Here is a 43,524-nt window from a genome sequence, read left to right on the forward strand (position 1 = left end):
GCGGCTGCGAATCGACGACCAGCACCTTGAGCGTTTCCTTGCGCACCGCGAGATGAAAGGCCCGCGCGTTATTGCCCGGAAAAACTTCCTCCGCCTCGACCGGGACGCGCACGGTGAAGTCGCCCTCGCCTTCGCTCTGCGGCGTGAAGACGAGCATGTCCTGCACTTGTCCCATCGGCGGCAGGACGACGTTCTTCGTGCCGGTGGCGCCGCCGGGGCCCTCCACGGTGACGGTCGTCTTCACCTCGCGCGGCAGATGGTTCTGCACGGTGAACATCACGCTGATGCGCTCGTTGATCAGCCCGTAACTCGGCGCGAGCACCGACTGCAATTCGACATCCGGCAGGTACGTCTCGCTGCCCACGCCGACGGCGAAGACCGGCACCTCCCGCTGCGCCAGACCCGTCGCGGCGGTGATCGGGGATTTGCCGAGGTTCCAGTCGCCATCGCTGAGTAGCAACACCGCGCGGAGGTCGCCGTGCTGCTTGAGCACGCGCTCCAGCGGCGAATCGAGATCCGTGCCGATCTCCGTTTCCGTGTCGGCCTTCGCGTCCGCGGGCGGTTGGGCGAAAGGCTCGACGGTGACTTGGTACTGCTTTTCCAGCGGCGCCCAGAATTTGGACTCGACCTGCTGTTTCACCCACGAGGCGCGGGCCGCGGTTTGTTTTTCGCCGGTCAGCACGTCGCGCGTTTCCATGCTCCCCGAGCCGTCCCACAGCACGACCACGCGCGGCTGCTCGGTGTGCTTGTTGAGTTGCACGCGCTCCGGGCGGAGGAGTGTGAAGGCGATCGCCAGCGCGATGAGCAAGCGCAGCACGTGCAGGCAGGTCATCCAGCCGCCGCGCCCTTCGCGCCGCATGCTGCGGACGAAAAACCAAGCCGACGCCAGCACGAACATCGCCGCCACGCCCATCACCCACGGCGTCGTATTGAACTGCCAGCCTTCGTTCACGCCGGGACCTCCGCGGGTGCCGGTTTCGACGGAGGACGCGCTGCCACGGACTTCGTGCCCGGCTTGATGGGCAGCATCGCCTTGCTGGTGGCCAGCGCCATTTCCGCGCACATGAAGAGCATGGTGAGCACGATCATCACCGGCCAGATTTCGCTCTGCAGGCGGTCGGCCTTGAGTTCGAGCGCGCCGGCCATAATCGTCAGCTTCACGCCGTGGAATAATTCCGGCAGGCGCGCGCGCTCGACAATCTCCGGGGCGTCTTCGCTTTCCGGGCGATTGAGCGCGATCAGGTGCGCGCCGTTGCGATACACGCCCGCGTGCCAGCGCCAGTCGCGGCGGCGGTCGGTCTCCACTGCGGTCCACGTTTCCTGCGGATCGGAAGGCTGCCATTCGCCGGCGAGGGCCATGGTCGGCGGCGCGAGGTGTTTGCCCCCGAGGATGAGCAACCGCTGCATCATCGGTAGCAGCACGAAGCCATCGCCGAAATTACCCCAGTCGGCCTCCGGCATGGTCGCGCAGGCGAAGACCATTCCCGCGCCGACTTTGTGCGAAAGGAGAAACGGGCGGCCATCGGCAAAGGCGGCGGCTGTGTGATCGCCTTCGCTGCCGCCGGGGACCTGACGCCGCGCGATCTCGAGTTTGGCGAGGCCCAGCGGGGTGCCGTTGTCGGTGCGGGCGAGAGGACCATCGAGATCATCCCACGCGGTCACGCGGAAAGGCGCGGGCTTCGGCGCGGATTCCGCCGCCGTCCATGTGAACCCGAGCGGTCCGCTGGTCTCTTCGCCTCCGGGCGGCAGGCAGAGCAGCACGCCTCCGCCTTCGACCCAGCCTTGCAGCGATTTCGCGACCACCTCGCTGGGAGCCGGTGCGGCCCACACGATCAGCGCGGTATCTTTCCAGGAAATCGTCTCGGCGCGCGCCGCGGGAACGATATCGGCGGACCGGTCGGTGCGCGATTTGTCCGGCGCCGCCGCCAGCCGCAGACGCTGGGCCGAAGCGCCTTCCGCGACGATGACCGCGCGCAAGGGCACCGGTGGCGCGTAGGCAAAATACGCGGTGTTGTCGCCGGGATTTTCATCCGCGGGCAATTCGAGTTCACCCCAGCCGGGTTCGGTTTTTGGAAGATCGAATTTGAGATTCTGCCGTTGGGTCGCGGCCTTGAGCGGCACGTCGACCTGGCTCTTCGCGCCGTCGCGCGTGAAGAGCAGGGGCAGCGTGCCTTTGCCGGGCGCGTCGGTCTTCAGTTCCAGCGCGAGGCTGAGCTGCGCCTTGCCGGTCTTCTCGTCGCGCACGCGCATCTCGGCGCTCTTCAAGCTCAGCGAGACGTTGTCCCCCGGCGCGGACGACAGATCGAGGATGCGGACGCGCACGCCTTGCGTAAGGCCGTTGAAGCGCGCCGCGATGTCCTGCCACTCAGCGCTCTCGGGCCGCCAGTTGCTGGCCTGCAAATCACTTGCCACCCACACCTCCGCGCTGCCCGGTTTGTTCTTCGCGAGATAGTCGAGTGCCGCGCGGAACATTGCGGGAAGGTCCGCCCCCGTGTCCGTCGATTCGCACATCTGCATGGTCGTCAGCGTCGAGGCGTCGGCAATTTCCAATGGTTGCCGCAGGACGTTTTCGATGAGCACGAAATGACTGCCCGCGCTCTGCTTTGCCGCTTGCGAAAGCAGCGCCAGCGCATGTCCCCGCTTGCTCTCCTGCCCTTCACCCCCGCGCCCTTCCATGCTCGCCGAGCGATCGAGGAGCAGCACGATCGCCTCCGGCGCCCCTCCCGCCGCCGAGCCCAGCCAGCCGCCAATCAGCGGCCGCGCCATTGCCCAAATCAGGAACAGCAGGACGAGGCAGCGCAGGGCGAGCAGGATGTACTGGCGGATCTTGGCGCGCCGGGTCGCGGCGCGGTTCGCCTTGAGCAGGAAGATCATCGCCGCCCAATGGACCGTCTTGTAGCGCAACCGGTTGAGGAGATGGATGATGATCGGCAGCAAAACCGCCGGCAGCACCCACAACATCCATGGCTGCAAGTAGGCCATTAGGAAGAAAGGCGGAAGGATGAAGGATGAAGGATGAAGTCTTTCGCTTTCATCGCCGCCCTCCCTTCGTGCGCTTGATTCGTTGCAGGAGGAATTGCGTGAGCACCCCTTCGTAGCCCTGGTCGAGATAGGTGAGCCGGTAGTCCACGTCGAACTCCCGGCAGCCGTGCGCCATCGTGGAGAGATAGTCTTGCAGCGCCTCGTGATAGGCCTCGCGCACCACGGCGGGGTCGGTGATCAAGTCCGCGCCGCTTTCCATGTCCACGAAGCGCACGGGCCGCGTGAAATCGAAGTCGAATTCCTGCCGGTCGAGCAGGTGGAAGACGGCCACGTCGTGCTTGTAAAAGCGCAGGTGCTTGAAGCACTCGAGCAGTTCCGGCACCTCGGTGAACAGGTCGCTGATGATGATCACGAGGCTGCGCTGACGGATGCGCTCGGCGAAGTCATGCAGCGTGGTAACGAGGTTCGTTTCGCCCTGCGGCTTGGCGTCCGCGAGGGTGTCGAGCAACTGCCGCAAATGCGTGGGGGTGCGGCGTGGCGGCAGTTCGTGCAGCGTCTTGTCGGTAAAACACATGAGCCCCGTGGCATCGCCCTGGTGCACGAGCAAATGCGCGAGTGTGCCCGCGATGCGCCGGGCAAACTCGAAACGAGTGACCGCGCCGCTGGTAAACTTCATCGACGCGCTGGTATCGAGCACGACATAGCAGCGCAGGTTCGTATCCGCCTCGAATTCGCGGATGAAATACTTGTCCGTCCGCGCAAAGACCCGCCAGTCGAGGAACTTCAGGTCATCGCCCGGCGCATACTTGCGATACTCCGCAAATTCGACCGAAGAGCCGCGGGTGGCGCTGCGATGAATGCCGGTGACCGACCCGAGCATCGGGAGTCGCACCGAGACGGTGAGCCGCGACAGCCGCGCAATCACGGCCATGTCGAGGAAGTCCCAGTGGTGTTCGGTCCTGGCCATGGTAGCAGGGTAATCAGTAATCAGTGCTCAGTAGTAGGCGGCCGGTAGACGCGCACTGAATACTGACAACTGATCACTTGCCTCCTCATTCCGCCGTCTCCGCGATGATCCGCTTGATGATCTCGATGCTATTGATGCCCTCGCTTTCCGCGTGGAAATTCACGAGGATGCGGTGGGCCAGCACGGGCTCGGCCACCGCGTGCACATCTTCGAGGCGGGCGAGGTAGCTGCCGTTCAGGACGGCGCGTGCCTTGGCGCCGAGGACGAGGTACTGCACGGCGCGAGGACCAGGTCCCCACATGACCCATTTTTTGATCCATTCCGGAGCTTCTTCGCCCACCGGACGGCATTTGCGCACGAGCTTCACCACGTGCTCGTAAATGTGATCCGGCACCGGCACGCGACGGACAATATCCTGGAATTTCAGGATGTCTTCCGCGTGCAGGATCTTGTCCAGCACCGGCGCCGCGCCGCCGGTGGTGGTCTTCGCGATTTGCAATTCCTCCGCCGCGCTCGGATAGCCGACATTGATGAGAAACATGAAGCGGTCCAGTTGCGCCTCGGGCAGGGGATAGGTGCCCTCCTGCTCGATCGGGTTTTGCGTGGCGAGGACGAAGAACGGCGGGTCGAGCCGGAAGCTGTGTTTGCCCGCATTGATCTTCTGCTCCTGCATCGCCTGCAAGAGCGCGGCCTGCGTCTTGGGAGGCGTACGGTTGATCTCGTCGGCCAGCACGATGTTGGCGAAGAGCGGCCCTTTCACGAACTCGAAGGCGCGCCGGCCCGCCTTCTCCGTCTCCTGCAAGATTTCCGTGCCGGTGATGTCGCTCGGCATCAGGTCGGGCGTGAATTGGATGCGGCTGAAGGACATCGACATCAAATCCGCCAGCGAGTGCACGAGCAGCGTCTTGGCCAGGCCCGGCACGCCCATGAGCAGGGCATGCCCGCGGGCAAAGATGCAGGTGAGCAATTGCTCGATGACCTTGTCCTGGCCGATGATCACCTTCGCCAGCTCGGCGCGGATACGGCCGTTGAGTTCGCGAAGTTCGTCGATGGCCTGGACGTCGGCATCCTGGGAGACCGCACCGGGGGTTTCTTTTTGCATAAAGGAAGGGCCTGGTTCACCTCCGGCGTCCGCTCCACGCGTGTTCTGTGGCGGAGAGGGCGACGGATTGCGCCGTAAGAGAGCCGAACGCGGTGGAATGTTCGATAAAATTTCACAGCCGTCGCAAAGTGGATAGGGAAAAGAGCGGTGGTTAACTGGATTGACGGCGCGCCGAATGCCGAAGATTTTGCAGGTCTATGGAACTTGAATGGCTCAAATCCTACTCCGAGGAAGCGCTCGGCCCGATCCAGCGTGATGAGGCGATGCTGCTCTATGGGATCGTCCGGGCAGTCCGTCCGCAAGCGGTGCTCGAATTTGGGTCGTGCCTGGGATACAGCACGCGCGTCTGGCTCGAAGCAGGTGTCCCCAGGGTATTCGCGGTCGACGCCATGATCATGCCGCCGGTGGAAGACATGGAAAAGGAATTCGCGCCGCGCCTCAAATCCATCCAGATGGACATGCGGAAGTACGAGACGGAAATGACGGGCGCCGTGGATTTTGTATTTTTCGACGCGGGACATGACTGCGAGGTCAACAAGCTGGTCTTTGAAAAACTGATACCGCGGCCGGCCATGATTGCGGTGCATGATACCGGTACCTGGGCGAAGCCATTTGTGCGGTCGGTTCATCAGAAGTATGGCGGCGTCGAAACGCCCGAAGGCATCGTCCACCAACCGGGCGAGGTGCAATTCGCCGACTGGCTTGAAAAATCCCAAGGGCTGCGCCGTATGGATTTTCATTCCAAGCATACCTTGCGGCACGGCCTTTCGATCTTCCAATGATCGATCAGGGAGACCGCCATTTCACGGCGACGACCGTCCGGAGGGAGGAAAGATGAGAAGCAGCGAGATGTGGATCGTCGCCTGTCACAACAAGGAGGACCTCACTTGGCTCGCGCGGCAAACGGACTTCGACTACGTAGTGTATTCGAAGAAACCCCTCTCCCTGGCCGAATCGGCCCTGGATCAAAGCCGCATCCGAAGTGTGGAGAATCGCGGAAGAGAAGCGCTGGCGTATTTCCGGTTCATAATCGATTTCTACTCCGATCTGCCGGCCAGAGTCGCCTTCTGCCATGGCCATGAGACGGCCTGGCACCAGGACGTGAAAATCATGGAGGCAATTCAAAGGTATGATGGGAGTGAATACTTCAGTCTCAACAATCCTTACCTTCGACATTCCTTGTTCGAGGACTGTGCCCACGGGATGCCGGTGTGGCTCCAACTGAAGAAGTATTGTCCGATATTCGGGGTCAACCTGCCAGACAAGTTGGAGCACACGTGGTCTGCGCAATTCATCACCACCAGAGAGTGCATCCTCTCCCACGACGTGAAATTTTACCAGCGGTGCTACCAGTGGCTGGATGAGCAAAAAGACATGGCCGATTTTCGTGCAGCCATCCTTTTTGAGCAGCTCTGGTACTTTATTCTCACGGGGAAAATGGTTGAGCCCCGCCGATTGGCCAAGACCATCATGACCGAGAATGGCTATCAGGAGTGAGCCGGAATCGGAGGCCTCAGCACCGTCATTGTTGGGTCGGTTCGTAGCGTGTCACGCCACCCTGGTTGCTGCCCAAAGGCCGTTGCCTAATGATCGGCGCAAATTGGAGTAAAAAAGGCTTGTCTGCCAGGAGGGCTCGCCTCAGAAAAGAACCCTATCTGAAAGTTGGTAGGCGAGAAATCCGTATAAACCCGTATTTAACCACCGTGGTAAGACGGATTACTCGACGCCTTTAACCTAAAGTCGCTCCCCAATATGAGTTCACACGCAGGCTCCGACATTTTTCGCGGGATATTATTTGGTCTGCTGGGCGTGAGCGTCGCGGCCTACGGCGCGGATCCCGGCGCGGCGAAATCCAAGACCGCCCAAAAATCGAAAGGCAATCCGAGCGTTCTGGTCGCAGCAGCGACGGACGCCTCCGCAGCCGCCCCAGATCAGAAGCCCGCTACTCCGGTTCCCACCATACCGACGGCGACGCCCGCCACCGATCCGCTTAGTCCGCCCCTCATCACACCGGCCGATCCGGCGAACCCCACATTGCCGGACGGTACGACTGTGCCACCTTCGACCACCACGCCCTTGATCCCGCCGATCAATGGCAATGCGAGGACTGCGCCACCGAAGTTCAAGGACAAGACGTTACCGCCCGTGCCTTCGAAAGCGGATGCCTCCGAAAAAGCCTCCGAAGTGGAAGGAACGATCAGCACGCATCGCATCGGGCTGCTCGATGCGGTAAGAATCACGCTGCTAAAGAACCCCGCGATCAAGCTCACCGCGGAAGACGTGGCCCAGGCTAGGGCCAGCTTGCGCTCCGCGACGGGGCAATTCGATACCACCCTCACCGGGAATGTCCGCTGGGCGTATCAGCAAAACGAATTGCCGCCGGATCAGGCCAAGGCGCAGCAAGACGCCTTCCATCAGAATCAGGTCAAACGAGGTGTGTTGGAAAAGGGCATCGTTCAGTCGGAGGCCGAGATCGCGTCGCTGAAAGCCGGCATCAAGCCCTTGCCCGACACCTCGAGCATCACCGACCCGAAGGCGAAGGCGACCGCGGACCTGCAGAACCAGATTGACCAGCAGATTCAGGACTTGGCGGATCAAATCCTGGATGCGGTGGCCACGCCGGAGCAATTGGCGCAAATCCAAAAGATCAGGAAACAGAGCACCGACCTCGGGGCGCAGGTGCAATCGCAAATTCTTACCGGGTTGAAATCCCAGCTCAAGCAATTGAACAAACAGATCGAGCAGTTCCCGCCGATCACCGTCCGCAAGACGGAGACGACGAGCTACGAACTCGACCTGGTCAAGGAGTTCCGCAACGGCATCTCCTTCGGCCCGTTCGTCCAATATGCCCGCTCGAATGACAATTTCACCCGCCGGACGGGCATCGGCGACCTGAGTACGTCCGAGGTTGGCTTGCAGGTCATTGTGCCTCTCGGCAAGGGTTCGGGGGCTGCCGCCTCGGCCCAGGAACGTTCTGCGGCGGTGAATCTGGAAGCCAGCCGGCTCAACCTCCATCACACGATGTCGCAAGCCGTCCTGCAAACGATCCAGGCCTACTGGGGAGTCGTGGCGGCGCAGGAGCGTCTGCGGCTCTTGTTCCGGTCGGAATTGATCGCCGGTGCGTTGGTGGATCTGAGTCGCGAATTGATCAAAGCCGACGAACTGGCGCCGTCAGAGCTCTCGCAAATCCAGGCGCAATATGCGATCCGTACTTCGCAGCGCGTTTCCGCGGAACAGGATCTCGTGAGCGCCACGCAAAATCTCGCCGTCTTCATGGGGCTCGACTTGCGGGAGATGCTCACCGCGCCGCTGGCGGCCGAGTCCTTCCCGGAATCGTTGCCCGCATCCATGCTCAGGAATGCTCCGCGCCAGGCGCTGGCCTCCGTGGCCATGGAAAATCGCGCGGATCGGTTGGCGGCGATGAAGATGCAACTCTCGGGCAAAATTCTCGTCGACGCCGCGCGTATCAACCTGCGCCCGCAAATGGGCCTCCAGGTGCGCACGAGCTATGCAGGCGTGGGGCAGGATTCGCAGTATGAACAGTACTGGCGTGCTTTCGATCGCGAGGTCGGCCCGAGCGTCTCCGCGGCTTTGAGCTTTGCCTGGCCGCTGGAAAACAACTTCGCCCGCGGGCAGTACGAGCAATCCACCTCGTTCTACAACACGAGCCTCATCCAGACGGATCAATTGAGCCGGAGTATCATCGCCAGCGTCGTGGTGGACCTGAGCGCCGTCCAATTGGGACGCGACCAGATCGACAAGGCTTTGGAATCCTCCAATGACTTTGAAAAAGCGCTCGAGACCGAGCGCGAGAAACTGAAGCTGGGCAATTCGACGCTCATTAACACCATCGAAACCGAACAGAACCTCACCAACGCGCTCCTCCAGGTGATCTCCGCCCGCCAGCAGTACGCCACGGCCATCGCGCAGCTCCGTTTTGATACGGGCACGCTGGTGCCGCACACCGTCCAGAGCGTGTTCAGCCGGGAGGATTTTGTCACACTCCCACCCGTGAGAGCGTACGCGGTCTCCAGCGCGCAGTCGGCTCCCACCCTGGCGCCTGTGACGAAACCGGTCGGCAAACCGGCTAAGAAAAAATAACTCCTTCCCTCGCGGAAGTTCCCAATCATGGCTGATCCCAAGTCGCTTTTCACCAAAGCCGCCCTGGAGCGGTTGTCCTCGCCCGAGCAACTCGACATGCTCATGCGAGTCACGTCACCCATCGGCTGGTTGGCTCTCGATACCGTCGGCGTCTGCCTGTTCATTGGGCTGCTCTGGGGGATTTTCGGCACCATTCCCAACAAGGTCGATGGCAAGGGCATTCTCATTCGTGGCGGTTCGGTGCTGGAAGTGGAAGCCGGTGCGACCGGGCGGGTCACGAAGGTCTTTGTCGAGATCGGCGATGTCGTCACCCAGGGCCAGGCGGTGGCGTCCATCGGTCAATCCGGCCTTTCGATGAAAATCGACAACGCCAAGGCGCTTCTGAGTTCGCTCGTCGACCAGAACGAAAAGTCCACCAAGGCCGAACTCGAGAACAGCCGGTCCGCCCTCGACGCCCTCTCCAAGGAACGGGTCAGCACGGACCAGTCGATCAAGGACTACCAGTCCCAGCTCGCGCCCCTGCAGGAAAAGGTCAAAAATCAGGAGGAGCTCCAGGCCAAGGGACTTCTCACGCAGTCTGCCGTGATGGGGGCGCGCCAACAGCTCTTTGCCATGCAGGAGAAAATCTCCGGCAGCCGCGTCCGGCTCACGCAGATGACCACCGAGGAGGGAACGATTCGCAAGCAGCTCCAGGAGCAAAAGAGCATGAGGGAGACGCGCATCGATGAGGCCCGTCGGTCGATTAACGAATTGCAGGGCCAGATGGAAGGCACCTCCAAAGTGGTGAGCCCATACACCGGCCGCGTGGTCGAGGTCGGGGTGAGCCCCGGCAAGCTCGTGACCCCCGATGTCAAAATCCTGACCATGGAAACGCTCGACACGACACCGCTGGAAGGCGTGATCTATATCCCCGCCGGCGACGGCAAAAAGGTGCAGCCCGGCATGCAAGTGCGCGTCTCGCCATCCACCGTGCGCGCCGAGGAGTTCGGGTTCATGGTGGGCACCGTCAAATCCATTTCCGGATATCCCTCATCTCCGGAAAGCATGCTCGGCGTGCTGGGCAATGGCCGGCTGGTGCAGGATTTGTCCGGCAGTAGTTCGCCGCTGAAAGTCATTGCCACGCTCCAGCTCGACCCAGCAACCAAAAGTGGCTACAAGTGGTCGTCTCCGAACGGGCCGCCGGTCGGCGTGTTTGGTGGAACGCTGTGTTCGGCATCGATCGTCGTGAGCGAACGCAAACCCATCGGCTTCGTGATCCCCTTGGTCAGAGAAACTCTCGGTATTCACTGATTTCGCCCGGAACCCCGGACCCCGTCATCATTTCGCATGGCTGCAAAAGCAACGACTCCAGCGCCACCGGCTGCGACCGGTAAATTCATCGCCGATCGCGTCAAGACGCCCACCGTGTTGCAAATGGAGGCGGTGGAATGCGGTGCGGCCGCCCTCAGCATCATCCTCGGTTACTACCACAAATTCCTGCCGTTGGAGTCGCTGCGCGTGGACTGCGGCGTCTCGCGCGATGGCAGTAAGGCGAACAACGTGCTCAAGGCGGCACGCAAGCACGGGCTCGAGGCGAAAGGTTTCAAGCACGAGCTCGAGGCGCTGCGCACGATGAAGATGCCGGTGATCATTTTCTGGAACTTCAATCACTTCCTCGTGCTCGAAGGTTGGAAGGGCGGCAAAGTCTATCTCAACAATCCTGCGGGCGGTCCGCAGATCGTTACGGATGGAGATCTGGCCGCGGGCTACACCGGCGTGGTGCTGTGCTGCGAGCCGGGTCCGGACTTCAAGCCGAGCGGTGAGCCGCCGAGTCTCATCCCCGGCCTCATGCGGCGGCTGAAGGGATTCAAGTCGGCCCTGCTTTATATCGTCCTCTGCGGGTTGTTCCTCGTCATCCCCGGGCTCGTGATCCCGGCCTTCAGCCGCATTTTCGTCGACGAATATCTCGTGGCCGGAAAGGCCGATTGGGTGAAGCCGCTGCTCCTGGGCATGTCGATCACCGCCGTGATCTCGATGGTGGTGACCTTTTTGCAGAAATACTTTCTGCTCCGCTTTGAGACCAAGCTCGCGCTCACCACCTCCGCGAAGTTTTTCACCCACGTCTTGCGGCTGCCGAGTGAGTTTTTCTCCCAGCGCTTCGGCGGTGAAATCGGCTCCCGCGTGCTGATCAACGACAAGGTCGCACAGGTGCTCTCGGGGCAACTGACGACGACCGTGCTCGACATGACGATGCTCGGTTTCTTCGCGATCCTGATGATGCAGTACGATGTCGTGCTGACGCTGACGTGTATCTTCCTGGGAGCAGTGAATCTGCTGGTTAACAAGTGGGTCGCGCGTAAGCGCGTCGATGGCAGCCGGCGTCTTTTGCAGGAAAGCGGCAAGCTCATGGGCACCGCGATGGGCGGCTTGCAAATGATTGAGACACTCAAGGCCACCGGCGGAGAAGGGGACTTCTTTGCCCGTTGGGCCGGTTACCAGGCCAAGGCGCTCGCCGCGAAGCAGGAACTCGGCATCTACAGCCAGTGCATTGGTGCGCTGCCGCCGCTGCTCACTTCGATCACGACCACGGCGATTCTCGGCCTGGGCGGTCTGCGTGTGATGAACGGGCACCTCACCATGGGCATGCTCGTGGCCTTCCAGGGCCTGGTCGGCAACTTCATGAAGCCGATCACGACCTTCGTCACCTTCGGCAGCACCTTGCAGGAACTCGAGGGAGACATGAACCGGCTCGACGACGTGCTGCGTTATCCGCAGGACGACCAGTACACGCGCACCGTGCCGGCCGATTCGCCGCTGAACAAGCTCATCAAGCTGACCGGCCATGTGGAATTCCGCAACGTCACCTTCGGCTACAGCCCGTTGGAAAAACCGCTCATCGAGGATTTCAGCATCGTCATCAAGCCGGGCTCGCGCGTGGCGCTGGTCGGCGGCAGCGGCAGCGGCAAATCGACCTGTGCGAAGCTCGTCTCGGGCCTCTACAAGCCGTGGAGCGGACAGATCCTTTTCGATGGCGTGCCGCGCGATGAAATCCCGCACAACCTGCTTTGCAATTCTATCGGCATGGTCGACCAGGACATCTTCCTTTTCCAAGGCACGGTGCGCGACAACCTGGCGATGTGGGATACGACGATCCCAGAAATCAACATCACCCGCGCGGCCAAGGATGCGGCCATCGCGGAAGTGATCGCGGCCCGGCCCGGTGGTTTCGCCAGCGACGTGGAGGAAGCTGGCACCAATTTTAGCGGCGGTCAGCGCCAGCGTCTCGAAATAGCCCGCGCGCTGGTCGGTGACCCGACCTTCCTCATCCTCGATGAAGCCACCAGTGCGCTCGACCCGACGACCGAACGCGCGATTGACGACGCCATGCGCCGCCGCGGTTGCTCGTGCCTGATCGTGGCGCACCGCCTGAGCACCATTCGCGATGCCGATGAGATCATCGTTCTCGAGCGCGGCAAAGTCGTGCAACGCGGAACGCACGACGAGATGAAGGCCATTCCAGACGGCGCCTACGCGCATCTGATCAAGGAATAGACACCATGCCCGACGACGAATCTCCTGCCGCAGTTGCCACCCCGCCGAGCGAGACCGTGGTGGTCGAGTCGCCCGCGCTGGCCTTTTTCCAGTCCGAAGGGAAACTCGAAATCGCCGGTGGCAACCGTCCCTTCCTGCTCTATGGGGTGGAGAATGTGTGGTTCGTGGAGTCCGGCAATATCGAGGCGTTTACCGTGCAGGTGAAGGATGGCGAACCAATCGGAGCTCGTGCTCACTTCCTCACCGTCAAGACCGGCGAGGTGATGTTTGGCATGGACCTGGAGCGCTACGGGCAGGGCCACGGCTTTCTGGCCGTCGGGTTGACCGGCACGCGCCTGTGGCATTTGCCACGTTCCCGGTTTGAGCAAGTCGCGGCTGACCCCCAGTGGAGCGAATACCTCGCCCCGTTGCTCGATAGCTGGATATCGGCGCTCTCCGTGGGCGTGACCAAGGACATCACGCCGCGCCCCAAGGTCGATGTGCACCTTGCCGAGGAAGGTGAAAGCGCGATCAAAAAAGGCCAGAAGATTCACGCCAAGAAGGGGATCACCTGGATTGAATTGAGGGAGGCTGAGGGACTTTTCATCGGCATGCAGGAGCTCTTTTTTGAGACGGAGCCACCCTTGTTTCCCCTCACTACCGAAACGTGGTTTGAGCCCTACAACGACCACCGGGTGCAATGCATGACGACCCGTACGGCGCTGGGCAACCCGGCCATCTGGCGCGGCCTCGACTATTTCCACGAGACGCTTTGCCAGTGCGAATTCATCAACAAGCGCCTCGTGGCGGTGGACGAATTCAATCGTCTGCGCACCAAGGCCGATTACCGGCGCGTCGCCAAGGAAGCCGCGCTGACCGACATCGCGTCGGTGATGGATGAAACGGCTGGCACGCAAAAGACGGAAGCCGATGGCTCGGGCGATCCGCTGCTGACGGTTTGCCGTCTGGTCGGGGAGTCCTTGGGGATCACCATGCGCCCGCATCCGGAGGCGGGCAAGGAAGGGAAGAAGATGGACCCCCTCGGCGCCATTGTAAAAGCCTCGCGCATCCGCAGCCGTACGGTGGCCTTGCGCGGTGAATGGTGGAAGCATGATCACGGTGCTTTGCTCGCCTACATCGGGAGCACCAAACAGCCAGTGGCGATTCTGCCGACAGGTCCGGGCTCCTACGAATTTGCCAATCCGCAGGTCGGCTTGCGCAACAAACTCACGCCGGAAGTCGCGGCCACCTTCGATCCTTTTGCCTACAGCTTTTACCGGCCATTCCCGGACGGTCTTTTGAAGGGTGTGGACCTCGTTAAATTTGGGGCGCGCGGCCTGACTGGGGATTTCAAGATGATCGTCGTGATGGGCGTGGTCACCGGTGTGCTGGGGACTTTTACGCCGTGGTTTACGGGCCAGATTTTCGATCAAGTCATCCCCGGCGCCGAGCGCTCGCAGTTGTTTCAATTTACCATGGGCCTGATCTTCGCCGCGCTGGCCACGGCGACGTTTCAGATCACGCGCGCCATTGCCGTGCTGCGCGTCGAAGGAAAGATGGATTACTCCATCCAGGCGGCGCTTTGGGACCGGTTGTTGAATCTTCCTTCCACGTTCTTCCGTGATTATTCCGCGGGTGATCTCGCGGATCGGGCCGAGGGCATCGATTCCATTCGCGCCGCGATATCCGGGGTGGGGGTCAGCGCGGTGCTCGGCAGCATGACGTCGGTTTTCTACCTGATCATGCTCTTCAAGTACAACATGAAGCTGGCCTTCACCGCGTTTGGATTGGTCGTCGTCGCGGTCATCGTGACCTCGGCGGCGAATTTCGCCCAGGTGCGCCATCAGCGGAAGCAGTATGCCATCCGCGGCAAGATCAGCGGCCTTGTCCTGCAGCTCATTACCGGCGTCAACAAACTGCGCGTGGCCGGCGCGGAGGATCACGCCTTCAAAGTTTGGGCGAAGGGCTTTTCCGAGCAAAAACGGGTAGCCTTTCAAGTCGGGCGCATCGCGAATTTCCTCGCGGTGTTCAACACCGGCTATCCGGTGCTGACCTCGATCACGATCTTCTTCGTCATGTTTGCGTTGAAGGCGGTGAGCGATGCGAGCGGAGGCGATTTCAAGATGTCCACCGGCGACTTCCTCGCCTTCAACACCGCCTTTGGCGCGTTCCTCGCGGCCATGCTGGCCTTGAGCTCGGCGTCGTTGAGCATCCTCTCCATTGTGCCCATGTACGAGCGGCTCAAGCCGATCATCAACACTCCGCCGGAGATCGATGATGCCAAGTCGTATCCGGGTGAACTCATGGGTGAGATCGAGGTTTTCCACGTCAATTTCCGCTACAAACCCGATGGGCCTTTGATCCTGAAGAACGTCGAGTTGAAGATCAAAGCGGGCGAGTTTATCGCCTTTGTCGGCGGTTCTGGCTCCGGAAAATCGACTCTGCTCCGCCTGCTGCTTGGCTTTGAAAAGCCTGAGGCGGGTAACGTCTATTTCGACGGCCAGGATCTCGCCACGCTCGACCTGCGCGAGGTGCGGCAGCAAATGGGCGTGGTCTTGCAAACGAGCCGGCTCGTCCCGACAGAAATCTACCGCAACATCGTCGGCGCACTGCCGCTGACCATCGACGATGCCTGGGAGGCGGCGCGCATGGCCGGCCTCGAGGAAGACATCAAGAACATGCCCATGGGTATGCACACCGTCGTCAGCGAAGGTGGCGGCACTTTCTCCGGCGGGCAGCGCCAGCGCCTGATGATTGCCCGCGCCATCGTCAATCGCCCGCGCATTCTTTTCTTCGATGAAGCGACCAGTGCGCTCGACAATCGGACGCAGAAAATCGTGACCGACAGCCTTGACGCCATGCACGCCACGCGCATTGTTGTCGCGCATCGCCTGAGCACGATCATCAATGCCGACCGGATCATTGTCCTCGAACAGGGCAGGATCGTGGAGGAAGGATCCTACAAAGATTTACTTGAGCGCGGTGGACACTTTGCTGAATTGGCGAAACGTCAAATTGCCTGATATTCACATAACTGAAAAGGAGGTGCGTCTTGAAAACCGATACCATTGCTCCCATGCGCAGGGCATATCATCCCCCGGAAAACCGGCGACCGGCTCGCCGTCCCGCCGCCATGAATGACGAATTCCTGTGCGATAGCGCCACCCGCATCCGCCAGCTTTCCGCGGAAAAGTGGGGCGAAGAAAAAGCCGTCGAGCTCGTGGGCCGCAGTCCCGCCATGGTCGATTTGCTGGGGAAGGTGGAAAAATTTGCCCGCTTCAATGAACCGATTCTGATCGTGGGCGAGAGCGGTGTGGGCAAGGAACTCTTTGCCAAGGCCTGCTACATCCTTAGCCCCCGCAACGACAAGCCGTTCGTGTCTGTCAATTGCCCGCAGTACCAGGAAGGCAACCTCACGGTCAGCGAGTTGTTCGGACACAAGAAGGGCAGCTTCACCGGCGCGGTGTGCGATCGGCGCGGCCTGTTCGAGACGGCGGATCGTGGAGTCGTTTTCCTCGATGAAATCGCCGATCTCCACTTGAGCGCGCAGGTGATGCTGCTGCGCGCGCTGGCCGAAGGCGAATTTCGCGCCGTGGGTGGGACGGAGACGCAAACGGTCAATGTGCGCGTGATCGCTGCGACCAACCGGCTCTTACAGGAAATGATCGTAGCCAAGGAGTTCCGCAACGATCTCTATTTTCGCCTCTGTTACTTCCGGCTCGACGTGCCGCCATTGCGCGATCGCGGAGACGATTGGCGGCTGCTGCTGGAGCAGAATTTGCGGCGTCTCGCGGTCACCTATGGTGTGCGGAAGACATTTTCTGATCGCTCCCTCGAATTGCTCGCGAGCCACAAGTGGCCGGGCAACATTCGTGAGCTCAAGAGCATCGTCACGATTGGCTACTCGTTGAGCGATGGAGAGTTTATTGAGCCGTGCGATTTCGAGGCCCAGTTGGAGCGCAGCTGCGGTTCCGCGACGGTGGCTGCCACCTCGGCCGCCTCGCCTGGCGCCGAAGTGGATTCCTATGTGCGCATGGTCGATGGCAAGGAATGCTTTTGGGACGCCGTGTATGCGCCGTTCATGGAGCGCGATTTGAATCGGACGCAAGTGCGGCAGTTGCTGCAGCGCGGACTGACTGAGACCGCGGGCAACTACACCAGGCTGGCGAATCTCTTTAACGTGCCGACGGATCAGTATCACAAGTTCATGGACTTCCTGCGGCATCATGGCTTGAAGCCCGAGCGATGATGACCCCGGAACGCGAGGCTCGGATCGCAGCGTTCCTTGCTGAATTGGGTGCGGATGGGGCCGTTACCGAAGAACTGCTCCGCTACAACCAGAGCGAGTTCGTGCAAGACGAGCGCACTCACGCGCTGCGCTTTCCGCTTGCGGATGAGCCTTTCGTCGCGACCTGGGAGCGCTACATGGCCGAAGCGGCGCACGCCGGAGTTTTCCCGACGTTGCGGACGAAATTGGTGCAGCTCGCGTTTCCCATTTCGCAAGGGGTGAGCACTGCGGAGGCCTATGTCGCCGCGACTCGTCGTGGCATGTGGCCGGCGCTCGATCCTGATGCGGGATTGCAGTTGGTCGCCCCGGAAGCCCTGGAAATGCAAATCTATGCGACGCCGGCGGGCCGATTGCCAATCGTGGTGGCGCGTGAGCGCGCCGATTTCGAGACGCTGCTCTGCGCGCTGACCAAACGCAACGAGCCGGCTGCGGTTCCGCCTTCGCAAGGCGCATGCATGGTGGCGGGATACAACAATTGGGACCGCATCGCGGATTTGCGGAGGCAATGGGAGTCAGGCGCTTTGGCCGAGGGATCGAGCACTTGGGACGAATGCTTTGCGCGCTTGCAGCCGCGCAAGGAGCTCTATCAAGACCGTTTCATCCTGCTCAGCGATGGAGGCTACAGCGGTGTCACGGCCTCGAGCCTGGGCTTGGATGAAGCTGCGTGGCGCGGTATCTCACTCGCGATTCGACGCGAGCACGAGTGCGCGCACTACTTCACCAAGCGGGTGTTCCAATCGATGCGCAATTTGTTACTCGACGAAGTAATCGCCGATTTCATGGGCGTCCGCGCCGCGGCGAAAGGTTATCGTGCGGATTGGTTCCTGCGGTTCATGGGACTGGAAGATTTCCCAAGTTATCGCGCAGGCGGACGCTTGCAAAACTATCTCGGCACTCCACCGCTTTCGACCGAGGCATTTCGGATGGTATCCCTTGTGGTGAAGCTGGCGGCGGAGCAGTTACAAACCTTCGACCGCCATCTCCCGGACGCTGTCGAATCAAGTGCGATTCTCCTGGCCTTGACCGATCTGTCGCTGCTCGAACTTGCGATGCCGGAGGCTCCGAATGCACTGGCGAAATGCGTTGCCGTTTTTGGCGACCGTCGTACCACGTAGTTCATGGAATTGGGAAGTCGAATCGGGCTGCCGCGAAGTGGAGCTGGGCCTCTATAATAATGGGGTAGTATCCAAAATGAAAAAATCATAAGTTACTTATTTACAGAGGATTAAGACTATTCATGAGGCTCTGGCACGGGCCAAGCTAAAGGATGCGGCTCACCTCACGGCTGCCATAGCGCGGTTGGGAGATCGAAACCAAAAAACCAAAATACACAAACATATGTCAGCACAAACTGTCAGCCGCTCGGAAATCGAAGACGTCATCACCCGGAACATCAAGTATCCGGAATATCGTGCGCTCTTCCTCAAGTCTCCGAAGACCATGATCGAGAAGCAGCTCAACAACGCGCTGCCTTCCGACTTGGAAATCAAGGTTGTGGAAGAAGGCCCGAAGACCCTCTACTTCGTTCTGCCCTACGAAGTCGCTTCCGGCGCTGAGCTCTCCGACGCCGACCTCGAGCAGGTCGCCGGCGGCAAGAACGACACCTTCTCGTGCAACGTCACGGGAGCCGGTATGATGAATACCAAGATCTCGTTCAAGCCCAGCGCGATCATGTAAGTCCAACCCGGACACAAAACCTACGAGCCGCCTTCCGTCATCGTGCGGGAGGCGGCTCTATAGTCTGCACACCTTTGAACAGTCACGAACTGACAGCCGGCATTTCCGCCGAGGTCGCGTTGCGGATTGCGAACCTCGCGGCGACGCCCGCGGAGCGGCTGGAGAAAACGGCGCAAAAAGGAATCGGGCCGTGTGTGGCAGACCCGAGGTTGGAAGTTTGGAAGAAGCATGCCGCCGGGGGAGACAACGCGGCATTTCGGCGGCAACTCGAGTGGGACGGGCTGACGGAAGATCAAGTGCATCGCGCGCTTCAGCGGAACGATGCGATCACGGAACTGCCGGAGTGGGCGCGTTTGCTCATCACTTTGCCCTTGGGCTCGCGGGAGTATTTCGAAACTCATTCGCTTGCCCCCGATCTCGCGGAGGCACCGGCGTTCGCCCCGTGCCTGGAGCCTTTCGTGGAGGCCGCTCGCACGAAACTCGGAATCCCCGACGAGGAAGCTCTCGCGTTGCTGGCGCCGTCCGCGTGGATCGCCTTGCAGTGGCATCTGCTGGCCGGGCTTTCGCAACTGGCGTCGTCGGCCCTCTATCACGAATTTCGTCGGACCGTCGGCGGGAGCGACGCGACGTCACCGCCCGGTCGCGAACGATTTTTGCGCTATGTGAGCTCTCTGCAGGAAGCCGAGCCGTTGGAGGAATTCCTGCTCGCCTATCCGGTTCTCGCGCGCCTGCTCTGCCGCCAGATTTTGACCTGGGTGGAGACGACGCGCGAACTCCTGGCCCGGCTGCGCTACGATCAAGGTCTGTTGGCCTCGTTTTTTGAACAGGCCAACGCTGGATTGGGCCGTGTCGAGCATTTGCAGATGAGCCTTTCGGACCGGCACAACGGTGGCCGGCAGGTCGCGATCCTTACTTTCGAAAATGGAAGGAAATTGGTCTACAAGCCGAAGGATGTCTCGCTGGAGGGTGCGTACAATCGCGTGCTGCAATGGCTCAAAAAAAATGGAGCCCAGGACGCGCCGCCCGCGATTCGCGCGCTCCATCGCGGTCCTTACGGGTGGGTGGAATTCATCGCTCAGGAGCCGGCGGTCGATGAGGATAATGTGCGGGCCTACTATCGGCAGGCCGGCGCTCTGCTGTGCGTGATGTACGCTCTCGAAGGCAGCGATTGCCACATGGACAACGTCGTGGCCACGGCTCGCGGTCCGGTGCTGGTCGATCTGGAATCGCTCCTTCAGCCGAGATTGAAGGCGTGGTCAACCAAGAGCGAGAGCGGAGGCGCCTTCGAGATCGCCGCCAAGGTGTTGAATAACACGGTGCTGAACATCGGCCTGTTGCCGTTGTGGCAGCGCGGACGCGACGGAGGCTTGCATGATGTCGGCGGCCTCGGCGGCGTCGGTGGTTATGAGTCGCAGTACCAGCGGCTCATCTGGCAGGACGTGAACACCGATGCGATGCAGCCCGCCCAGCAGCACGACACCGAGCCGCAAGGACACAATGTGCTCCTGCTCGATGGCGCCGTGCAGAATCCCGCCGACTATCTCGGCGAACTCATCGCGGGCTTTGCCGGCCTGTATCGATTTTTGTGTGAGCATCGGGACGCATTTTTGGCGGAGGCGTTTGTGTTCCTGAAAGGCTGCCCGGCCCGGCTCATCTTCCGCCCGAGCCAGCACTACGCCTTGCTTATGCGAGAGGCGCGCAATACGCGGCACCTCCATGACGGCCTGGAGCGGAGCTTGGTGTTCGAACGGCTCTGCGGGGCCTTCGCGCGCGCCACGGAGCGCCCTTACCTCTGGCCGCTCGTCCGCGTGGAAAAGAAAGCGCTGGAAGACCTGGACGTGCCTTTCTTCTCGATGCCGACGGACAGCGTGGATCTCGTATTGCCGGATGGAGAAAAAGTCCCCGGTTGTTGCGAGCGTTCAAGCTATGATTCCAGCCGCGAGATCCTTCTCCAATTCAGCGATACCGATATGAACAAACAAGCCGAGTTGATCCGCGCTTCGTTCACTCCGCCCACGCACCTTCCCGAAGTCGCCGTGTCGAATCCGCCGGATGCCGTCGAACAGGTGCTGGCCACCATTCGCCCGCTCAGCTCCGATGACTTCATCATGGCGGCAGCGTCGCTCGCCCGAGCGATTGCCGGACGCGCGATCATCGGGAAGGAAGGCTTTGCCACGTGGGTGGCCCCGTCGCATTGGCAACCCGATGTCCACGGCCAGCGCGGCGTCTCCTACTACCTTTACGACGGTGCTTCGGGCATCGCACTTTTTCTCGCGGCGCTGACCAAGGTCACTGGCAACGAACAACTGCTGCCCTTGATCGGGGCAGCCTGCCGGCCGGTGGGCACCATTTTGAAGCATCCCGACGCCGCCCAGATGCTCGCGGAGGAAGGCATCGGCGGATGCAGCGGCCTCGCCTCGGTCCTGTATTCCTTCGTTTGCATTTATCGACTGGTCGACGATCCGAGCTACCTCGAAGCCGCGCGCCGCATCGCGCGGGTCATTACCGATGAGAAGATCATGGCCGATCAAGTCCTGGATGTTCAGGGCGGCAGTGCCGGCACGATTCTCGCCTTGCTCGCGTTGCATGCGGTCGCCACCGATGCGGACGTTTTGCGGCGTGCGGAAAAATGCGGCGAGCATCTGTTAGTTAAACGCGTTGCCGGTCCGCAGGGTGGCACAGCCTGGAAGAGTCAGCCCGAGGGAACGCGGCTCGCGGGCTTCGCGCATGGCGCCTCGGGCATCGCCTACGCACTCACGAAGCTGTCCGTCGCGACGAAGCGCGACGATTTCCTGCAAGCGGCGCGCGAGGCGATCGTTTACGAAAGGACGATCTACGATGCCGAGGCGCGCAACTGGCCGGTGTTGCCGCCGCCAGGCAGCAGGATCAGGCCTTTGCTCGTCAATGCCTGGTGCCACGGCGCCCCAGGCGTGGCGCTGGCCCGGCTCGGTTGCCTCGATGCCATGGACGATCCAAACGTGCGCGAAGATCTGGACATCGCCTTGGATACCACGGTGCGCGGCGGCATCACGACGCTCGATCATCTGTGCTGCGGAAACATGGGGCGGATCGAAATCGCACTCCTCGCCTCCAGATCGCTCGCCTCGGAGCGCCTGCGGCACATCGCCAGCGTGGGCGCCACTGCCGTCGTCCTTCGGGCAAAGCGCGCCGGCGCGTACACGCTCCAGACGCAACCGGAGCAAAACGCCGCCTTTCAGCCCGGCTTTTTTCGCGGGCTGGCCGGAATCGGATATCAATTACTTCGTGTCGCCAAACCTGAGGCTCTGCCTTCCATCCTCGCCTTTGAACCACCGCTATGAACGACTCCCAAACTACCTCAGCCCAGCCCGCAGATTTGTCGGAAGGAGAGATCACGTATCACCGTTTGCAACGCGGCGACGCGCTGCCCTACGCGGCGATGACCTATCCGTCGTTCCAGAACTTGATGGATGTCGATGAGCACGCCTGCGCCATCGGTGTGAAGAAGGCCGGGCGCGTGTGCGGCATGGCGCTGGGATACTTCCCGCCGGATCAAGAGCCGGACGTGTCCCATTTGCTATCGCTCTTTGTCGATCCGGCGGATCGCGGCCACGGACTCGGCCATGGTTTGCTCCAGCGCTTTGAGGACATGCTGCGTGAGGAAGGGAAACACTGCGTGCGGGCCACCTATATGACCGGCAAACCCGGCATCGAAGCCTTCGAGCGCGTCTTGCAGAAATGCCAGTGGGACGAACCGGTCACCCGGATGGTCGTGGTGAAAAGCACCATCCCCATCATCAAGAATGCACCCTGGATGAAGCTCACGGAATTGCCGGCCGGCATGGACATGGTCGCCTGGACCGATGTCACCGAAGCGGAACGCGCCGAGATCCGGCGGTCGCATGAAGAGAAACCATGGATCGCCGAGGATTTGGTACCGTTCGATCACGAGGAAAATTTTGATCCCTGCACGAGCGTCGCCTTGCGCCAGGATGGGAAGGTGGTCGGTTGGGTCATCAACCACCAGATGAGCCGGTTGTTGATTCGCTTCACCTGCTCCTTCGTTCGCAAGGATCTCCAGCGCCTCGGGCGCATCGTCTGGCTGTATGTGGAATCCGTGCGCCGGATGGAAGTACATGGCTTTTTCGAAGGCATGTGGACGGTGCCGCTCAAACATCCGCGGACCGTGGCCTTCACGCGCCGCTGGATGGCGCCGTACTCTTCTTTTTTCGGCGAAACTCGCGGCGTCGAAAAACGCTGGTAGTGAACGGCCCGTGAGGGGCGACGACGGCGGCAGAAACCAGTTGCCAGATGAGGCTGGTCACTGCCACCATTCCGGGGAAAGATCATCCCTCACATGGCTTCGAAAACAGGCATCTGTACCAACGCCGCGGGTTGCACCCTGGCTTACACCAAGCAGCCAGTCACCGTGGCTGAAGAAGCGGAGTTCCGCTGCCCCGAGTGCGGCGCAGCCTTGCAGGAAGGAAAGGGTGCTGCGGCCGGGGGCGGCGCGAAGTTGCCGATGGGGGTGATTGCGGCTGCGGTGGCCGGTGTCCTCGTGATCGCCGCCGCTTTCGTCTTTGTCCCGAAAATGATTTCCCGGGCGCCATCGGCCTCCGCTCCTGGTGCAGCACCCGCACCGCCCCAGCCCGTGGTGGTGAAATCGGAACCGCCCCCCGCCCCCGTCACTCCGGTCCCGGCCGAGCCGGTGCCCGCCACTCCCGCTCCAGTGGCCACGCCGAAGTTGGTCGCGCAACCTCCTGCCCCGGCGGCGACCCCGATGGTGGCGGAAACCCCGGCGCCCCCGGCAGCGGAGCCAGCCCCCACTGCGACGATGACGCCATTGATCGAAAACAAAGAAGAGAATGCCGAGGTAAAAAAGCAAGTGCTGGTGCGCATCGATTCGATGCCAAATCTTTCCCCGACCAACCGATCGAAGCTCTACACGGCTGTCGACCGTGCGCGCGGCATGTACAAGATGGCGATCCTCACGTTCGACAGCGGTCGGGTCACGCCGTCTGGCCCCGCGGTCATTCAATTGGTCGATGGCCTGCACTCGCCGGATGTGCAGCGGCTCCTGACGGACCCGACCACCGTCCTCATCATCCTCGGCTACGCCGATGCGAAAGGTGATGAAAAGAAGAACCTGCAGATCTCTACGGACCGCGCGGAGAACTTGTCCAAGGCCTTGCGGGATCAGGGCAAGATCCTGAACGTCATGCACGCCGTCGGCATGGGCGGATCGGAAATGTTCGGCAAGGGGCAGCGCGACAAGAATCGTGTCGTGGAAGTCTGGGCGGTGCTGCCTTGAGTCGCGCTACAGGCTGGGGGACCGGCCGGAGAAAATTCGGCCTCAGCCGCGGTTCAGTATTCTCATCAGCCTCGCGAAGAACGATTCGTTGATCGACGGGGGCGGCCCTGCGGACAGGCGGAGCGCCATGGCGAACTCGCCGACCTTGAGATGATGTTCGCCGCTCAGGTTTTGGCGAACGCCGGGGGGGAGCACGGCATTGTCGAGATGGGTCACCACCTGGACGTTGCGTGGCATCATCACAAACCATGCGTCGGGGCTTTTACCGATCAGAAGGTGCCGGGGTTGGAGCGACGCCGCGCCCTTGAAAAGGTGCGGAGCGACTGTTCCTTCACTGCCGATGACGTCGCCGTCACGGCATTCCACGACATGGGTGCCGACGACGATTTCCAGCTTCAGCGGGCCGGTTCTTTTCACGGCCGGCGCCGGCGCAGCCGTGGGCGGCGGCGCTGGAGTTGGCGATACTGGTGCCGACGCTGGTATGACGGGTGGAGGAGCGGCGGGAATTGCGGCGGGCTTCGCCTGCGGCTCGATGGGTGGTGGTGAAGGAGGTGCCGGAGCCGCTACGGGTGTTGCGGGTGGTGTTGGTGCGACGGGTTTTTCCTCTTCCTTTGAGGGTGACGGAGGAATCACCGGCGGAGGCACACTGACAGCGACCGGAGGTGGTGCCGGAGCCGGAGCCGGTGGTAGTGGAACAACTACGGGAGGTGGTGTGACTGGCGCAGGTGGCGGAGCGACCGAAACTGCGGGCGGCGCCTCGACCACAGGAGCGGGTGCGGCGACCGGTGGAGGTGTGGGGGCTGCTGGTGGTGGAGTTGGGGCAGCCGGTGGCAAGGTCACGGGCGGCGGCGCTGGGGCGGTGGCAGCGACCGGCGGAGGTGTCGCTGGTACGACGGGTGGAGTGTTGGCAACCGGTGGCACCGCAGGAACGGCCACGGGTGGTCGTGGGGGCACGGGCGGCATGACAGGCGCGACCGCCGCCGGAGGTGTTGCGGGAGCAGGTTTGGGTGCAGCAACCGGCGGTACTGGGATGGGCGCTGGCACCGGAGGCACAGCGCCTGGGGCTCCTTTCGTTGCGATGGCGATTCCCTCGTCGACCGTGGGGCAAATCGTAAACATCGCGGAGAAATTCGAAATCTCGAATACTTCGCTCACGACCGCATTGGGAGAAGACAGCACCACCGTTCCCCCCATCCGGCCGACCCGCTTGGCCATCGTCAGCAGCACGCGCAACGCCGCGCTGCTCATGAAGCTGATGCCAGCCATATCGAGCACGAACGCCTTCCCTCCCGCGCTGAGCCAGGCCAGGACTTCGGCTTCAAACTTCGGCGACGTCGTGCCGTCGAGCCGGCCGTGAACCATCAGGATGGAACATTCGCCGCGTTTTTCTTTCGTCAATTGCATCGGATTGGGAAGTGAGGATCAGCGTGATTTTTGAAATGTGACACAGTTTTTTCCGTCGGTGTGGCGGTATTCGCAGCGGTCCATCATTTCACGCAGCAGATGGATGCCGAGACCGCCGATCGGGCGCTCCTGCATAGCAAGATTCGTGTCGGGAGTCGCACTTTCCAGCGGATTGAAGGGATGTCCGTCATCTTTCAACTCGATCACGATCTCGGTGGGCTGGACGGAAACATGCACCCCGATCTCATGCTCTTTCGTGTCGTCGTAGCCATACTTGATCGTATTCGTGATCAACTCGTCGCAGACCAGATCGATGCAGAAAAAATCGCGCTCCGTCAGGCCGAGATCCGCAACCGCGGTGCGCACTTGCTCCGCCAGGGGCGCCAGGTCCGATAGTTGGTTCTTGAGGGTGAAATGGAAATCTCCGGCCATAAAAAAAGCCTCCGAAACGGGTTCGCTGGTTCTACATCCCGCAGTGGTTTGTTTGCGAGATCAATTGAAGACCAGCTTCATCAGCGAGCAATCGTCGGGCAACATCTTCGCGCCTTGGATTTCGCGCATGCGCTCGACAATGCCGGCCAGGTCCCCGTCGTCGGAGGCCGGCGGCTGGGCCAGGATGGTGGTGAATTCCTCGAAGCTCATCGCGCTGCCATCCCTCCTGGATACTTCGTAGGCGCCATCGCTGAATACATACAGCTTGCCGTAAGCGCCCAGCGTCGTGGACTGCGTGACATAGCCCGCCCCCGCCACGGCGCCGATCATCAATCCAGGCGCCTTGAGTTCCACCATCGTGGCCGCCGCCGGTGCATCGCCGGTAAAAAGGATGGCTGGCGGATGCCCTGCCGCCGAGAAGCGCAGCGTCCGGCTCGGCCGGTGAAAGACGCCGTACCAAGCGGTGAAGTACATCTCATTCTGCTCGTCCATCTCGAAGGAGGCGTTCAGCGCGACCAGGACCGCCGCGGGATCGTGAAAATCGATGTTCGGCAGGCCTTGATTGCGAAAGACGTTGAGCGCCGTGACGGAAAGCAGCGCTGCGCCGACGCCATGGCCCACGACATCCAGCAGGTAGATGGCGAGATGATCGTCATCCAGCCAGTGGTAGCCAAAGGCGTCGCCGCCCAACTGCTCCGAAGGGATGAAAAGCCAGTCCGTGGAGATGTCCCCGGTGAGTTTTCCGGGCAGCAGGGAGAGGACGTAGCGGGCCGCTTCCGCCGTCTCCGCGGCCAGTTGTTGCTGGCTTTCCTGGAGAGCCTGGTAGGTGCGCATGCGTTCCTGCGTTTCGTAAGCGAGGAGGAAGAGGTCCGCCAGCGCGGTGACGAAGCTCTGCTCGTCGATCGTCCATTCGTGTTGGTGCGTGCCCTCGCAACTCAACACGCCGAGCAAATCGGTGCCCCGGCGAATCGGTACATCGAGCTTCGTCACGATTTCATGCGCCGAGAGATAGGTATCGCTCAGTTCGCGCAGCGCCGGATGATCGATTGCCTGCGCCGCAATCAGCGTTCGCACCGACTGGAGCGACTGCAGGTAGTGCGGAATGTCGGCGAGGGCCAGGGAATCCTCCCCGGTGGAATGCTCCGGTTTGCCGTTGATGAAAAGGTCCGCGCACATCAGGCGTCCGGCTTCCGCATTCATGAGCCAGACCGCCGCGCGTTCGCATTGGAGCATATCCACGATGGCCTCCGTGAGCATGGCCAGGCAGACAGGCAAATCTCCGAGATGAAATTCCGTGGCACTGGCGAACTTGGCCAGCACGGCGGATTGGGCGCGCTGGCGCTGGTTGCGCTTGCGAATTTCGTACTCGGCGCGCTTTCGCGCCGTGACGTCGCGGGCGATGATGACGAGGCATTTCCCCACCCCCTGCCAGTTCGACAGGACGACGCCGTCCGACTCCAGGAAGACCCAGCGTCCCTCGCGGTGGCGCATGCGGTATTCGATCCGGCTCCCTTTTTCCGTAATCATCGAATCGACGAAGGTCTTTTTGACCAAAGGCTGGTCGTCGGGATGAATTTCGACCGTGGAGTCTGTGCCTTGCATGTCAGCCGGCGTGTAGCCGAGCACCGTCGCGTAGGCTGCATTGTTCCAGAGCCGCCGTCCTTTCGCATCGATGACGGCGACGAGATCGTGTACATTGTTCGCCAGCATTTCGAAGAAGTTGGAATCCAAGGCGGCGACGGCGCCGGCCATTGATCCGAAACACTCGTCCTCCTCGTCATTCGTTCTCGAGGAAGACTGGGTCTCGACCACCACCGAGAAGTGCAGCGTCGTGCTGCCGATGCGCAAGTGGTGGCTGTGCTCCAGCGGGTGGCGCACCCCGTGTTCCGCGGGCTCGCCGTCCAGCAGGGCAGGTTCCTTGACATTGCGCGGGATGAGCAGGAACCACAGCAATCCGTTCCTGCCGATGAGTACGTGCCGCTCGGCCAGACCTTCGAGATTTGAAAAAAGCTCCTGCCCAACCGTGCCGTTGCGGCCGATCACGTCGCCATCCTGGCACTCGAATGCCTTGCCGTGGACGCGCACTTCCAGGCGATTTATCGAGGTGTCCATGGTCCGGGGTCTATCATGATTGTCTGGGGGTTTTGGTCAGTGCCCTCAAAAGACGACCTTGAGGAGGGTAAAGTCGTCGTCCAGCGGTCCGGCGCCACTCATCGAACGGACCCAGTCCAGGATTCTTTCCAATTCCGAGCCAGAGCCAGCCCCTTGCGCAGCGAACTGCACGAACTCGCCAAACTCCAGGCGCACGCCATCGGGCTTCTCCACTTCGTAGGTGCCGTCGCTGAGGAGGAAGAGCCGGTCGCCGGACTCGATCGTGACGGATTCTTCGCGATAAACCGTGCCCGGCATGCCACCGAGCACCATGCCCTTCACTTGCAACAGCGTCGCCTCCGACGCACCGGCTTTTTCCCGCAAGAGAATCGCCGGGGGATGACCGGCGCTTGCGTAGCGCAGCAGGCGCGTGGAAACCTGGTACACGCCATACCAGATCGTGAAATACATGTTGTTCTGCGTTTCCATTTGGAACGCCTCGTTCAGCGCCGAGAGCAGCGTGCCCGGTTCCCGGAAATCCGTGTTCGGCAGAGAGGCGCTGCGCAGGACATTGATCGCCGTGACGGAAAGCAGCGCGGCACCCACGCCGTGACCGCACACATCGAGCAGGTAGAGGGCGAAATGGTCGTCATCGATCCAGTGATAACCGAAGGAATCGCCGCCCAATTCGGTGGACGGAATGAGCAGCCATTCCGTGCGTGGGAGATCCTGGCGCGGCGGCGGCAGCATCGAGCGGACGTAGTTGCACGCTTCCGCCAGCTCCTGGTCGAGCCGTTCCTTGGTGCGATTCAGCTCGATGTTTTTCTCGGCCAGTTGGTCCTCGACCGCTTCGCCGTGTTCGATCGTGTTCTGGTATAAAATCCCCATGTCGCCGAGTTCCTCGTTCAATCGTCGATTTTCGGCACGCAATGCCTCCACTTCAGCAGTCAGGCTTTGCAAATCGGGCGGAATGTCCATGGCAAGCCGATTAGCAGCCTGTGGAGGTGAGGCAAGGTAAATTCGGAGTTAGTGGCCAACGGTAGTAAAACTACGGTTTTGCGGCGGACTCCTCTTCCCTTTCATCGGTGGGTGTTTCGAAGCTCATTGCGCATCGGAGGCCTTGTTGGAATAGACCCTGCTATCTCAGGGCTGCCAGAGAAACCGGCGTGCTGGTCTTTCTCCGCCCCATCGTGAATGCCACTACTCCTTCCCAAGCTGCCCCGTTGATTCGGGTCGATCTCACTGCCGCGGATTTTGCCGCGAACTGGCAACAGTGCGACCGCGTCGCGAATTACCTCGCCCGCACGGTCAGCAGTGATCGCCCCGACACATTCCTGCATGCGAATCTGCTCTCCACGGCCCTCAACGAGCTTTTCGAGATCGCCTTCGTCCAGCATCGCGCCGGCGGGAAGATCATTTGTGAATTGTTACGCAGTGGGCCGGCGGATCGGGTGGAACTGACGATCCCGGTGGATGCGGCGCACCGCACGTACTATCGCAAGCAGGTCGCATTCATCCACTCGGGTGACGTCGCCACGCTCTATTCCACCGCGCTGCTCGGGGAAGCGGACCCGGACATTGCCATCGGGTTGCTCGAACTGGCGGCGGACTACGGAGCCGTCATCACCCTCGATGAAACGCTCGATGATGCCCACGTGCGACTCGTGGTCGAGATGCACCTCGGCACCCCTGCCGCCTAAGATTTTATGAGCACTTACACCGTTCGGTTCGAAGACAACAACCAGGAGATTATCTTTGCGGGCGTCATGCGCCCGCGGCAGACGAAGGAATTGGACGATGTGCGCGATGTCTTCGAGCGCGCGCTCACCCGGGTTTCCGGCACCCTGAACTTCAATTTCAAGCGCTTGCTCAAGGCGAACAACGTGGCCTTCCAGGAAATGGTTTCGCTTTTCACCTCGGTCAGCAAACGCCGCCCGGAATTGAAAGTGCGGGTCATCGTCTCGAGCGTCGTCGGCTGGGCCGCGCGGAAATTCAAGATCGTCGGTGCGATCAGCCCCAATATTCAGGTCGAGCAATACGACCAGACTTTTTACCCAGGCCAGGGAGTGCTGGAGAACGGCAGCTTCATCTCCATCCTGCGCACGCAGACCAAGATGACCTGGCGCCATGAGCGGAACATTCTCCCACGGCACGGCATGGCCGAGGGCAAGGAAGTGGCCGATATCTGTTGCGGCATCGGCGACTTCGCCCTGCTCTTGCACAAGGAATTCAAGCCGAAGCGGCTCGTCGCCGTCGATCACGCGAAGCCCAGTCTCCAGTATGCGCGCAAGGTGGCGGAGGAATTCGGCATCAAGGAAGTGGAATACATCTACGGGGATGCCTCCGCGCTGCTCCTCGACAGCAACCAGTTTGATTTCGTGACCTGCCGTCACTCGCTGCAAGTCTTCAACAAACCCGAGCTAATCCTCAAGGAGCTATTCCGCATCTGCAAGCCGGGCGGGCGCGTCTATATCTCGAACGAAAAGAATTCCCATTGTCTCGGTGAGCCGCGCGCGGCCTCAATCGCCTGGACTTACGAGGAAGTCGCGAGACTCTGGGCGCACTTTGAAATGGATATCGAGCTCGGGCCGAAAAGCCGCCGCTATCTGCAAGACACAGGTTTCGATGACATCCGCATGGAATCCATCATGGTGACCAACCTGGATGGGGACCCCAAGGATTTCGCCGATGTGATCCAGGCTTGGGAGGATGTCTATGCCGGTGAGATGGCGGTGAAACGGGGAGATACCCCGGAATTCATCTCCCGCTTCCGCCAGGGTTTCCAGGATCACATTGCCGCGGCCTTGCATCCGAAGGGCTATGCGGGCTGGCCTATTTGGATCGCTTCCGGACGCAAACCGCTATGACCTGGAGCGAACGGATGGGGGCCAGGCTGCGGATCAAAAGTTTCCGGACGAAGTTCATTCTCGTCGTCGGTGCGGGCGTGATGCTGGATCTGCTGCTCAGCGGCAGCGTCGCGCTCTGGAACGTGCACCGACTCGGCCGCGATGCCTCGGTCGAGATCAAGCACGGCTTGGAAAAGGCGAGCAACGAATATCTCGAGAATTACATCCAAACGACCGCGCTCCGCGCGAACTTGCTGCTGTCGGGCGTCTTTTCCGAAGTCACAACCCTCGCCGGATCGATGCAGACGCTCATCGACCATCCGGAGGTGCAGGGCAAGATCGGCGATGCGGTCGCTCAAGCTCCGGATTTCACTCCGCCGCTGACTTACGATCAAGCCGGGAAATGGGCGCAAAACGAAAAGGGCGCCACCTCGGTGCTGAGTGTCTGGGGCTATCTTCTCGGGCCGGACAAGCAACCTCTGCCGGCAATTCGTCGTGATATCCAAAACACCGCGATCTTCGACTTGATGAGCGGCAGCCTGATGTCCACGGGATCGCGCAAGCTGCAGATGTACTACATGGGGCCGAAGGACCGCCCGATCATGCGGACCACGCCGTACTCCGACCAGGCGCAGACCTTCGATAAGTTATATCCCGGGCATAATGATAAGAACTTCTGGGATTTCTTTTTCCCGGGCGTTTACGAGGGATGGCAGGCGTGGTTACACGATCCGAAAATCAAGCATAACGACAACCTGGTCACCAGCACCGCGCCGTACACCGATGCCATCACCGGAAACCTCATCGTCACGTTTTTCCATCCGCTCTGGAACAAAGAGAGAACGGACTGTGCGGGCGCGGTGGCGGTGGACATCACGCTCGAGCAATTGGCCGATCTGGTGAACAATGTCCGTGTGGCGGATACGGGCTTCGGCTTCCTCGCGTCGTCAGACGGCAACGTACTGGCCATCAAATCCCAAGGGGAAAAGACGCTGGGCATCCAAATGCAAAACGACAGTGCCACCGCCGGGGTGACCAACATGGTCCGAAGCTTGGGCAAGAGCGCCTATCCGGATGTGGCCTCGATGAAGTTGCCCGCGGACATGAAAACATCCATGCAACGTATCCACCTCAAGGCCGGAGCCGCCCGCGCGCCGTATCTGGTGGTGCTGCGCCGCTTGCCGGAAATCAACCTATGGGCGGACGGCAAGATTGGGAGCGACCACTTGACCCTCGGCTTCGTGGTCCCGGAGCGCGAAGTCTACGCGTCCCTTTATTCCGCGGAGAGCAAGATGGAGACGGCGACGGCGCGCATTCGCAACTGGCAGATTGCCATCCTCATTTTTAGTCTGGCCGTTGTTCTTAGTGTGGTCGTTGGCATTTCGAAACGCATCACCGCGGGCTTGATAGCGCTCGCCGGGGCCGCCCGGCGCCTGGAGCGCAAGGATTACAGCGTGCGCGTCGAGATTCCCAGCGGAGACGAAGTCGGCGAACTCGGCCGGGCCTTCAACAAGATGGCCGAGGAGATTCAAAGCTATACGGGCAACCTCGAGCAATTGGTGGAAGAACGCACCCATAAGCTCGGCGAGGCCAATCGCGAGATTCAGGCGCTCAATGAAAAGCTGAAAGGCGAGAATGTGCGTATGGGCGCCGAACTCGACGTCGCGCGCCGCATTCAAAGCATGGTGCTGCCCAAGCCGCTGGAACTGAGCAGCGTTTCCCGGCTCGATATCGCGGGCCACATGGAAGCGGCCAGCGAAGTCGGCGGCGATTATTACGACGTCCTGCAAGCCGGCTCGCGGGTGAAGATCGGCATCGGCGATGTCACCGGCCACGGCCTCGAAAGCGGGGTGCTCATGCTCATGGTGCAATCGGCCGCTCGCGCGCTACTGGAGAGCGGCGACATGGATTCGTGCACCTTTATGAAGGTGCTCAACAACGCGATCTTCAAGAACGTGGCGCGAACGGAGTCGGCGAACAATCTCACCCTCTCCTTCATCGATTACTCGGAGAACAAGATCACCCTCACCGGCCAGCACGAAGAAATGATCGTGGTGCGCAAGGATGGGAGCGTGGAGCGGATCGATACCGTCGATTTGGGATTTCCCATCGGCCTCGAGGCTGATATCTCGCAGTTCGTCAATAGCCGCGCGCTCCCCTTTGACAGCGAAGACATCGTGATTCTCTACACCGACGGAGTTACCGAAGCCGAAAGCCCGCAGGGGAAACTCTTCGGCGTGGAAAGCCTTTGCGAGAGCGCCAACCGCCATCGCGCCGGCACCGCGCAGGAGATCAAGCAGAATATCATTCGCGATGTCCTGGCCCACATCGACACGCAAAAGATTCACGACGACATTACGCTCGTGGTCATTAAACATCTCTAGGCGATGAAAACCCAATTCGGTGAAATGTCGGAATTGAACGGCGCGTTGCAACACGTGGCGAAGATCCAGTTTTGCGCTGAGCAACTGGCTTTGAAATGGGCGCATTGCAGCATCTGCGCGGATTTCCTCAGCCAGTGGTATTCGAATGTCCTCTCGGCCAACGGCTTTGCCGGGAAGCTCAACGACGCGGGCCACGGCATCAGTTACATGGCCAACGAACTCATCGAAAACGCCGTCAAGTTTCGCGCCGGCGGCGACGTCGACATCGTGACCGGGCTCGCGGGCCACCTGTTCGTCCTCGAGATCGGCAATTGGATCGCAGAGGAGACGAGCCGCACCTTCCAAGGGTTGCTGGAGGAGATCACCAACGGCGATCCCGGCGAGTTGCTCATTCAGCGCATCGAAGCGAATGCCGCCGGAGAGAGCGGCGGATCGGGTCTCGGTTTGCTCACGCTGATGAACGATTATGGAGCCAAGATCTCCTGGTGTTTCGAAAAGAAGGAGTCGGCCGCGGGCGCTCCCGTTCACCTCACCACCACCGCACAACTGAATTTGGAATAACAACGCAACGTAACTGGAAATCACTTTATGGAAAACAAAGACGCCGAATACAAAGTCTGGGCGGAAGGCAACGTGGTCTTTTTCGAGGGCACGATGCGCTTGAGCGGCACCGATGCGTACGCTCCGATCAATGAGCTGCTCGTGAACACGCTGGCCGCGAACCCGGGGTCGATCATCATCGACCTCACCAACCTCGAGTTCCTCAACAGCTCCGGCATCAACCTGCTCGCCAAATTCGTGATCAACGTCCGCAAGGAGCCGGGCGTCGCGATCAAGGTGAAGGGTTCGCAGCGCATCCCGTGGCAGGGCAAATCCCTGCCCAACTTGAAGAAGCTGCACGCCGCGCTGGACCTGGATATTTCGTAGCCGGCCAGTTTGGGCGTAGCATCGGCGCCCGTCTGCCGATGCGAAAGCCGGAGGCTCGCACAAATACGTAAAAACAGCCGGTAGATATTTGACGAACTCCTCTGTCTCGTTCAGAGGTGCGGCGTTGTTTTTCGCCCGATGCGCCTCCCTCCAAAATCCTCCCTTCTCCCGGCGCCATGATCGTGCAACGCTCACGCGGGCTGCGGCGCTTGCTGGCTTTTGCCCAAGCCGGATTGGTCACGGCGCTGTACTGGGGACTCTTCGCCGCCTACACGCTCGCCGTCGCGCCCGGGACGGCCATCTTCACCGCGCACTACGCGATCTTTTGGGCGCTCGTGCTCGGCGGCCTCGGGGTCGAGGTGCTCACCCGCGGGGCGGACAAGGTCACCGCCGCCATCTACGATAGCAGCCTGGTGCGGCAGTTGCCTGTTGCCTCGCGGCAGGTCGCCTTTGCCATGGGCGGGGTGCTCGTCTTTGTCGCCTTTGCCAAGGATTACACGATCTCTCGCACGTTCCTCGCGGGCTTCTCGGTCTCCCTCTACGGCGTTTTGTTGTGGAGCAATGCCACGCTGCCCTTGCGTTTCGCGCGCCAGCTTTTTGCCCAGGAGCGCGACCTCGCCACCTTGCTCGTGGGTCCGTCGAGCCGCGTCGGTCTGCTGGAATTCTGGCTGAAGCAAAAGCGGCAGTTTGGGCTGCGCATCGTCGGCGTCATCACCCTCGACGGCTCGACGGCGGTGCCGGAAAACGGCCTCGTCCCGGTAATGGGAACGATCGAGCAGCTCGACGAAATCTGCCGCACTTCGGAAATTGCCCAGGTCATCCTGCTCGAACTCTGCGACCCGCAAGTCACGCGCACGCTGCTCGGGAAATGCCAGCAGCGGGGGATGCGCCTGCTCATCGTCAACGATCTCGCCGAGAAGATTCACCATCCGATCTCCTGCGTCGTCGACGAAGGCATCAACCTCATAACGCTGCACGAGGAACCGCTGGAAAACCCGTTCAACCGTGTGCTCAAGCGCACCTTCGATCTCCTCTTCGCTTCGCTGGTCGTCGTCCTCGTTCTCCCGTGGCTCATCGTCTTCGTCTGGCTTTGCCACCGGCTGCAATCATCAGGCCCGCTCTGGCATCGGCAGAAACGCGCGGGACTGCAAAACCGCCCCTTTGAAATCCTCAAGTTCCGCACGATGCACCCCGCTTCCGCGGACGAATCGGTGCAGGCCACGCCGGGCGACGCGCGTGTGTTCCCCGTGGGTCGCTGGCTGCGCCGCTTCAGCCTCGATGAGATCCCGCAATTCATCAACGTCCTCGGCGGCGAGATGAGTGTCGTCGGCCCGCGCCCGCACCTCGTGGAGCACAACCGCCAGTTCGCCGAGGTGATCGCGGAATATCACCTACGCACGTTGATCAAGCCCGGCATCACCGGGCTGGCGCAAGTGCGCGGCTTTCGCGGTGAGGCGCGCACGCCCGAGGACATCGCGGTGCGCCTGCAATCCGATCTCATTTACCTGGAGAATTGGTCGCCCGCTCTCGACCTCGGCATCGTCCTGCGCACGATCTGGCAAATGCTCCGGCCGCCCCCGACCGCCGTATGACGCCGCCGGAAAAGACGCCGTCGCGTGCCACCGCTCGCGCGGCTGCGGGCGCCGCGTTGCTCGTCCTCGTCGCGATCGCCTATGGCGGAGCCACCACCCACCCGGCGCAAGCCGTTGTCTTGATCGGCTTGGGATTGTTGTGGCTGCTCGCCCCCGCGCGCCGTGTGCCGGAGCGGGGGATGATCGTTTGTGCGTGCGGCCTGCTCGTCCTCGCGGCGACGGCGTGGCTGCCCGCGGCATGGTTTGCCGCGGAGCCGTGGCGGCGGGGCCTGGCCTCGATCGGCATTCCGCTGCCTGGCACCGTTTCCCCGCAGCCATGGCTTTCCGTCGAGGCTCTGCTCTGGCTCGTGATCGGCCTGGCCTGGCTGGCGTGGTTGCTCGGCCAAAAGTGGAACCCCGCCGCGCGCCGCACCGCCATGCGCCTTCTTGCGGGCGGCCTGGTCTTGATCGCCGCGACCGCGCTCGCCGCCCGCGCGCTGCATCTTGCCGTGCCGGGCTGGCTCTCCGCCCCTACGTTCGGGCCGTTTCCCAATCGCAATCACACCGGCCACGTCTTCGCGCTCGGTGGCCTGCTCGCCCTCGGCTGCGCCGCGGATGCCTGGCGACGCGACTGGCGCAAGGCGCTGCCTTGGTTGCTCGGCGCCGCCGTCATCCTGGTGGCCCTGGTCGTGAATTTCTCGCGAGGCGGCCTGCTGCTCTTTCTCGGCGCGGCCGCCTTGTGGTCCGCGCTGGAAGCATGGCAACGCCGGTCGTGGAAGACGCTCGCCGTCGGCGCCTCGCTCGTGCTCGTGCTGGTTTCGCTGGTGCTCATCGGCGGCGGTTCGTTCGCGGCGCGCTTCGCCGGCGGCGCGGATTCCGAGGTCGTCTTCCGGGTTTTCATTTGGCGCGATACCCTCGCGCTCGTGCACGCGTCCCCGTGGTGCGGCGCCGGGCTGGGGAATTTTCAGGCGCTCTTCCCGCTCTATCGCAGCGCGTCGGTGAGCCAGCAAAGCGTGCTTCATCCCGAGAGCGATTGGCTCTGGCTCGCCACCGACCTCGGCTGGCTCGGCGTGGTCTTCGCGCTGGTCGTTGCTTTTCTTGTCTTGCGCCACGCGCTGCCACTCGCACCCGGCTCGCAACGGCGTCTCCGCGGAGTGGCCCTCGCCGCCGCGCTCGCCGCGCTCCTCCATGCCGCCATCGATGTGCCCGGACATCGTTTGGGATCGGCCTTGCTGGCCCTGTTCGTCATGGTCCTGGCGCGCCTCGATGTGCCGGCGTCGCCCGATTCGAAAATCGCCGCCGCCTGCTCACGCGTCTTCGGCGTGCTCGCGCTCGCCGCCGCCTTCGTCCTCGCGCGCCTGCCCGACGAAACCTCCCGCGCGCAGACCCTCTCTCGTGCCGGGCGCTTCGCCGAATCCGAGGCCGCCGCCGATCGCGCGCTGGCGCGTGCGCCGCTCGATTGGCGCGCGTATTTCGCCCGCGCTGGAGCGCGCGCTTGCTTGGGAAAAACGCTCGCCGCCCTCGCCGACTTTCGCCGCGCCCGCCTCCTCGAGCCGCACTATGCCGGTGTGCCATTCGAGGAAGGCCTCTTCTGGTTGCAAGCCCAGCCGGCCCTCACCCTCAACGCCTGGCGCGATGCCGTGCGGCGCTCCCCGGACGATACCTCGCTGTACGGCGCCATGCTCGACGCCGCGCCGGACGCCCCCGCTTTCCGCGCTCAACTCCTCGCCCTCGCCCAGGATCACCCTGCGCTGCAACTGCAATGGTTCCAATGCGTCCCACCCGCCGAAGCGCGCACCCACTGGCCGGCGCTCGACGCGGCCGCCCGGCAGGCCACTCCCGCCCAGCGCGCCGCTTTCCAGCATCATGCGGAGGAAATCGGTGCCGCTCCCGCACCGCCATAAAAGAGTGCGCGGCCAGCACGCGCGGGAGAAAATTTTGGAGGCTTGAGAAGGCTTGATTTACCTTAATTCGGCTTGATTTGCTTTCATTCGCTGACGATGCGAACGCTCGAGTCCTCGGAATTTCCCGTCGCGCTCACGGCCTCCGGTCCGCGCCGCTTAGATGAAGGTATCCATCACCACCCCGCCGGCGGCATCGTATACCACCAGTGCCGCCTTGGAATGCCTCATCCTCGCGGCCATCACCGCGGCCACGATATCCGTAAACTCCGAAGTCGTCGTCTCTCCGGCCAGCTTGAGGATGAATTTTCCTTCTCCGGCGCAATAGAGGAAGAATTGAGGCATGCAAAAATGTAAGGGTTAATACCTATAAAAGCAACATTTTCCATATTTTCTCCGGTAGAATTTTACGTGGGTGACGCGTTTTGTGTGACTGAATGCCGCAGTCGTTTTAGTTACTCGCAGCCGCCCCGGCCCGGGATATTCAACCCGCCTTAGGACTCAATGATGAGCCCGCAGCAACGTCGTGACGGCGAAAATCAAGCAAGCGATGCCCCAGCCGACGAGGGCGGAGCGCAAATGGAAGGAGTCAAATTTCATGGGGGGTTCCACGTATATTTACAGTCCGCTGCGATATGGGCAACCGATTTTTTCGTGGGCGGCTGTCATGTTCTCTCTCACGACCGCTGCTTTGCTCATTAGGAGTGACGCTATCAATTTCTGTGCGGAGAGCACGCCCCGGCATTGCTGGATTACCCAATCCTTCAGTCGCTCCCTCCACCACCCGACAGACAACTTCCAATTCCTAATAGGTCTCACCGCTTTCTCCACCAGTCACAAAGTACCGCGATTGTTTAACTTAAAAAAAAGGCCTTTTCCGGTGAAGAGATAGTTGACACCGCTGTAGTCAATTTCCTACAAGCGCACTCGACGCTCGCGGGTCATGACGGCTGTGCGGGTTTCCACGGTGTTCAATAATCCCAACTTATTTCTTATGACAATGAAGCTCCCCCGCCGTTCAATCGCCATTCTCGCCACGGGTATCGCGGCGCTTTGCGCAGGTTTTGGCTCGTCCGCTCACGCGGTAGATCGGACTTGGATTAGCGTTGACCCCTATCCGGTCTGGTCTGCAGGCTCCTCTTTTCAACAAAACTGGAGTGGGTTTGTCACCCCGACTGGTTCGGATAACGCGATTTTCCCTTCGCCGATCCCTCCTTCCTCCAACCCTTCTTTCGTCGGCGCCAACCCGAATGGCAGTGAAATCCTCCTCGTCGACTCCGGCCAGGGTGGACCGATTGCCGCCAATCTCGTCTTCAACGATAACTACACGCTCACCTCGATCCCGGGAGACACGATCCCTGGTTTCTTTTACCCCTACGCTCCGCTGACCCTCACCCAAGGCGGCGTGACGGTGAACGGAGATGCCATCGCTACCATCGACTCCGTCATCAATCTGCCCGGCGGCACTTTGACCAAGCAAGGCACCGGCGATTTGATTTTGTTCCAGACGGTCAAAGGCAATGTCGTCGTGCAGAACGGCGGCCTCGGCGGCGATTTCACGGTGACCGGCAACCTGACCAACAATGCCTTCCTCGCGGGCGGCAAGCTCATCTCCGGCCACACGGCAGCACTTCTCGTGGCGCCCGGCACCATCAAGGTGGGCGGCGATTTCAAGCAGGGCAAGAAGGGCACCCTCTTCGTCCCCATCTCTTCGGAAAGCTCCTACAGCCAGCTCGTGATCAAGGGCAAAGCCAGCCTCGATGGCACGGCCAGTGCCGTGTTCCTCGGCGGCTACACCCCGAAGACGGGCGCGAAGTTCACCATCATCAAAGCCGACGGCGGCGTGAGTGGGGCCTTCGCCGAAGTCAACTCGCCGTTCGGCGGCCCCATCCTGTCGGCCGATTATAGCAACCGCAACACCGTAGTCCTGACCTCGGGTGGTGTCTTCGGCACCGCGCCGAATGGGATTTCCTACAGTCCCAACCAGCAATCCGTCGCCAACGCCCTCGATGCCGTCGCCGGCGATCCGCGCTACGCCAAAGTCTTCAACTTCATTGCCGTCGATGGCGTCCAGAATTTGACGCACAACCTCGACCGCGTGGCTCCCGAAGAATCGGCCGTCATGCAAAGTGCCGGCGCCTCCACCGCGCAGGTCCATTCGAACAACGTCCAGGGCCGCACCACGGTCATCCGCGCCGGGATCGCGAATCCCCTCGTCGGTTCGACCGGCGGTTTCAGCGCCCAAGGCCTGGCCATCAATGGCGATAATCCCAGCTACACCGGTGCTATCAACTTCCGCACCGGCGCCGCCGGACCTCGCGGCGATGACGGCAAGGAATCCAAGGATGTCAAAGATGTTGCCCCGCCCGAAGACCGTTGGGGCGCCTTCCTCTCCGGCACCGGTGAATGGGTCAACGTGAGCGGCACGGAGAATGCCCGCGGTTATGCTCTGTCCAGCGGCGGTTTCACCCTCGGTCTCGACTATAAATTGACGCCCAACTTCGCCATCGGCGTCATGGCCGGCTACACCGGCGCGGGCATCGACCTGGAGGACAACGGCCGCACCTGGGTCAATGGCGGCAAGCTTGGCATCTATGCCACCACCTTCGTGGGCGGTTGGTATGCGGACGCAGCCGTCACCGGCGGTTACACCAGCTACGACAATCGCCGCAGCGCCCTCGGCGGCGACGCGCGCAGCGACACCGATGGTGGCGACCTCAATGTGCTCATCGGCACCGGCTACGATATCAAGGCAGGCGCCCTCACCTTTGGCCCGACGGCCAGCTTCAATTACACCTACACGGGCGTCAACGGCTACACCGAGCACGGCTCGCTGGTTCCGCTGCAAGTCAACGGCAGCCACACCGAATCCGAGCGCCTGTCGCTCGGCTTCAAGGCCAGCTACGAGTGGCATGCCGGCAGCGTGATCGTCCGTCCGGAACTGCGCGCCGCCTGGCAGCATGAGTTTGGCGACGTCAGCAGCACGGTCGCTTCCAGCTTCGCCGCCGGCGGTGGCGGCACCTTCGACTCCGTCGGCACGGAGATCGGTCGCGACAGCTTGCTGCTCGGCGCCGGCTTCGCCGTCCAGTGCTCCAACCGCTGCACCACGTTCCTCTACTACGATGGAGAACTGGGCCGCTCGCACTACATCTCCAACGCCGTCACCGGCGGGATTCGTATCACGTTCTAAGACGGGTCCGATACCTTCCATCGCGAGTTAGGAACACGCTGTTATCCCTGTAGTCGGGTTGATTAACCCCGGCTACAGGGATTCGCGTTGCAGGGCTTGAGGTGCCATCGCGCGCGAATTTTGCCATCGCAGATAGGCTTGAGGAGAAAGAGTAGGAATCAGGAAAGCAGGAAAACAGGAGCCGAGGCTGGGCGGACCGCAGATAATGCCGGGGCGGAGGCGGACGGCATAAATGCCCATGGCGCAATGGTGCAAAAACCGGAGGCGGGCGGAGGTGGTTCGTCTGGTTCCTGATTGATCCCTCTTCGGAAACCGGGTCGCGTGGTTCAGTCAGGTCAATTACGAAATGTGGTGCAGTCGCTCTTCCGAGGGGACGAGGGGCACCGGATGCAGACCGCTTCCGTTCAACGCGCATTGATACCTCCGCTATAGCTTCGGCCGCCGATGGATGTGATAATGAAACATCCTCTCCTCCCAGTCCTCGCGTTGGCCGCTCTAGTCAGTCTCGGCGCGTGTGAACGCAAAGTCGCTGTCGTCGAAACGGTTCCCGCCACGCCGATTCCGGAGCCCGTCGCCCAGACCAAGACGCTGGAAACCACCCGTCTCGGCGCGGCCGTTGACGATTACCAACGCGAGCCCACCGCCGCGCATAAAGCCGAAGTAAACAAGACGCTGGCCAGGCTCGACGAGGAAATTGCCGAGTTGCAAGAGTACGTCGCCAAGCACGATGGCGACGCGCGGGCCAAGGCGGCCGCGAAGCTCGAGAATATGCAAAGTTATCGGGCTGCGGAAGCGCTCCGCTTCACCGCCGCCCAAGCCGGAACACCGATCGAAGCCGCCAGGCCGGCCGACGACCGCACCGGAGCCGACAAGGCCAGGGACGCCGCCCAGAAAGTCGGGGAAAGCGTGCAGGAAGGCGCCCGGAAAGCCGGCGACGCCATCAAGGACGCCGTGCACCCCAACTAACTTCCCAACCGTTTTCCACTCATTCTTCCACCATCTCCAATAACCCCACCTCTATGCCCTCCAAAACCAAAGCAGCAACCAAGACCGTGAAATCCAGCGCGAAGAAAGTCGCCGCCAAGGCGAAACCCGCGGCCAAAAAAGCGACCGCAAAAGTCAAAGCCGCCACCAAACCCGTGGCCAGAAAGACTTCGGCCAAGGCGAAGACCGGAAAGAAGAAAGCGACCGGCTTGATGCGCTCCGTCAAAGAAGGCGTCCAGACCGGAATCGATGCGGTCACGGATCTCGTGAAAAAAGTCACGCCGGACGCGCTCTTGCCCAAGTCCGCCAAAGCCCGGCGGAAATAATCGGACTTGCAGGGCAGCGGTGAGGTTTGCGCTCTGAACTGTAGCGGCGGTCTATGACCGCCGAATGCGATCCCGGGCACGATGCTCCATGTCCTCTGCGGGCGCGAAGTAGAATCCCGACTCAGTCTGCCCTTCGCAGCGGGCGGGGAATGATCGTCAGCTTTCGTTGTTCCAGCAGGTAGCGATAATAGACCGGCCCGAACTGCGTCTGCCTTCCGGCAATGGCATCGTGATCGCCCCGCAAAGAGAAAACCACGGCTGCAGGCGCATTCTCGATCGCGACCCGCCCGCAGTAGATAGTGATGAAATCCGTTCGCGCTCCCAGATGACTGGCGCGCCGATATGCCTTCCACGCCAGGATCGGAATGTCGCCCTTTTGAAACTCGTATTCGTCGCGCCCGGTTCTCTCGAGGACAGCCACCATTTGCCCCAGAGCGCCCCCGCCCCAGAACACCACGATGTATCGCTCGTCCTTGGTGAATTCCGCACTGGAAATGGGTCGGCCGAAATCAAAGATCAGACGCCTCCGCGCCGGCGCTTGCCGTGAGGTAATCCATAGTTCCGGCGCCCAGTCCTTCGCCTTCCCCCGCAGTTCCAGCACGAAAGACTTGGTCGGCGAAAGGACGCGTTGCGCCAGGTAGGCTGCCGGCTTGTCTTCTTCCGCCATACCCTGCCTGGTCAACGTCATGAGCAGAACCACCACGCACGCGATGGAGGGAAAGGAAAGCAATCGGGGCCACATGGTTGAAGATCAGACCTCAGTTCTCCCGTTTTGCAAAGCGGTCCGTCAGGCCCAGCGACGCGACGCCTCCGGCTTGCCCTTGTTGTCTACTGCGTCTGGCTGGGACAAGGGGAGGCCCCGCAAAAAAGATTCAGCCGCCCCGCCTGCGAACAGGGGAGCGGCTGAAAAGTAATCTCTACGCTAAGCTAAGTAGCTCAGGGGTAGAAGGGGGACCAGAAGTCGCTCGGGGCCACGTCGGACAGCTTGCCGAAGCTGGTGGCGCTGAGCTTGGGCAGGGAGTCCACCGAGAAGGAGCCACCGCTGTAAAGGTTGCCGAGCATGTCGGTGCCGCCGGAATTATAAATCACGGAGCCCTTCTTGCAGTAGTTCTGGATGTCGGCCCACTGGACGGTGGCGCCGCTCTGTTTGTTATTTTCGATCGCGTACTGGTCGATGGCCGAATCAATGATGCGGAGATCTTCGAGGATGCGGGTGGCCTGCGAGCGCTTGCGAGCCCGGAGGAAGTTGGGGACGGCGATCGCCGCGAGCAACGCGATGATGGCGACCACGATCATGATTTCAACGAGGGTGAAGCCCCCACGGTTTTTGTTCAGTTTCTGCAACATGGTTTTATGTATGATTGGATGTTTTGTTTTGTTTGCGTGGGTCGCAGGTAAACCAGCGGCGTCACAGACGGCTTATTAAGCAGCCGTGATGCCAAACTCGCCGGCTCGTATAATTTTCATAACACCTTTTTTGAAAACCCCGGCTCGCTCTCTGGCTCTGATGCTGTTGGGTTGAGGTTCTTCCCCGATGCCGTTCCGCAATTT

32 protein-coding genes and 2 pseudogenes are annotated in these 43,524 nt (G+C 61.4%); 22 read left to right on the forward strand and 12 right to left on the reverse strand.

Translation table 11 applies throughout. The annotated features are described in order from the left end of the window. From ABJF10_RS02945 to ABJF10_RS02960, 4 genes and pseudogenes are all read right to left on the reverse strand, one after another. Positions 1 to 952: pseudogene (locus ABJF10_RS02945) on the reverse strand (hypothetical protein); the annotation flags it as partial. Continuing rightward, on the reverse strand, positions 949 to 2,982 hold the full coding sequence (locus ABJF10_RS02950) for a BatA domain-containing protein (RefSeq protein ID WP_348543024.1): 2,034 nt from the start codon (positions 2,980 to 2,982) through the stop codon (positions 949 to 951). The pseudogene ABJF10_RS02945 and the gene ABJF10_RS02950, both read right to left, overlap by 4 nt. 49 nt (positions 2,983 to 3,031) lie before the next feature. After that, on the reverse strand, positions 3,032 to 3,949 hold the full coding sequence (locus ABJF10_RS02955; protein ID WP_348543025.1) for a DUF58 domain-containing protein: 918 nt from the start codon (positions 3,947 to 3,949) through the stop codon (positions 3,032 to 3,034). An 85-nt stretch (positions 3,950 to 4,034) separates the two neighbouring features. Beyond that, complete coding sequence (locus tag ABJF10_RS02960) at positions 4,035 to 5,051, reverse strand: AAA family ATPase (RefSeq protein ID WP_348543026.1); 1,017 nt, start codon at positions 5,049 to 5,051, stop codon at positions 4,035 to 4,037. Between the two features lie 197 nt (positions 5,052 to 5,248). Here ABJF10_RS02960 and ABJF10_RS02965 point away from each other — a divergent pair, with 197 nt between their 5' ends. The 12 genes from ABJF10_RS02965 (at position 5,249) to ABJF10_RS03020 (ending at position 23,917) form a co-directional block, all read left to right on the forward strand. Next, positions 5,249 to 5,833, forward strand: coding sequence for a hypothetical protein (locus ABJF10_RS02965; RefSeq protein WP_348543027.1), 585 nt, complete (start codon positions 5,249 to 5,251; stop codon positions 5,831 to 5,833). A gap of 67 nt (positions 5,834 to 5,900) precedes the next feature. Next, the gene (locus ABJF10_RS02970) at positions 5,901 to 6,548 is read left to right on the forward strand and encodes a DUF3431 domain-containing protein (protein WP_348543028.1); all 648 of its coding nucleotides are present in this window, start codon (positions 5,901 to 5,903) and stop codon (positions 6,546 to 6,548) included. A 255-nt stretch (positions 6,549 to 6,803) separates the two neighbouring features. After that, complete coding sequence (locus ABJF10_RS02975; protein ID WP_348543029.1) at positions 6,804 to 9,152, forward strand: TolC family protein; 2,349 nt, start codon at positions 6,804 to 6,806, stop codon at positions 9,150 to 9,152. A gap of 27 nt (positions 9,153 to 9,179) precedes the next feature. Then, a complete protein-coding gene (locus ABJF10_RS02980; RefSeq protein ID WP_348543030.1) occupies positions 9,180 to 10,442 on the forward strand; it encodes an NHLP bacteriocin system secretion protein in 1,263 nt (420 codons plus the stop codon). A gap of 36 nt (positions 10,443 to 10,478) precedes the next feature. After that, positions 10,479 to 12,683 (forward strand): NHLP family bacteriocin export ABC transporter peptidase/permease/ATPase subunit, encoded by a 2,205-nt coding sequence (locus ABJF10_RS02985; RefSeq protein ID WP_348543031.1) that lies wholly within the window; start codon positions 10,479 to 10,481, stop codon positions 12,681 to 12,683. Between the two features lie 5 nt (positions 12,684 to 12,688). Beyond that, complete coding sequence (locus ABJF10_RS02990; protein ID WP_348543032.1) at positions 12,689 to 15,685, forward strand: NHLP bacteriocin export ABC transporter permease/ATPase subunit; 2,997 nt, start codon at positions 12,689 to 12,691, stop codon at positions 15,683 to 15,685. Positions 15,686 to 15,795: 110 nt separating this feature from the next. Next, complete coding sequence (locus tag ABJF10_RS02995; RefSeq protein WP_348543033.1) at positions 15,796 to 16,911, forward strand: sigma 54-interacting transcriptional regulator; 1,116 nt, start codon at positions 15,796 to 15,798, stop codon at positions 16,909 to 16,911. Then, a complete protein-coding gene (locus ABJF10_RS03000) occupies positions 16,908 to 18,065 on the forward strand; it encodes a hypothetical protein (RefSeq protein WP_348543034.1) in 1,158 nt (385 codons plus the stop codon). Before ABJF10_RS02995 ends, ABJF10_RS03000 begins: the two co-directional genes overlap by 4 nt. 223 nt (positions 18,066 to 18,288) lie before the next feature. After that, a complete protein-coding gene (locus tag ABJF10_RS03005) occupies positions 18,289 to 18,627 on the forward strand; it encodes an NHLP leader peptide family RiPP precursor (protein WP_348543035.1) in 339 nt (112 codons plus the stop codon). A 74-nt stretch (positions 18,628 to 18,701) separates the two neighbouring features. Next, positions 18,702 to 21,947 carry a type 2 lanthipeptide synthetase LanM family protein gene (locus ABJF10_RS03010; protein WP_348543036.1) on the forward strand — a complete coding sequence of 1,082 codons (3,246 nt, stop codon included), beginning with the start codon at positions 18,702 to 18,704 and terminating at the stop codon, positions 21,945 to 21,947. Continuing rightward, a complete protein-coding gene (locus ABJF10_RS03015) occupies positions 21,944 to 22,870 on the forward strand; it encodes a GNAT family N-acetyltransferase (RefSeq protein WP_348543037.1) in 927 nt (308 codons plus the stop codon). Before ABJF10_RS03010 ends, ABJF10_RS03015 begins: the two co-directional genes overlap by 4 nt. Before the next feature lie 93 nt (positions 22,871 to 22,963). Further along, a complete protein-coding gene (locus ABJF10_RS03020; protein ID WP_348543038.1) occupies positions 22,964 to 23,917 on the forward strand; it encodes a hypothetical protein in 954 nt (317 codons plus the stop codon). A 42-nt stretch (positions 23,918 to 23,959) separates the two neighbouring features. On the opposite strand, the gene ABJF10_RS03025 is transcribed toward ABJF10_RS03020, so the two are convergent. From ABJF10_RS03025 to ABJF10_RS03045, 5 genes and pseudogenes are all read right to left on the reverse strand, one after another. Then, positions 23,960 to 24,334, reverse strand: coding sequence for a hypothetical protein (locus ABJF10_RS03025; protein ID WP_348543055.1), 375 nt, complete (start codon positions 24,332 to 24,334; stop codon positions 23,960 to 23,962). Between the two features lie 732 nt (positions 24,335 to 25,066). After that, positions 25,067 to 25,321 (reverse strand): annotated as a pseudogene (locus ABJF10_RS03030) (STAS domain-containing protein); the annotation flags it as partial. Positions 25,322 to 25,339: 18 nt separating this feature from the next. Further along, positions 25,340 to 25,753 (reverse strand): ATP-binding protein, encoded by a 414-nt coding sequence (locus ABJF10_RS03035; RefSeq protein ID WP_348543039.1) that lies wholly within the window; start codon positions 25,751 to 25,753, stop codon positions 25,340 to 25,342. Positions 25,754 to 25,813: 60 nt separating this feature from the next. Then, a complete protein-coding gene (locus ABJF10_RS03040) occupies positions 25,814 to 27,865 on the reverse strand; it encodes a SpoIIE family protein phosphatase (protein WP_348543040.1) in 2,052 nt (683 codons plus the stop codon). Between the two features lie 45 nt (positions 27,866 to 27,910). Then, on the reverse strand, positions 27,911 to 28,822 hold the full coding sequence (locus ABJF10_RS03045) for a PP2C family protein-serine/threonine phosphatase (protein WP_348543041.1): 912 nt from the start codon (positions 28,820 to 28,822) through the stop codon (positions 27,911 to 27,913). 188 nt (positions 28,823 to 29,010) lie between these two features. Between ABJF10_RS03045 and ABJF10_RS03050 the strand changes: the two genes are divergently transcribed. From ABJF10_RS03050 to ABJF10_RS03080, 7 genes are all read left to right on the forward strand, one after another. Beyond that, complete coding sequence (locus tag ABJF10_RS03050; protein WP_348543042.1) at positions 29,011 to 29,544, forward strand: hypothetical protein; 534 nt, start codon at positions 29,011 to 29,013, stop codon at positions 29,542 to 29,544. 6 nt (positions 29,545 to 29,550) lie between these two features. Continuing rightward, complete coding sequence (locus tag ABJF10_RS03055; protein WP_348543043.1) at positions 29,551 to 30,711, forward strand: class I SAM-dependent methyltransferase; 1,161 nt, start codon at positions 29,551 to 29,553, stop codon at positions 30,709 to 30,711. Next, entirely contained in the window at positions 30,708 to 33,074 is a 2,367-nt protein-coding gene (locus ABJF10_RS03060; protein WP_348543044.1) for a SpoIIE family protein phosphatase, read from the forward strand. Before ABJF10_RS03055 ends, ABJF10_RS03060 begins: the two co-directional genes overlap by 4 nt. Positions 33,075 to 33,077: 3 nt before the next feature. Continuing rightward, entirely contained in the window at positions 33,078 to 33,635 is a 558-nt protein-coding gene (locus tag ABJF10_RS03065; RefSeq protein ID WP_348543045.1) for an ATP-binding protein, read from the forward strand. A 27-nt stretch (positions 33,636 to 33,662) separates the two neighbouring features. After that, entirely contained in the window at positions 33,663 to 34,001 is a 339-nt protein-coding gene (locus tag ABJF10_RS03070; protein ID WP_348543046.1) for a hypothetical protein, read from the forward strand. A 176-nt stretch (positions 34,002 to 34,177) separates the two neighbouring features. Continuing rightward, a complete protein-coding gene (locus tag ABJF10_RS03075) occupies positions 34,178 to 35,593 on the forward strand; it encodes an exopolysaccharide biosynthesis polyprenyl glycosylphosphotransferase (RefSeq protein WP_348543047.1) in 1,416 nt (471 codons plus the stop codon). Continuing rightward, positions 35,590 to 37,476, forward strand: a complete 1,887-nt coding sequence (locus tag ABJF10_RS03080) for an O-antigen ligase family protein (protein ID WP_348543048.1) — start codon at positions 35,590 to 35,592, stop codon at positions 37,474 to 37,476. Before ABJF10_RS03075 ends, ABJF10_RS03080 begins: the two co-directional genes overlap by 4 nt. A gap of 156 nt (positions 37,477 to 37,632) precedes the next feature. Here the strand turns inward: ABJF10_RS03080 and ABJF10_RS03085 are convergent, their stop codons facing one another. Further along, positions 37,633 to 37,818, reverse strand: coding sequence for a hypothetical protein (locus ABJF10_RS03085; RefSeq protein WP_348543049.1), 186 nt, complete (start codon positions 37,816 to 37,818; stop codon positions 37,633 to 37,635). 655 nt (positions 37,819 to 38,473) lie between these two features. Here ABJF10_RS03085 and ABJF10_RS03090 point away from each other — a divergent pair. From ABJF10_RS03090 to ABJF10_RS03100, 3 genes are all read left to right on the forward strand, one after another. Further along, positions 38,474 to 40,663 carry an autotransporter domain-containing protein gene (locus ABJF10_RS03090; protein WP_348543050.1) on the forward strand — a complete coding sequence of 730 codons (2,190 nt, stop codon included), beginning with the start codon at positions 38,474 to 38,476 and terminating at the stop codon, positions 40,661 to 40,663. A gap of 456 nt (positions 40,664 to 41,119) precedes the next feature. Further along, positions 41,120 to 41,629, forward strand: coding sequence for a hypothetical protein (locus ABJF10_RS03095; protein WP_348543051.1), 510 nt, complete (start codon positions 41,120 to 41,122; stop codon positions 41,627 to 41,629). Between the two features lie 53 nt (positions 41,630 to 41,682). Next, a complete protein-coding gene (locus ABJF10_RS03100) occupies positions 41,683 to 41,973 on the forward strand; it encodes a hypothetical protein (RefSeq protein WP_348543052.1) in 291 nt (96 codons plus the stop codon). Between the two features lie 121 nt (positions 41,974 to 42,094). On the opposite strand, the gene ABJF10_RS03105 is transcribed toward ABJF10_RS03100, so the two are convergent. After that, positions 42,095 to 42,715 (reverse strand): hypothetical protein, encoded by a 621-nt coding sequence (locus ABJF10_RS03105; protein WP_348543053.1) that lies wholly within the window; start codon positions 42,713 to 42,715, stop codon positions 42,095 to 42,097. 194 nt (positions 42,716 to 42,909) lie between these two features. Then, a complete protein-coding gene (locus tag ABJF10_RS03110; protein WP_348543054.1) occupies positions 42,910 to 43,320 on the reverse strand; it encodes a prepilin-type N-terminal cleavage/methylation domain-containing protein in 411 nt (136 codons plus the stop codon). Between the last annotated feature and the right edge of the window lie 204 nt (positions 43,321 to 43,524).

Source organism: Chthoniobacter sp., from assembly GCF_040003245.1.
GTDB lineage: Bacteria > Verrucomicrobiota > Verrucomicrobiia > Chthoniobacterales > Chthoniobacteraceae > Chthoniobacter.

What these genes read in the sequence shown, in the direction of transcription:
- ABJF10_RS02950 (WP_348543024.1), bottom strand. Translation starts at nt 2,982, where the DNA reads ATGGCCTACTTGCAGCCATGGATGTTGTGGGTGCTGCCGGCGGTTTTG.
- ABJF10_RS02955 (WP_348543025.1), bottom strand. Translation starts at nt 3,949, where the DNA reads ATGGCCAGGACCGAACACCACTGGGACTTCCTCGACATGGCCGTGATT.
- ABJF10_RS02960 (WP_348543026.1), bottom strand. Translation starts at nt 5,051, where the DNA reads ATGCAAAAAGAAACCCCCGGTGCGGTCTCCCAGGATGCCGACGTCCAG.
- ABJF10_RS02965 (WP_348543027.1), top strand. Translation starts at nt 5,249, where the DNA reads ATGGAACTTGAATGGCTCAAATCCTACTCCGAGGAAGCGCTCGGCCCG.
- ABJF10_RS02970 (WP_348543028.1), top strand. Translation starts at nt 5,901, where the DNA reads ATGTGGATCGTCGCCTGTCACAACAAGGAGGACCTCACTTGGCTCGCG.
- ABJF10_RS02975 (WP_348543029.1), top strand. Translation starts at nt 6,804, where the DNA reads ATGAGTTCACACGCAGGCTCCGACATTTTTCGCGGGATATTATTTGGT.
- ABJF10_RS02980 (WP_348543030.1), top strand. Translation starts at nt 9,180, where the DNA reads ATGGCTGATCCCAAGTCGCTTTTCACCAAAGCCGCCCTGGAGCGGTTG.
- ABJF10_RS02985 (WP_348543031.1), top strand. Translation starts at nt 10,479, where the DNA reads ATGGCTGCAAAAGCAACGACTCCAGCGCCACCGGCTGCGACCGGTAAA.
- ABJF10_RS02990 (WP_348543032.1), top strand. Translation starts at nt 12,689, where the DNA reads ATGCCCGACGACGAATCTCCTGCCGCAGTTGCCACCCCGCCGAGCGAG.
- ABJF10_RS02995 (WP_348543033.1), top strand. Translation starts at nt 15,796, where the DNA reads ATGAATGACGAATTCCTGTGCGATAGCGCCACCCGCATCCGCCAGCTT.
- ABJF10_RS03000 (WP_348543034.1), top strand. Translation starts at nt 16,908, where the DNA reads ATGATGACCCCGGAACGCGAGGCTCGGATCGCAGCGTTCCTTGCTGAA.
- ABJF10_RS03005 (WP_348543035.1), top strand. Translation starts at nt 18,289, where the DNA reads ATGTCAGCACAAACTGTCAGCCGCTCGGAAATCGAAGACGTCATCACC.
- ABJF10_RS03015 (WP_348543037.1), top strand. Translation starts at nt 21,944, where the DNA reads ATGAACGACTCCCAAACTACCTCAGCCCAGCCCGCAGATTTGTCGGAA.
- ABJF10_RS03020 (WP_348543038.1), top strand. Translation starts at nt 22,964, where the DNA reads ATGGCTTCGAAAACAGGCATCTGTACCAACGCCGCGGGTTGCACCCTG.
- ABJF10_RS03035 (WP_348543039.1), bottom strand. Translation starts at nt 25,753, where the DNA reads ATGGCCGGAGATTTCCATTTCACCCTCAAGAACCAACTATCGGACCTG.
- ABJF10_RS03040 (WP_348543040.1), bottom strand. Translation starts at nt 27,865, where the DNA reads ATGGACACCTCGATAAATCGCCTGGAAGTGCGCGTCCACGGCAAGGCA.
- ABJF10_RS03045 (WP_348543041.1), bottom strand. Translation starts at nt 28,822, where the DNA reads ATGGACATTCCGCCCGATTTGCAAAGCCTGACTGCTGAAGTGGAGGCA.
- ABJF10_RS03055 (WP_348543043.1), top strand. Translation starts at nt 29,551, where the DNA reads ATGAGCACTTACACCGTTCGGTTCGAAGACAACAACCAGGAGATTATC.
- ABJF10_RS03060 (WP_348543044.1), top strand. Translation starts at nt 30,708, where the DNA reads ATGACCTGGAGCGAACGGATGGGGGCCAGGCTGCGGATCAAAAGTTTC.
- ABJF10_RS03065 (WP_348543045.1), top strand. Translation starts at nt 33,078, where the DNA reads ATGAAAACCCAATTCGGTGAAATGTCGGAATTGAACGGCGCGTTGCAA.
- ABJF10_RS03070 (WP_348543046.1), top strand. Translation starts at nt 33,663, where the DNA reads ATGGAAAACAAAGACGCCGAATACAAAGTCTGGGCGGAAGGCAACGTG.
- ABJF10_RS03075 (WP_348543047.1), top strand. Translation starts at nt 34,178, where the DNA reads ATGATCGTGCAACGCTCACGCGGGCTGCGGCGCTTGCTGGCTTTTGCC.
- ABJF10_RS03080 (WP_348543048.1), top strand. Translation starts at nt 35,590, where the DNA reads ATGACGCCGCCGGAAAAGACGCCGTCGCGTGCCACCGCTCGCGCGGCT.
- ABJF10_RS03085 (WP_348543049.1), bottom strand. Translation starts at nt 37,818, where the DNA reads ATGCCTCAATTCTTCCTCTATTGCGCCGGAGAAGGAAAATTCATCCTC.
- ABJF10_RS03090 (WP_348543050.1), top strand. Translation starts at nt 38,474, where the DNA reads ATGAAGCTCCCCCGCCGTTCAATCGCCATTCTCGCCACGGGTATCGCG.
- ABJF10_RS03095 (WP_348543051.1), top strand. Translation starts at nt 41,120, where the DNA reads ATGAAACATCCTCTCCTCCCAGTCCTCGCGTTGGCCGCTCTAGTCAGT.
- ABJF10_RS03100 (WP_348543052.1), top strand. Translation starts at nt 41,683, where the DNA reads ATGCCCTCCAAAACCAAAGCAGCAACCAAGACCGTGAAATCCAGCGCG.
- ABJF10_RS03105 (WP_348543053.1), bottom strand. Translation starts at nt 42,715, where the DNA reads ATGTGGCCCCGATTGCTTTCCTTTCCCTCCATCGCGTGCGTGGTGGTT.
- ABJF10_RS03110 (WP_348543054.1), bottom strand. Translation starts at nt 43,320, where the DNA reads ATGTTGCAGAAACTGAACAAAAACCGTGGGGGCTTCACCCTCGTTGAA.